Origin of the sequence: Vibrio sp. TBV020 (assembly GCF_046056895.1) — a bacterium.
In the GTDB taxonomy this organism is placed as follows: Bacteria; Pseudomonadota; Gammaproteobacteria; order Enterobacterales; family Vibrionaceae; genus Vibrio.
This window is the reverse complement of record NZ_JBEEAQ010000001.1, coordinates 230,686-288,356: the sequence shown is the minus strand read 5'-3', so window position 1 is coordinate 288,356 and position 57,671 is coordinate 230,686. Positions and strand designations below refer to the sequence as shown.

Below are 57,671 nucleotides of genomic sequence, written 5' to 3'. Positions count from 1 at the left end.
TAACGCAACGATTGCCTGAAGAGGGCAGTAAAGAGCTTATCTATCTGTCTCGTTATTTCAATCAGTTCGTTAAGTCTATCCAGTCTATTATGCTTAATATTAATGATGCAGGTGCTCAAGTATCGTCATCAGCAGTGCAGTTATCCCATTCAGTACATCACATTGATGACAGCTTGAATCAGCAACAAGCAGACGTTGATATGTTAGCTACGGCTATGACTGAAATGCTCGCTACCGTTGAAGAAGTGGCAGGGAGAACGTCAGAAGCAAATGATGCGAGCTGCTTAGCTGCGAAAGAAACGCAAAACAGTCGTAATATTATCCAAAAAAATGTTGATGAGGCGAATCTGCTGTCTGAGCAAATCGGTGCAGCGAGTGAAGCAGTTCAACAGCTTGCGACTGATGCTCGAAATGTTGATACGGTATTGGAAGTTATACGTGGTGTTGCTGAGCAAACTAATCTGCTTGCGTTAAATGCGGCAATAGAAGCGGCGCGAGCGGGAGAACAAGGGCGAGGTTTTGCGGTCGTTGCTGATGAGGTACGTACCTTGTCACAGCGGACTCAAGAGTCAACATTAGAGATTCAAAGCATTGTCGAAAGGCTCCAAGTTGGTGCTCAAAATGTGGTTGTTGTGATGGATCAAGGTGCAAGTAAAGCGTACCAAGCAGCAGAGCTGTCTAGTCAAGCTGGTGACACGCTAACGCAAATTGACCAAGAAGTGCAAAAAATACAAGAGATGGCGCAGCATATTGCCACGGCCGCAGAGCAGCAAACGGTGACGGTGAATGATATTAATCGAAATGTGGTGAGTCTAAGTGATATGGCGTCATCTGTGTCCGGTGAATCGTCGCAAATGGCAAGCTCTGGGCGAGAGCTAAGGTCAGTCTCGGAAAATCTTGTCAGCATGATACGTAAGTTTAAGTTGGCTTAGCGTATTCAATAGGCAATCTAATTGGAATCCGCGAGTCCGCTAGTGTTAGAATCGCAGCAAATTTTCTGACTGAATGATTCATGAGACATCTAAAGACCACGGTTCACCCTGACATTGAACACTTAGACGATAAGGTTATCTTTAAACGTAATGCAGCTCGCGCTATTGTCGTTGACGGCGAAGATATCCTATTGCTGTATACCGAGCGCTACCACGACTATACGATTCCTGGTGGTGGTTTAGATGAAGGTGAAGATATCATTGCCGGAATGGTCAGAGAGTTGGAAGAAGAAACCGGTGCAAAGAATATTCACGGCATCAAACCTTTTGGCATCTTTGAGGAGTTCCGTCCGTGGTACAAAGATAACGCGGACGTGATGCACATGATCTCTTACTGCTATACATGTAAAATCGATCGTGAACTAGGTGAAACAAACTACGAAGATTACGAGATAAAGAATGGTATGAAAGCGGTTTGGATGAATATTCATGATGCTATTGCGCACAATGAAAAAACCATGGCTGAAAGCGATAAGAAGGGCATGAGTATTGAGCGAGAAACTTATCTGTTGCACCTGATAGCGAAAGAAATGATTTAAATAAAAGCCAGCGATTACCGCTGGCTTTTTCTATTTTATCAGACGTAAAACATTGTTCGCTTGGGGGAAATAGACGCTGAATTCGTGTTTATCGCTGATCTTAGATCGATCTCGAGCGTAGTCTAAATGTTCGTTAGCTAAAAAGAGCAGCTTTTCTACTGGAGTATCTTTTGACGGATCATAAGCGACTGCACCAAATCTAAGTGTCGCGGGAATATCGATGCTGAGCTCAAAGTGTTCAATTATGCGTTCACAGATGAGCTTTGCTTCATTGTTACCCGTGTCGGGCATGATCAAAAAGAAGTTATCATTCTCGCCACGAGCTAGTAAGTCGGACTTGCGGATAAAGTCTTGAGTTGCGCTGGCAAAAGTTTGCAACACATGGTTACCTGCGTCATAGCCATGATGCTTATTGATTTCATCTAACTCTTTAATATTCACTTTGAGTAGTAGAGCCGATGCTCGTGTTCTTTGACAGTGGGCGATAATTCTATCGACCTCATCCACGAAAGTAGAGTAGGTATAGAGATCCGTTAGACTGTCTTTTACTTCCATTAAAGAAGCGTAGCGTTTGATGTCTTCTAGTTCTTTATGATGTAAGCAATCGATAATGAGCATAATATCTAACTGCAAACGTCGGGTTAGAAGGTCAATCGCCTCTGGTGACTGTACGCAATCAGAATAGCGATTAATGATTAAGCGTTTAAATTCAAAGGCAATGATTGAATATAGGCTTAGGGATACATTTTGATTGGCAAGTTTCAGTGCGTGAGCGGAAATGCTATCAATATACTTCTGATCAAGCTTTTGATTAAACAGAATATCAAAGTATTGTTCCATTGCTTGATGGACAGCAAAATGCCCTAAAACCTGACTGATATTGTCATTTTTATCGAAGTGGCGAAGTAAGGCAGAGTAGATCTCTGAACGTAACTCTTGTTCTTCACGGAGGGGAAGTTTGGACTTCCATTGATGGTGTGTTTCAGAGCTTAAAGAAAGCATCTCTAAGCGTTCATTCAGCTCTATTTGGCCAAATTCAAACAACCCGTTAGATTGAATCATATCAAAATCCATTTGAAGCACATGAATCTCAGCATAGCATCCTGTTTATTGGCTGTAAAATAGTTCCAAAGTTTGTATGGAATGTAAGCGGAGATTAAATTGCTTCACAGAAAGTGCTTAGGGCTTCTATACTTTTCCAAGTAATTGAATTATTAATATATTGTCTGACAGCACGGAAACGACTGAGGGAATAGGATATGAAAATGTGGCGACAGATTGCTTTATGTGGGTTAGTGGCCTCCGGTGTAACGTTTGGGTCCTATGCAGCAGTCATAGAGACAACAACGCTTGTCGGGTTTGGTGAAGCTAAATACGCTGAAGGATTCACACATTTTGACTACGTAAACCCTGACGCGCCTAAATATGGCAAGGTGACCTACGGTCGTGTCGGCACTTATGACAACTTCAACCGTTTTGCTTCTCGTGGAGTAGCTGCAGCTGCAACCGGTGAAATCTATGACACGCTCATGTTCTCACCAAGCGATGAAATTGACGCTTACTATCCCTTAATTGCCGAGCGAGTACGTTATTCAGATGACTTTTCTTGGTTAGAGTTAGACATTAACCCCAAAGCGCGTTTCCATGATGGTACCCCAATAACTGCTCATGATGTTGCCTTTACCTTTGATAAATTTATGACCGAAGGTGTTCCACAATATCGTGTTTACTACCAAGACATTAAATCGGTCACTGCAAAAGATGATCGAACGGTTCGTATCGATATGGCGAAACCAAACAGAGAAAAGATGTTTAGTTTTGCCCAAGGAACTCGCGTTTTGCCAAAGCATTTTTGGCAGGATAAAAGTTTATCAGAGCCCTTATCAACACCACCAGTTGGCAGTTCTGCATATCAGATTACCGATTACAAGTCGGGTCAAAGTGTCACTTATTCGCTGGTGAAAGATTACTGGGCCGCTGATTTGCCAGTGAATATTGGTCGCAACAATTTCGAACAGGTTCAATACGATTATTACCGTGATGACACAGTCATGCTTGAGGCGTTTAAAGCGGGTGAATTTGATTTCCGCCTAGAGAACTCTGCTAAGTTTTGGGCCAATTCATATACTGGGGTGAACTTTGACAAAGGCTACATCTCAAAAAGTGAAATCCCTCACCAAAAGCCAGAAAACACTCAGGCATTTGTGTTTAACACCAAACGAGACAAGTTCAGCGATCCTAAAGTTCGTGAGGCACTAACCTACGCTATGGACTTTGAATGGATGAACAAGAACATGTTCTACGGTCAATATAGTCGCACTCGTAGTTACTTCCAAAACACGGATTATGAAGCGAAGGGGACACCATCAGTTGAAGAACAAAAAGTCCTTGCGCCATTTAAAGAACAACTACCGCCGCGCCTTTACACTGATGAGTATCAGCCACCTGTGACTGACGGATCTGGTCGTATTAGAGCTCAGATGCGCACAGCATTTAAGTTGCTCAAAGAAGCGGGTTGGGAATTGAACAATAAAGTCATGACCAACAAAACTACCGGAGAAGCTCTCTCTTTTGAACTGCTGATCTATAGCCCAACGACAGAGCGTATCGCGATCCCTGTACAGAAGAATCTAAAGCGTATGGGTATTGATATGAAGATCCGCACCGTAGATACCACTCAGTACATTAAGCGCTTAAGAGACAGAGACTTTGATATGGTTTCTTCAGCATATAGCGCTAATCCTTATCCAAGCCCTAATTTGATGATTGCGTGGAACTCGAACTACTTAGATTCTACTTATAACACGGCGGGCGTGACGGACCCTGTTGTTGACTTCTTAACGATGGAAATTTCCAAGAAGCAGCAAGATCCGGAGGCGCTTTTAACTCTTGGTCGAGCACTTGACCGCGTGCTTCAATGGAATTTCTACATTATCCCTCAGTGGCATGTCGGTGAATATCGTGTTGCGATGTGGGACAAATTCGAGCGTCCAGAAATCTTACCAAAGTACGATCTTGGCTTAGACACTTGGTGGGTTTCTAAAGAGAAAGCTCAGGCCCTTCCTGAAAAACGTCGTTAAAGAGGATACATGGCAGCGTATATATTCCGACGTTTGTTGTTAGTGATTCCAACGCTATGGGCAATCATTACCATCAACTTCTTTATTATCCAAATCGCTCCTGGTGGGCCAGTTGAGCAGGCGATTGCTCAGCTAGAAGGGCACAGTTCTGGAATTATGGAGCGATTTGCTGGTGGCGGCAGTGAAGTCGACCTGAGTACAGGGAATGAAGCTGATGCATCAGGCTATAAAGGCTCGCGAGGACTAGACCCCGAAGTCGTTGAGGCGATTAAAAAGCAGTTTGGTTTTGATAAGCCGTTACATGAACGTTATTTCGAAATGTTGAAGAACTACGCCACCTTTAACTTTGGGGAAAGCCTCTTCAAAGGCGGGAATGTTATTGACCTCATAGTCGAGCGATTACCAGTCTCAATCTCACTAGGTTTATGGAGTACGTTGATCATCTATTTGATCTCTATTCCATTGGGTATTTTAAAAGCTATTCACCATGGCAGTCGGTTCGATATATGGTCCAGTGCTGTTGTGATTGTTGGTTATGCGATTCCAGGTTTCTTGTTTGCGATTATCCTTATTATTCTGTTTGCTAGTGGCAACTACTTTAGTTGGTTCCCTCTACGTGGTTTAGTCTCAAGCAATTTCGAACAATTGACTTGGTATCAACAAATTCTTGATTACTTTTGGCATTTAGCTCTGCCTATTTTAGCGATGGTGATTGGTGGATTTGCTACGTTAAGTATGCTGACCAAAAACTCGTTTCTAGACGAAATTAACAAGCAATATGTAGTGACTGCGCGGGCTAAAGGGCTAGATGAAGGGGATATCCTTTACAAACATGTTTTTCGAAATGCGATGTTAATTATTATTGCGGGTTTTCCGGCCGCCTTTATCAGCATTTTCTTTACCGGATCTATGTTGATTGAAGTAATGTTCTCCCTTGAAGGTATTGGATTGCTTGGTTTTGAGTCGACTATTCAACGAGATTACCCAGTAGTATTTAGCTCTCTATACATCATGACGTTACTCGGGCTAATTCTAAGTATTATTTCTGATCTGACCTACACATGGGTTGACCCAAGAATCGATTTTGAGGCCCGTTGATGTTAAAGAAGAAAGCGCGAAATCCACTAAACGAAGCAAGATGGTTGAGGTTTAAAGCCAATCGACGCGGCTTTTGGTCTTTGTGGATTTTTTCTGTTTTGTTTGTCTTGAGTCTGTTTGCTGAAATTATTGCTAACGACAAGCCTTTGCTGGTGGAATATAACAGCCAGTGGTATTACCCCATCGTCAATCAGTATGCCGAAACCGAGTTTGGCGGAGAATTTGAAACGGAAGCTGACTATACCGACCCATATGTTATCGAGCTTATTGAAGAACAAGGTTACATTATTTGGCCGTTAATTCGTTTTAGCTACGATACGATTAACTTTAATATTAATGGCGCAGTGCCTTCTGCGCCTGACAGTGTTAACTGGTTAGGTACTGACGATAAAGGTCGTGATGTTCTAGCGAGGATCATCTATGGTTTTAGGATCTCTGTTCTATTCGGTTTTGTCTTGACCATTGTTTCAAGTGTCATTGGCGTTGCAGTTGGAGCGACACAAGGTTATTACGGTGGTTGGTTAGACCTAATAGGGCAACGTTTTATTGAAGTGTGGTCCGGAATGCCGACACTCTTTCTACTTATCATTTTGTCGAGCTTTGTAGAGCCTAACTTTTGGTGGCTTTTGGGAATCATGGTCGCTTTCAGTTGGATGAGTCTTGTTGGTATTGTCCGTGCTGAATTCTTGCGTTGTCGAAACTTTGATTATGTTCGAGCCGCTCAAGCGATGGGTGTTTCTGATAAACGTATTATGCTTCGTCATATGTTGCCTAATGCAATGGTGGCCTCGTTAACCATGATGCCATTTATACTCTCCGGCTCTGTGACTACGCTGACGTCACTTGATTTCTTAGGTTTCGGTTTACCCGCTGGCTCTCCGTCTTTAGGTGAGTTATTGGCGCAAGGGAAGGCTAACTTGCAGGCACCTTGGCTTGGCTTCTCTGCATTTTTCGTCCTATCTGTCATGCTGACACTGCTCGTGTTTGTCGGCGAGGCTGTTCGTGACGCGTTTGACCCTCACCATCAAGGACGATAAACATGGCTGAAACAGTGTTAGCAATCAATGGTCTTTCTGTGGGGTTTGGCCGAAAAAATGAAATAGAAGCGGTCACGCATGACGTTTCACTCTCTATCAAAAAAGGTGAAACGTTAGCCCTAGTGGGCGAGAGCGGCTCTGGCAAATCTGTGACTGCAAACTCTATCCTGAAGCTTTTGCCAAAAGGCTCTTCTCACTACTTGAGCGGTTCAATAGATTTTGATGGTATCGATATGCTTAGTTGCTCAGAGCGCCAGCTGAGAGGAATTCGAGGCGGTAGGATCGGAATGATCTTCCAAGAACCGATGGTCTCGTTAAATCCATTGCATAAGATTGGCAAGCAGTTAGTAGAAACCCTAGCAATTCACCGAGGTATGAGACAAAAAGCGGCTGAACACCTAGCGATTGAATGGCTGGCGAAAGTTGGTATCCGCAATCCAGAGCAAAAAGTGAATGCCTATCCACATGAGTTATCTGGAGGGGAGCGCCAACGTGTGATGATTGCGATGGCTTTGATTAATGAGCCTGAACTCTTAATTGCTGACGAGCCGACTACGGCGCTGGATGTATCTGTACAAGCTCAGATCTTAGATTTGTTAAAGGAGCTGCAACAAGAGCTCGGGATGGCAATGCTATTCATTACTCACGATTTAAGCATCGTTCGACGTATTGCAGATACCGTGGCGGTCATGCAAAACGGTAAGTTGATTGAAACGGGAGGTTGCCAGACCGTTTTCAATTCACCGCAACATCCTTATACACAACAACTTATAAACTCAGATCCAAAAGGTTTACCGGTTACTGTCGCTGATGACGCAGATCCATTACTCGAAGTTAAACAATTAAGAGTTTGGTTCCCAATCACAGGGGGCGTATTCAAACGAGTGGTTTCTCACGTTAAAGCTGTAACCAATATGGCGTTTACGTTAAAACAAGGCCATTCCATTGGGTTGGTCGGAGAAAGCGGTTCCGGTAAATCGACCACGGGCATGGCTATCTTGAAATTGCTCAGCTCCGAAGGTTCAGTCTCTTATCAAGGTGTTGAGCTACAAGGGTTAGATAGAAAAGCAATGCTTCCTTATCGAAGTAAGATGCAGGTAGTGTTTCAGGACCCTTTCTCCGCGTTAAACCCTCGAATGTCGGTTGCCGAAGTTATAGGAGAAGGGCTTAGAGTTCATCAGTCTTTAGACGATAATGACATCGATTCGCGAATTTGCGAAGTCATGAGGGAAGTAGACTTAGATCCAGAAACGAGGCACCGCTATCCAAATGAGTTCTCGGGTGGTCAACGACAACGCATCGCTATAGCGCGAGCATTGATCTTAAAACCGGAGTTCATTTTATTGGATGAACCAACCTCATCATTAGACCGAACGGTTCAAGCTCAGGTATTAGAACTACTAAAGTCACTTCAAGAAAAGTACCAACTGACTTATCTTTTTATTAGTCATGATTTGAGTGTTGTGAAGTCTCTTTGCCATTACACCATTGTTATGAAGCAAGGTGAGATTATAGAGCAAGGCGATACCCAAAGACTGTTCTCTGAGCCTCAGCAACCCTATACTCGGCAACTAGTCGAATTATCGATGGTATGAACTATAAAAAAGCTGCTATAGAAAGCAGCTTTTTTTGTTGTTTACATGATAACGCTAGTACTTCCCGACCAAACGTTTTCGAACTCTTTACTAATATCGAATTCGTTAAGATGGGCGACGTGGAAGTTGAGTAAGTCTAAGTCATATGAAGGTGCCGTATAAACAGTGCCGTTATCGATGGCATTGACTAAGCGGTCTGCTTGGTTGCGAGTATACGCCTCAGGATTTTTCAAACGAGTTTGTTGCTCTAGTTGCTTACGAACTTGGCTTACGACCATCTCATATTCGGTTCTGCTGAAACCAGAAGCTAGAGCGCGCTGTATTTCGGTTTTTACGACTTTTTCTGCTTCTTGCTTTTCCGTTTCGTTTAGATCGGCAATGCGGATTTGAGACAGAAGGCGGTGATCAAACAAGACTTGGTTATCAACATCGACCTTAGCTTGTAAATGTTGTTTGCTCAGCGCGTTTTGAATGCGTTGTTCTAACATTTTATTTGCTAAAGTCGCCATTAGGATCTCTTTGCGTTGCAGCTTACTGTCAGTATCGTCGCGGAAATTGCTCACAGAACTCATTGTTACAGGAGTTGTGATAGTGTGACTATCAGCTAGCTTAAACTCGGGAAGAGGGCGTTTAGCTACTGCTTCGCTATATGTGTTCCATAGAGAGTACTGACGTTCGATTGTTTTAATTGTCGCTCTCTTTTGGATGCCACCAACAACAATGATAGAAGTGTTGTTAGGCGTAAAGTAGGCTTGCTTAAATGCTTCAATTGAATCTAAAGAAGTTTGCTCAAAAGAATCCTTATCAAGTGTTGCGAATGTACTTTCTGCCACAAGGCTATCTAAGTGGCGCTGTGAAAGTAGCTCTTCTATATCCGTTAACGACTGCTGAGCTAATTCTAACATTGTATCAGGGTTATGTTGTTGAGCTTTCCTATTTAGACCAACGTAGAGGGTACGGAGGGCTACGTCGATGTCATCTACCGAAGCTGAGCCTAGATCAAGACTGAACACGGTTTGCTGGTAGTCTGTAGTTACTGTCCAGTTTGTCCCTTGAATCGTCTCTAATGCAGCAATTCGAGCTGTCGGGTTGTCACCATTTTCTTGAGCCACACCCGCATTCACACGAACGCGAAGAGATACTTCGTTTGAACTTCTCGTAGTAGGAAGAACAACATACCTTAGGCCATTTTCTAAACGGTTTACAGAAGTAGCTTTAGGCATTTGAATATCTGTGTGTGGATACCACAGTGATGATTTGTCAGATGCAAAAACAGAAGGTGATATAAGGACAGAACAAGCAAGTAGAGTACTTAGGATTCGGCGGTATTGAGTGGACACTTTCTTCTCCGGAGCAAGGTTAATTCTTCCTTGTTCGAAGCCTAAGAAGTATTACTTAGGTCTTGGTATCAATCCTTGATACAGCATACTAAGAACATTGAGCAAAAGGCCTTCTTTGACTCGTGTTCTATATTAAGGCGAACGTCTTTTATAAATTTGAGCGAATTCTCTACAACTTTGGTTTATTAGTCAAACTCAATCATGATTTTGGTGAATTTGTCTCAATGTTGAGATGAGTATTAAGGTGGGAGTCTAGTTAGACTTTCGTGTAGTGGCTGGCACTGGCGAGAGAAAGGGGTTTAGAAAACCAATAACCTTGTAAATACGATGCGCCCATATCAGTAAACACACGCTGCATTGCGGCATCTTCAATACCTTCTATAACAATATCAATACCATAAGAGATACATAGATTAGTGATGAAAGAGAGATATTCGAATGTTACAGGGTTTTCTAGTGAACGCCATGCGATCGATTTGTCTATTTTTATCTGAGAGAGAGGTAGATCGAAAAAGCTGTTCAGCGAGCTATAACCAGCACCAAAATCGTCTAGAGAGAGCTTAAATCCAAGTTCCTTTAATAGATTGAGTTGAGTGATGGCACTTTTGTTGTCATCTAGATTGATCGTCTCGGTCAACTCTAGAACGATGGACGATCTATCAATACCGTGTTGGTTGGTTAGACGCATGAGCTCTTGCGGAAATTGTTGGCTCAATAACTGCAGAACAGAAACATTGACGTTGACGCGAATATCCCCAGTATGTGTGAGTTGGTATTGTTTAATGAATCGGCAAGCCTTTTCAAATACAAAGTAACCAAGCTCACTAATCAGTCCATTCTTCTCTGCGACCGAGATAAACTCATCGGGATAAATATCACCAATGTCAGCGCTCTTCCATCTAACTAAACTTTCGAAACTGGCGATTCGCTGAGACTTAGAACAGATAATAGGCTGGAATTTCACAGAAAGCTTGCCATTACTAATGGCGTTGCCTAGCTCTTGTTCTATGTAGAAGTGTCTATCGACTTGAGTCTTTGTCGAACCCTTGTAAACGCGTATAAAGCTCTCTTTTTGCTTATTGGCAAATTGACAAGTTTGCGACGCAATCTTAATCACTTCACCAGGGTTTTCTCGGTTGGAAATATCGGGATAGATTCCAATGCTAATGTCAGTAGTGAATAGAAAATCAATGGCCTTCACGGAGTCTTGGTAAGCACTGTGGATACGAAGTGCGAGCTCTTTAAGCTCATCGGCGCTGTATTGGCCGTAGACTAGAATCGCGAAGTCATGAGATTGGATTCTATATAAATCAATAAATTGCTCTGGGAATTGGCTTAATGTGGCCGCTAGATACGAGAGCATGTTACGTACAATCTGAGAGCCGTACACAACTTGATGCGAGCGAGCGTTATCTAGCTGGATATAAATAAGATGGTAGCTTTCGTTGGCTGCTAGCCCATCTAAATCCATGACTAATTTTTGCTCATTCGATAAGCCGGATGAACCATCTCTAAGAGAAGACTGTTGTACGTAAGTCTCCATCAGCTTGCGATCGGATATGTCTTTGTGGCAGCCGATCATAAACCGTTTGCCATTGACTGTTTTTGTTATTGCCGTTCCCTCTAACCAAACGTATTGGCCGCTAGTAGAACGAATTCGGTATTGAGTTGTGACCTTAGATTCATGTTCTTGAATATGGTCATCAACTTTATCTCTTAGAGATTCACGATCGAGAGGGTGGACTAGGTCTAGCCAATCCTGTAAGCAGGTATGTCCTGTTTCTATACCTAATTTAGAATAAAAAGTGGGGTTATAGAAGAAGACGTGCTCACTATCTGCCATGTAAAAAATACCATCGTTCATCACATCAATCATGTGGTGAAAGTGGTTATCCATTAGGTCGTCGAGTTGTGCGCCGGTAAGCCCAATAGCCAAAACATCACTGTCATCGTTTTGATCTACGCTCAACTCAGATACTAGCGTGATCTTTGGTCGAGGCTGAATACTATTGATGGTTTGCGACATTGTCGTGAGTTTACCTAATCGGATAGAACATGGAGTTAGACATAGTGTTAAAGTAATACATGAAAATTTTATGAATTCCTACCAAATTGACGCCAATCTTTGTTGTATGACTAAAAAGTATTAAGTGGAGCTCACTGGTTGAGCAAAATGGTTGAAATTTTACGAAATTCTAACGTTGTAATTTTGCATGATGTTTCACTTAAATCGAGATAATGCTAAATTTTAAGTCATGCATTAGATCAATCTAATGTCTTGTTTCCAAAATGATTTGTTGTATTTCGCGTTTCTAAACCTGAACAATACCTCTACGGAGAGAGAATGAAATCTCAGCTAGACCTAAACCTACTTAAGGTGTTGCCACTGCTTAACAAGCATCGTCAGTTAAAGCCTGTCGCAAAAGAGCTCGGCAAAACAGAAAGTGCAGTGAGTAAGCACCTTGCTAAGTTGCGGGAACAGCTCGGAGATCAATTATTTGTGCGTGGTGCATTTGAATTCGAACCAACAGAATATACTGTAAAATTGTTGCCGAAGATCTCTAGCGGTTTGAACTTAATTGGTGAAGCAATCCAACATGAAGAGTTTGACCCTGCGATTTACTCAAAAAGAATTACTATAGCGCTGCCAAGCTTAGCGCAATATCTTGTTGGAAAAGATCTGCTTTTAGATTTGATGGCGACGTTTCCCAATGCAGAAATCAACATCACCACTTGGTCGGACATTTCGATAAATGGCATCTTGGATGACAATATCGATTTAGGCATTCAGTATTTTAATGAAGAGCTAACCAAAACGATCTACCAACACCATTTAGGCAAGTATAAGGCTTCGATTGTGTGTTCTAAGCAATATGCAGGGCGCACATTGCAAGAAAAACTCTCGATGCCTTATATTATGATGGAAATGAAAGGGTGGCGTGATAAAACGGCAGTCGCAAGGCGAGCATTACAGGCTAACAATATTGAAGTGAAAACCATTGCGACGGTTGATAATATTACCTGTCTATTTGGAGTACTTGATCAAATCGAATGCGCCACGCTACTTCCTGATATACGCCATGTTTTGGATAGCAAGGAAGCGGAATATGAAGTTACGGTCTTACCCGACGAGTTACAGCTGGACTATACGCCCTCAGTTGTTGCGAACTATAAGCTGGTGAACCACGGGAATCCACTACATAATATGTTGGTCGAGCTTCTTAAGCGGCATCTTTTTTAAGCTCAACAGTATCTACATCAACGTGCTGTTGTAATCTCATCAACTCGACGATCGAATCAACTTTGTATTTCTCTAGAATACGAGATTTATAAGTGCTGATGGTTTTCGAACTCAAAGAAAGTATTTCAGAAATTTGCTTATTGGTATAACCCTTAAGCAAGTAGTTAAATACAATGGTCTCGCGTTTTGAGAGTTTAGTATGTCGACGGTTTTTAGTGCCTTCATCGTTTTTGAATACCGTAAATCCGCGTGACACGCTGACGATCGCTTCCTTTAACATTGCAGTGCTTTCAGTTTTCGTAATATATCCGTTTGCACCAAGCTGTCTCGCTGTATTTGAATACATAGGGTGTTGGTTGGCAGAAATAAATAGAATTTTTCCTTTGTATCCGTGAGCGCGGGAGCGTCTTGCGAATTCAAACCCATCTGAACCATCAAGGTCAATATCAAGTATGACGAGATCAACAGAATGATTATTTATAATCTGCAAACCAAATGAAGATGACGCAGACTGATAAACTTGGGTGCTTGCTGATAGATCGTGAATAATATTTCCAATGGCTTCACGCATAATTGGTTGGCTATCAATCACTAAGGCTTTAGCAATATGCATATCTTACTCTCTCATGGTTAGTTAGATTTGAATTACGGGGGTGCTAACTGAGCGGGGTGTAATGTAAGACATAACTGTCGGAAAAGGGGGAAAAGGAGTTTTTCCAAACCGGAAAATCAGTCAGGAAAAAGTAAGTAATGTCAGAGGTTAGTCACGTAAAGAGTAGAAAGTGAGGATAGAGTTAAGTGTTCCATCTTTTTTTACTTTTTCCAACCCTTTATTGAATTCAAATATAAAATCGTCCTTGTATGGAAAGCGTTCAGGATTAATTTTAGTAAAGCCGACATAACCTTGTTCACTTGAGATAGATAGGCCATTTGAAATACTCCAACTACTTGGAAGTACGCCTTCGAGAGTTAATTGTTTTACTTCCCATAAGATTGAAATACGGTCGTTGATATAGCAATCAGTCATGTTGTTATATAGGTTTAGAATATTATCTCGATTGGTTTGAGCCTCTTTAATTCGTATTTCTCCATTTTTTACTGCTTGCCAAAACTCTCTTCCTCCTAAAGAGAACGATTCATTAATTCCTATTGTTAATCCCAGATAATCATTGGGCCATGAGGCTAAAGTACGTTTTTCAGCAATGTTACTAGAACAGAACACCGCGACCTCTTCTGTAAGAATTGGGCTTGAGTACGGAGAAATGTAGAGTCTTTGATCGGGATAATAGTAAGGAGGGAATAGTGCAAACCCTTCGCCCACTTCCAACATTTTTAACCCACGCTTCCATGGTAAAAGACGAATTTCCACTTGATATTGAGGCATGGTTTTAAAGACAGCTTGAAGAATATCAACGTAAATACCCGAAGGCTTACCATTGTGGACATAACTATAAGGTGGATAGCCACTGTCGCCCAAGACCACGACTTTTGTTGGTGGGTGATATGAAAAGCTAGGTGCACTGAAAACCATGCAGATGAGAAGTATCCATCTCAAAACGACTCAACCTTATAAGTATTTTATACTTATTGTTAACTTTAGTTTATTTATCGAAGTATTGAGATTAGACTCTCTTTTTTGTGAGTGAATCGACCCAAGGTATGGTATGAGCCAAGACTACGAACAAGGCGAAGAAATTGAGATTGAAGCGATTGGCATAGAGGTATCCTCTCATCCAATTGAACTCTACAAGGTATTTAAGATTGCTAACTTAGTCGGTGGCGGTGGTGAAGCTAAGCACCTAATTTCTGAGGGTTATGTTGCGGTTAACGGTGAGCTAGAAACGAGAAAACGTCGAAAAATGTATGATGGCGATTTCTTTGAGTTTAACCAAGAGTATTATGTTGTTGTTTGTGACGCATCAGTTACGGAGCCTCAAGAAAAGCCTGAACCACAACCTAAGAAAGCAGAGAGTAAACCTGCGAAGAAATCAAAATCTTCTACGAATAAGAAGTCGAATAAAAAGAAAGATAAACCACAAGAGAAGCAATCGAGTAAGCCAAAGAACAGCAATGGCCGTGGTTCTATAGACTTCTTTTAAAAGAAAGACACGTGTTTTACTAGGGGCGTTTAGCCCCTTTTTTACGTGCGTACCACAGGCATAACAGGTATTTACATAAAGGAGATGAATGTAAAAAACGTAAATGGTAGATGACATAACCACAAATCTAAATGATAATGCATTGCATTTGTAATTATGGAGTCTAACAATGAAAATGTCTGCAGTCGCACTAGTGACAGGATTACTCGCGTTTGGTGCTAATGCCAAAATGGTCGAAATTGAACATACACAAGGGACGACAAAGGTCGATTCAAACCCAGAACGTGTTGTAGTAATTGGCCTTGGTGCACTTGATACGGTGAAAGCGTTTGGTGTTGAGCCTGTAGCAATTTCAACCGTAAGCATGTTCCCTGATTACTTGTCTGAATACCGTGACTATGAATTTGTTTCGGCAGGCAGCCTACACGAACCAGACTTTGAAACTATCTACACGCAAAAGCCAGACCTGATTATCATCGGAACTCGTGCTGCTTCAAAATACAAAGAGCTTTCTGAGATTGCGCCAACAATCGTTTATGCCTCTGACGCCAAGAAAGGATACTGGGCAAGTACTCAAGAGCAATGGCGCAACTTGGGTGAAGTGTTCGAGAAGCAAGAGTTTGTTGAAAAGAAGATCGAACAGCTAGACAGTGAATTTAAGGCAATTAGCCAGTCAAACCAACAAAACAACACTGATGCGCTTACGGTAATGAGTGCTGGCGGCAACATCACAACATTTGGTTCTTTGTCGCGTTTCTCTGCGATCTATAAAGACTTTGGTTTCAAAGAGACTGTTGCTGGAATCAAAGAAAGTCGCCACGGAGATTTAGTTTCTTACGAATTCATTCGTGAGAAGAACCCAGATACGCTATTGATTATCGATAAAGATGTTTTGATCAACAAGGGCAAACCAAGCACGGTAAAGCGTGATTTCGAGAACGACCTTGTGAAAGCAACAGACGCTTACCAGAACAAAAAAATGGCCTACCTAGATATTAATGCTTGGTACTTGTCTATTGCGGGTATGCGCGCAACTGAACAGATGATTTCTGATGTGAAGTCGGCTTCATCGCTAAACTAACAACACAAAAAATAACAATAATAATAAGCCTCAAGCATTGCTTGAGGCTTTTGTGCTGAGAGGCAACGAGTGAAAAAGTTACTATTGACGCTGATTATTTTGAGTTTTGCGTCATTGTTTGTCGGTGTAGGGCAACTCAACCTAGCATCTCTTCTCGCAGGTGATACTGCGAGTTGGCATCTTTTATTTACCAGTCGAATTCCCCGCTTGGTAGCAGTATTGCTCGCAGGGGCTGGCTTAAGTATTGCTGGTTTGATCATGCAGCAAATCAGCCAAAACCGATTTGCGTCGCCTTCAACGTCCGGAACGATTGAGTGTGCAATGTTGGGCTACATATTGAGCCTTGTATTTTTCGGTAGCGAGCAGCTTTGGCTGGTGTTTGGCGTTGCTATGGCGGGTACGTTGCTATTCGTTCAATTCATCAACCGAATTCAGTTTAAGAACGCCATTTTTGTACCTCTTATTGGTATCATTTTCGGTAACGTCGTTGATTCATTGGCGACCTTCGTTGCGTACAAATATGATGCGTTGCAAAACTTATCAAGCTGGACAGTAGCCAACTTTGCCAACCTACTCCAAGGTGACTATGAGCTACTCTACATCGCAATCCCATTTGCAATCTTCAGTTACCTATATGCGACACGCATTTCTGCCGTAGGACTAGGTAAAGACTTTGCAACCAACCTAGGCTTAAACTATCAACAAGTGCTCATTATTGGTGTTTTACTTGTTTCTGTAATGTCGGCGTCAGTTGTGATGATCGTCGGTATGCTACCGTTTCTTGGCTTAATCGTGCCTAACTTAGTTAGTCGTTTCTTTGGCGATAATTTAAGGCGGAATATTCCTCTTACTGCAATTTTAGGCGCGCTGATTGTCTTGTGTTGTGACCTTGCTGGTCGCTTGATTATCTTCCCTTATGAAATTCCTATTTCAACTATTATCAGTATCTTAGGTGGTTCTGTGTTCATTTTCTTTATTTTGAAAGGGCAGAAAGATGCGAGATAGAACTAAGCTACTCTTACTCGCAATAACGGCTGCGGTATTCTGTTTCCTATTTATTGGCATAGGGTTGAATGCCGACAACTACGAGTATTTCTTATCACGTCGTGTACCGAAAGTTTTGGCGATGGTTATTGCTGGAATTGCAATTGGTCAATCCGCACTCGTGTTTCAAACCATCACTCATAACCGAATCCTAACGCCGAGTATCATGGGTTTTGATTCACTTTATATGTTTACCCAAGTGTTAGTGGTTGTACTGTTTGGTGGCATGAGTGCAATGGCATTAAATGCCTACCTAAACTTTGGCCTTTCGGTCGCTGCGATGTTGGGTTTCTCAGTGCTACTGTTTGCTTTTTACTTCAAAGGAGAGCGTCAAAACCTGATGGTCTTACTTCTCCTTGGGGTGATTCTAGGGCAATTGTTCTCAAGCATTTCGTCATTTTTCACTATGCTGTTAGACCCAAATGACTTTGCTGCAGTACAAGCGAATATGTTTGCGAGCTTTAACAACGTGAAAGTCGAACTTGTGTACCTTTGTGCTCCTTTATTGCTCGGCATAAGTGCGTTGCTGTTTCGCTTACACCGCATTTTGGATGTGTTCTGGTTAGATAAAGATAATGCGACTAGTTTAGGCGTCGACGTAAAGAAGGTTACTTTGCAAGTTCTAGTTTTAAGTGCTGCTTTGATTGCCATTTCTACCGCTTTAATCGGACCGATTATGTTCTTTGGCTTGTTGGTGACCAACCTTGCAAGAGAAATGTTCAAATCGTTTCAGCATAAGGTGCTATTAATGGGCGTATCTCTACTGTCAGTTGCGTCATTACTCAGTGGGCAGTGGATAGTCGAAAACCTGTTTAGCTTCTCTACCACCATTAGTGTTGTGATTAATTTCATCGGTGGTATCTATTTCTTAACCATGTTGCTCCGCAACAAAATTGTCTAGGTTGATATGATTTCGTTAAAAAGCCTGACCAAAGTCTTTGGTCAATCGAAAGTGGTTGATAGTGCCAGTGCTGAGTTTGAAAAAGGGAAGGTGACATCGATCATCGGGCCTAACGGTGCTGGGAAAAGTACCTTGTTATCAATGGCTAGTCGTCTTGTTAGTAAAGACCAGGGCGAGGTTTACATTGATTGTAAAGAACTGGGCGAGTGGGACACTAAAGAACTAGCAAAACGCTTAGCGGTGCTTCGCCAAGCTAACAACATTACAATGCGATTTACCGTTCGAGAGATGATTTCGTTTGGTCGTTTCCCATATTCTCAAGGTAAGTTGACTGAGGAAGATGCTGAGATTATCGATAAAGCGATTGAGTACCTCGATCTTTCGGATATTCAACATAAATACTTAGATGAGCTTAGCGGTGGTCAAAGACAACTTTCTTTCATAGCAATGGTGATGGCGCAAGACACAGATTACGTCTTTCTAGATGAGCCTCTGAACAACTTAGATATCAAGCACTCTCTTCAGATCATGCGCAATGTAGGCCGACTAGCACATGAAATGGACAAGGCGGTTGTTGTTGTGATCCATGACATCAACTTTGCTGCGTGTTACTCAGACAAAATTATCGCGCTTAAGAAAGGGAAGGTAGTAGCTCAGGGTAAAGTAGAAGAGGTCATTCAATCTGACATACTTGAGAGTATCTACGAAACGCCATTTAATATTATTGAAGTAGATGGCAAAAGAATGTGTACCTACCACTAGTGTAAAAAGTAAAAGAGGCCTTAGTGTAAGGCCTCTTTTTTAATCTTTCCGGTAGCAGCCGGAGCTACTTAGTCAGGTCTTCGATAATCGGACATTGACTATTTGCGTCACCGGGGCAAGCTGAAACCCAACTTTTAAGCTGACGTTCGATCTCTTTTAATTCTTTAATCTTCATCTCAACTTCTAACAGCTTCTCTTTTGCCTTAGCTTTAACTTCACTGCTTTTCCGATTTGGGTTTGAGGCCAGCTGAACGAACTCTTTACATTCAAGGAGCGAGAATCCTGCATTTTTTGCTCGAGAGATGAGGTTAAGCTCTTGAACATGTCGTTCTGAATACTCGCGGTAACCTGAATCACTGCGCCCTGGAGTAGTAATGAGTCCTTTATCTTCGTATAGACGGATAGATTTACTAGAGAGTCCCGTAAGCTTTGAGACCGCGCCGATGTTCATGATTTACTCCTACAGCTCAAGTCGAAAATGAAATACAGAGCTATACACTATTTTAACGACTTTTTAGGCACTAAAGCTACCTTGTGACGTATGGTGATAAATAAAAAGCCCACCTCGAATGAGATGGGCGGTGCTGAATGTTTCAGCAATTGGGACAGTAATAGCTTATAGGTAGTAACGAGCGCCGATTAGCCACTTGTCGTCAGTTTGGTTGTTGTTCGCATCGTTTAAGTCAAACTGGTATGCAGTGTAACCAACAAATTTAGGCGTAAAGTTGTACTCAGCTTGTAGCGCTAGCTCTTCACGAGCCGTTTCTTTTTGCGTGTTTGCAAACTGCTTGCCCTCAACCATTTCGTAGTTAACGATTAGGTTCAGGCTGTTATCAAGTGCGTAAGACGCAAGAGCTTCGTATGCGTTACTTTCAGCCAGCAGGGTAGTGCTGTTGTAGTTCATGTTTTCGTTATCAGCGTAAACACCTGCAAGGTAAAGGCCTTTACCGTAAGTACCGTATTTAACAGATACTAGGTGTGACTCAGCTGTGCGCTTTGCAGCACCGAATGTAGTGAAATCACCTGTGTTGTATGTGTAACCCAGAGTTGCACCGGCAATTGAGTAGCTCAACGCAGCTTGGATACGGTCATCGTACTTGTGGCCTGTTAGGACATCGTTTTCGTCAAGCGCACGCTCATCGTTTGCACCTTGCCAACCAAGACCAAAGTTAAATGCGCCAGCTTCACCGAACTCAAAACCATTACGGTAGCTGATCATTTTGTCGGCACGACCAGTACCTAGTGCACCGTGATTATCGTAGATAAATTCGTTTGCGTAAGCGATAGGCATATCCGCTACGCCAGCAACATCGTAGTACGGTGCCCACTGAGTACCAACAACCGCGCGGCCAAACTGATCGTGCGTTAGGCCAACGTAACCTAGACGTGTTGTGAATGCATTGTCGCCACCATCTAGGTAGTTAAGAGCCCATTCACCTTTCGCATCAGCAGTGAAGCCATTGCCTAGATCTTGTGTCGCGTTAAAGTTGATACGTGGCGAGTTAGTACCGACATCTGTATCGCCTTGTTCAGAGCCATTTAGGTTCGCTGAAACGTGGCCACCGATTGAAAAAGTCGTACCTTCTTGGTTGTACAATTCAACCGCGTAAACAGAAGTAGAAAGCGTTGCGATAGCAGCTGCTAAGATCGTTTTTTTCATAATAAAGTCCATATATATGAGCCGACAGGCTTTTTGTCATTCGTGTTTTAACGATGTCGCAGACTTTATATGGAAATATTATATAAAGGTTAAAAAATAAAATAAAACCTTCACATCTCATTTATATCTAATAAAATCAATGGCTTGATGGTGAAATGATTTGTTACATCATCTTTTTTTATACTTTTGTATTTATAGGTATTTTTCACATGAATAATCCAATTTGGTCATATAATGATAATAATATTCAAAGGGTTAGGATTTATTGCATACAACAATGAATTGTGAATGTTGGAAACGGAAATGGATGTTTTTAGGCGATGATATTTGCTCTTTTTGAGTTCGCTATTAAGGGAGACCTACTACGCTCAGAGGGGGGACACCATAAGCTTTTTTAAAAGCGTTTGTGAAGTTAGCAGGGTGGTTGTATCCGGCTTCGTACGCTGCTTCAGTAACGCTTACTAGGCCTCGTTCCAGATGTTGCTTCGCGATTTCTAGGCGCCTTTTTCTAATATAGCCATTGAGTGTTAATCCAACTTCTTGTTTAAATTTTCGCTGTATGTTGGAGCTACTCATGGCAAATTTGTTGGCTAAATCTTCAATGGATAGCGGTTGGCTGAGGTTGGATTCAATGTAACAAATAATCTCTTCTACTGATGTTGTGCTAATGGAGGTATCGTTAATATTTGAAGAGGCGATATTAGTGACTTCTAGCTGTGAAAGGGAAGCCTCAATGAACTGGAATGCGAGAGATTCTAGGGCAAGCTTTTCACTGAATGTATCCGCTTTGTGAAGCTCTAACACTCTATCAACCATAGTTGTAAAGTCATCACATAGGGGCAACTGGATTGAGTTCTTGTGACTAGCAATAAACTGGCTGACTTTACAGCGGCCGTTAGTTCGACTTTTTACCCAATCATTACTCATCATTAAATTGAGCTTCGTGACCTTATTGCCCTTGGTGATCTTACGTCGAAAACTAGCTGGTTGGGTAAGATTGACGATGGTTATTCTATTTACTGAATCTGACTTCAATTGAAATTCGAGGTCATCGTAACCAAACTCTAACTCTCCTTGAATCAGAATCGTGATGATCACAGACGCCGGAGCCATAGAAACCACATGCGAGTTTTGTAGTTCAATGCTTTGGCAGCCGTGGATAGAAACCTCTTTGCCGATTCTATGTGAGACGAATTTGCCTTCGACAAGAGCGGAATGACCTCTTTTGGTCTCTCCTACAATCAGTTGTCGCTCAGACTCTTCTATCTTTGTAGTTAGAGCAATCTTTCGAAGTCGTGACGCGTTATCACTGTCGGCTGCCATATGGTGTTCCTTCATAAGTGTTGTGCATTTCTGCATAACCTATTGTTCTTTTCGTTAATCGATAAGAACCATATCATACCTGCGAACTATTATCATTTACATTTAGGAAATGTCGCATGGAAAGGGTTAAGCAGCACCCCAAACGTATATCACTTCTTACCGTCGCAGTTTGTACAGCTTTAGCAAGTCAAGCTATGGCTGAAGACGTCACATACCTAGAAGATGTCGTAGTCTGGGGCACGAAAGTCTCTAGTAACACGGAATCATTAGGTGCGAGTGATATGTCTCTAAAACAAGCCGACCATATGTCGGATCTTCTTAGGGACGTCCCAGGTGTTGATGTGGGAGGTACACATAGTGTTAACCAACGCATCAATATTCGTGGTTTAGGTGAAACCGATTTGGATATTCGTCTGGATGGGGCGTCACAACACGCGAACATGTTTCATCACATTGGTAACCTGACTCTTAACCCAGACATTTTAAAAACGGCAGATATTCAAGTAGGCAACAATTCGGTGACTCAAAGCGGATTGGGCGGTTCGGTTATGTTTGAAACGAAAGATGCTCAGGATTTATTACGCCACGATGAAACATATGGGGCTAGGGTGTATGGCGGTTATGCAAGTAATGCAAGTCAACAAAGCTCGTTGACGCTATATGGACTACTCGGTGATAAGTTTGACGCTATGCTATACGGTCACATGTTAAGTAGGGACAATTTTGAAGATGGTCGTGGCGTTGAAACTATTGGTGTTAAAGGTGACACTTATAATGTGTTGGGTAAGATCGGTCACGAGCCGTCTGATATCCATAGATTTGAACTTGGTTACGATCTATATCGTGATAGCGGTGATTACAACCCTAGGCCCGATTGGTCCTCAGACGCGAACCAATCGCGCTCTGAAAATGAGTTAATTCCTACTGACTATGACCGTGATACTTTGACACTCTCATATGAACTGAAAGGGGAAGCGAACCGAGGAAAAGTATCAATTTACAGCAGTAAAACAGAAATCACCCGTGACGAAAGTAACGTGGTGAGCCGATGGCCAACTGACCGTTTGTCTATTAATACCGCTGAAAACAGAAACCGTGGGATTAATGCAACATTTCAGTCAGACTATCAACTCGCGAGCCGAGAAAATACCGTTACCTATGGCGTGGACTACATAGATAAGAACAGCAAAAGTGTTTACGGAGATACTCCTTATGCTGATGAAACCGCGATAAGCACGGCGGTATTTATTGAGAACCAGCTGTTTTTGACTTCAAGCTTTAACCTTACCGCAGGTTTACGTTTTGATGATTTTAAACGTGAAGCGGAAACAGGAACGAAGACATTTGATGATGTGACATGGTCGCTTGCGGGTGAGTGGAATGTGGCATCTGATTGGACATTATTTGCAAGCACTCGAAGCTTATTTAAAGGCCCTGAGCTACTTGAGTCCTTTATCAAATACCAAACAGTGGCGTACCTTTCTGATGACATCAAAGCGGAAACTGGTCAGAACACCCAAGGTGGGGTGCGCTTTGATAAACGCATCAATGAACACTTTATCAGTGCGAATCTGACGCTCTTTAAGACGGACATTGATGATTACATTGTCGCAGCTTATGACAATGGAACATCGGGATACAACATCTACAACTTAGGCGATGTTGAGTTTACAGGGTTTGAATTGAGTGCGAATTATGGCTACGAGAACTTTAACTCGAAGGTGTCGTATTCTAAATCTGACAATGAGGATAAAACGAATGGCGGACCTGTATTAGATACTGTTGGTCGTTCCGCTCGAAGTCTTGATATTGGCGACAGCATTGCGGTTACCTTCGATTATCAAGCCGATGCGATTGATACTATCTTTGGTTGGACATCGATTGTTGTTCTTGAAGAGGATAACGTATTGGATGGCGCATCAGTCAAAGAGGGGTACGATGTACATAATTTCTACGCTCAGTGGATCCCTTCTGATGCGGAAGACCTGTCCGTTACTTTCGGTATTGATAATATTTTTGATGCGGCTTATGCATCCCACGCCTCTAAGACCGGTCTAGTCGGAGATGTTAGAGCTGATGATTATGAACCAGGGCGTAACTTCAAGCTCTCAGCCGCATACCAGTTTTAATTTTTACCATTAGGTGTTGAACATTTGCTGCCTCAATTGAGGCAGCTTTTTTATATCTGTGATGTTGCGGCTAGTGGGTAATTGTTGGAGTCACGGCTTAGGGTCCAGTTAATGACACGTTCGAGTGGCAATCCTGGGCTGTAATAAAAGCCCTGTAAATAGTCACAGCCATGTTCTTTGAGTGTGTTTTCGACTTCCTGATGCTCAACCCCTTCAGCTACTACGGTATAACCGAGTCCATGTGCAAGCGAAATTGAATTCACAACAATTGAACGATTTCTCTCGTTTTTATTTAGCTGATAAACGAACGATTGATCGATCTTAATTTGATCAACTGGGAGATCTCGAAGCAGCGAGAGGGAAGAGAACCCAGTACCAAAATCATCTAGGCTAATTTTGAATCCCAACTTTTTTAGCTTCTCGAGTAACGTGGTGGGGCTACGGAGACGGTTTATCGCTGTGGTTTCGGTGATTTCCAATACCACCATTTTTGCAAAGTCTTTGTTTACAAACGCCAGTTGGCCTAATTGACTTTCTAGGTTTTTACTCATGAGGTCTTTCGCTGAAAGATTGACATGAATAGGGCAAAAAATGCCCGCATCGGTTAACCGAGTAATATCCTGGGCAACCCGCGCCAGCATCCACTCTGTTACGGAAGTGATTTTGTTACTTTGCTCGGCAATGGCGATAAAATCGACTGGGTTTATTGGGCATCCATCTTCATCTAACCAGCGCATTAAGGCTTCATAGCCACAAACGACATCACGCTTTGCACAGATGATTGGTTGGTAAAATAGTTGAAAGCTATCTTCTTCTAGCGCGCGATCGATTTGGCGAGAAATTTCGAGCTTTTTACGCGCATCTTGAGACATGTGTGAAGAGAATCGAGCGACCTCATTGTCAGATGCTTTTGCCCAGTACATTGCGACGTCGGCAGCATTAATGATTTGGTCGGCATTGTTACCATGGTCAGGGTATGCACTAATTCCAATTATCGCACTGCTGGTAAGTTCAAACCCATCGATTGAAAAGGGACGTTTAAGCATTTGGTTGATTTCATCAGCAACCTCCAATGCTTGTTCGGATGTTCGACTTGGTAGGATGGCGATGAATTCATCACCCCCAATACGAGCTAGGAAGTCACCTTTATCGAGGTTAGCTCTGACTCTATTCCCAATTTGAATCAAAAGTTGATCCCCGCAGAAATGTCCCATCCCGTCATTTACTTGCTTAAAATTAACAATATCGAGCAGCATTAACTGAAAAGAAACATCACCATCGAGTAGAAAATTGATCGTCTCAATACAATGTTTTCTGTTTGGTAAGTTCGTCAGAGGATCATGCAGTGCGTTGTGCTTTTCTTCTTCAGCCATGACATGTAGCTGGTGGATGGTTTGGAGACTGAACTTAGTGACGATTAAAACGAAAATGCTGCCTGAGAAAAGAATAATGGATAAACCAAACAGCACAGGGCTCATGGACTGCTCGAGTAGCAATGAACCAAGAACAAGTGAATAACCTAAGATGAAGCAGGCTATCAATGCACTCAAAAGTTTCCATCCAGTGTGTTTTGTTTTGATGCATATCTTTCTTGCGAGAACTAAACCGTAGAACAAGAAGAATATACCAATGATGATCAATGAGACCGCAAGTGTGAACAATCTAACTACCAAAGTAACAGTATAATATGTTGTTAAATTGTAGTAGACCTAGCGAGATTATCAAGCATGGTTTGTGGCTCTAAAGTAAGTAATAGCCAGAAATCCCTTGTTTATAAAGTTGTTATTAATTTTCCATGTCGAATTAAATCAACAATTGCTTTAGATCAACAAAAATTATTTATATTGTTGAATGTTTCAAATATAAGTTGAAAGATTCAAAAAATATTGAATAATGGCATCAACAATACAATAGAAGCAGTACGCTTCATCAAATTGCTCTGAAACAGGAACATACCCATGTCGAATTCGTTTGTGCTGGTCATTAACTCTGGTAGCTCATCTTTAAAGTTTGCAGTGATTGACTCTGCGTCTGGCGACGCAATTGTTAGTGGCTTAGGTGAATGCTTTGGTCTACCAGAAGCAGTAATCAGCTGGAAGTATAACGGTGAGAAAACTGAAGAAGCGATCAACGCACCAGACAATCATCACCAGCATGCAATCAATCGAATCGTAGCATTGATGGAAACTCTTGGTTTCACAAAAGATTTAGTTGCCGTGGGTCATCGTATCGTACATGGTGGTGAAAAATTCACTTCTACCGTACGAATTAATGATGAAGTTCTAGCAGAAATTGAAAACTTGTCTGATCTGGCACCGCTCCACAACCCAGCAGGCGCTAAAGGTATTCAAGCTGCTATGCAAGCTTTCCCAAGCCTACCTCAATTCGCTGTATTTGATACTGCATTCCACCAAACGATGCCGCAAAAAGCATTCACTGGTGCGATTTCAAATGAGCTATATAAAGAGTACGGTATCCGTCGATACGGTTTCCACGGCACTAGTCACTACTTCGTAAGCCGTGAAGCTGCGAAAATGCTGAACAAGCCAGTAGAAGAGTCTAGCTTTATTTCTGTTCACCTAGGCAATGGCGCTTCAGTGTGTGCTATCGCAAATGGTGAGTCAGTTGACACCTCAATGGGCTTTACACCACTTGCAGGCCTGATGATGGGTACTCGTTCTGGTGACCTTGATCCAGGCGTTATCGAGTTCCTAATCAAGAAAGGTTGGACTACTGAGAAGGTGTTTGAAACGTTGAACAAGAAGTCAGGCTTCCTAGGTGTTTCTGGCCTAACGTCTGACGCTCGCGGCATCCTAGAAGCGATGGAAAATGGCCATGAAGGTGCGAAGCTAGCATTTGAGGTATTTACTTACCGCGTGGCTAAATACATCGGCTCTTACCTAATCCCGCTTAGCAGCCTTGATGCAGTTATCTTCACTGGTGGTATTGGTGAAAACTCACTTCCAATTCGTCGTGAGATTCTAAACAACCTTAAACTTTTAGGTTTTGTTGAAGACGAGAAGGGCAATGAAGACGCTCGCTTTGGTAACGCTGGTATCATCGCGAAATCTCAAGTTCTTGATGCAGTGGCAATGGTTATTCCAACAAACGAAGAGTTTGTAATCGCACAACAGTCAGTAGAACTTCTGTAATAGTTTTAAAAGTTGGTTAAAAAGCGAGCCTAAGTGCTCGCTTTTTTACGTTACGAGTTACTACCTCACTTTTGCCCATATAGCGTTTACTGAAAGATCATCATGTAAAAGATAACCTTTTGGTTACCTTTACCCCCTTATCCTTATCACTGTTACTAAAATAGATAAGTGATATAGGGGAATACGATGAAACTATTAGCATCATTACTAACGACGGCGGCAATTACCGCTGCAATTTGGGGAGGCGTGGTAAATCAACCTGCAATGGCTGAAAAAATAGTTCCTGAAACGCTCGCCGAAACCAAAGAAAAACAGTCTAAAGCGTCAGCGTATTATTTACTTCCCGTCGTTTCCCGAACGGTAGCATTAGATAATGTTCTTTCCCTTTGGAGAGAATTTGAAAAGCAACTCCCTCTTCAAGAAAATTTGCCAACGTCATCTGATCGATTTGTGGCGCTATATAAAAACTTTAGCTCTGACTTTACACAAGCCGACGTCACGATTGGTGTAGGGTTAGATCAACGCGAGTCAAATAGCACGAGCCTTGAGCTACCATCTACACCAAATAAGCAGCAACTGTTAACCCGTGGCCAATATAGTGCCGCAGACCTAGAAAGTGCGTGGCAAGATATAAATTTCACTAAGCCAATTGAAGCGGTAGTAGAGACACACTACATAAATCTGCTAGGGCAACAAGAGTCTAGTCAACTCGTGGTTTACTACAAATAATCGTTTGAGAAGGGAATAATGATGGATTTTATGTCTCAAGTGTTTTCAGAAGCTACGATAATCTTCACTGAAGCGTGGGTTGATGATAATTTCGTGCTAATAGCTGCAGTCATATTCTTGATCGAACTTGTACGCTATGGCTTTAAGAAAAAACTAAGCTGGAATATGTTGGGTGACAGTGTCACCAACCTAGTTACCTTGGCTTTCTTAATATTGACGTTAATTTTCGTAGGCCTCGCTTACGTCGGGGCGTTTGTCTACGCTTACGAAAATTTCAGTTTAACTCAGCTACCCAATACTGGTTGGACGATTCTTGGCTGTTTGATCTTGGCCGATTTAGCTTACTACTGGGAACATCGTTTTTTGCACAGCAATGGATTTGCATGGGGTACGCATTCTGTTCATCACAGTTCGCCTTATTTCAATATATCGGTGGCGTATCGCTTTGGTCCGTTGGATTGGTTTTTTCCATTCTTTTTCCATTTACCTCTGATTTTGCTAGGCTTTAATCCCTTTGTTGTACTGATGTGTGAGACCATGGTGCAGTTGTACCAGACTCTGTTACACACTGAGACGGTAAAGAAACTGCCACGACCAATTGAAGCGATCTTTAACACGCCATCACATCATCGAGTGCATCATGCAACGAATAAACCTTACTTAGATAAGAACTATGCGGGTATCTTTATTATCTGGGATCGTCTATTTGGTACCTTTACCCGTGAAGAAGAAACAGTGAGATATGGAGTGTTCCCACGGATAAATTCTGTCAATCCAGTTAAAGTCTATTTACATGGCTATGCGAAGTTAGTGCAACAACTGTGGAAAGGGCCGAATTGGCGTTATCGCTTTAACCTTCTCGTTAAACCACCGATTTGGGCATGGCAGTATGAGCAAGAACAAAAAAGGAAATTGAATAAATGACCATTAACGCCCTGTTGATCGAAGATGATAAAGATCTTGCCGAAGCTATTAGTGACTATATGGAACTAGACGGTTTTGATTTTGATTTTGCGTATAACGGACAATCAGGGCTTAACCTTGCGTTGGAAAATCGCTACGACATCATATTAACCGATCTTAATATGCCAAAAATGGATGGCATTGATGTCTGCCAATCACTGAGAGATAAAGGCATTACAACGCCTGTACTCATGTTGACGGCAAGAGACACGCTAGATGACAAGCTAGTTGGGTTCGCAGCAGGTTCAGATGATTACTTAGTCAAGCCGTTTGCGATGGCTGAGCTTCAGGTTCGCCTTTTGGCATTGGTGCGAAGAGTGAAAAATCGAGTTGCTAACTTGAGCGTTGGAGATTTATCTCTAGACCTTGATAAACACCAAGCTGTGCGTTCAGGTAGGGTATTAAAGTTGCCTCCGGTGTGTTGGAAAATGCTGGTCTGCTTGATGCAAAATAGCCCTAATGTGGTGAGTAAAACTCAGCTAGAAGATGAGGTTTGGGGGGATGATCTCCCAAGTGCAGATAGTTTGAAGGTCCATTTATTTAAGTTACGCCAAGTTGTTGATGCACCGTTTAATTCCAAATTGATCCATACCGTACATGGGGTAGGGATAGTGCTCCGTGAGGCGATAGAATGAAACGAGTTAGCATCCAACGAGACATTTATGTCTACTTATTTGGGCTACTGATTGTCTTAACGTCTGTCTATTTGCTGATGATTAATCAGAGCTATGAAGTTGGGTTAAAAGAGTCCGCGAAATATGGGTTTCTTTACGAAGTTAAAGTTGCCGAGCAGCAGTACCTTTCTAGTGGAGCTCTGCCTTCTTCTAATAACAAATCTTTACAGGTATTCACCGACTTAGAGCAACTTCCCACGGCTTATTTGGAACATTTCGATTGGTCTTCCTTAGAAACGGGAGTGATCTATGAACAATACGTTCCGGGAAAGCCAGGCGAGTATGGCCATTACTACTACGCTACCTACCAATACGTGGCAGAAAAACAGAGCTATCTTTATGTTGTTTCTGAATACGATGAGTCCATTTACTATCAACTCTATGAGCAAAGCCCTCCGGAGTCAGTAGACCAAGTTCACTCGGCTTTTTGGTTAATCGGGGCGTTATTGCTTTTGGTGTTCGTACTGATCCGTTTCCTGATTCATCGCCTTACAAAACCAATTTTGCAACTATCGGATTGGTCGCGAGAGTTGGATCTGGAACAAACCGATAAGATACAGCACTTCCGCTATGCTGAGCTCCAACAATTAGCAAACCAGCTGGTGAAAAGCGTGGAATATCAACGGCAAGCGATTGAACGCGAGGAGTTTTTCTTACGAGCGGCCAGCCATGAGTTAAGAACCCCCGTTGCCACGATTTCTGCGAGTAGCGAAATGCTAACCAGATTATCCGAGTCAATGGGTAAGAGTGGGCAACGGGCAGTTGCTCGTATCAATCGTTCTATCGTAACAATGCAGAATTTAGTCACTTCGCTTTTGTGGATGAGCCGCAGCCAACAGCTAGACGTTAATATGGGTGAAGTTGACATGAAAGCGACAGTTGAGGAAGCGCTTTCCAGTCATCGTTATTTAGCTGACGATAAAAAACTACAGGTCAATATTGCGGCGAAAGAGTCATGTATTTCAGCGCCTCTGCCAGTTGTTTTAGTCGAAGTCGTTATTAATAATCTTGTTCGAAATGCTTTTCAGCATGCCTCTGAAGGGGACGTCAATATAGCCGTCTTCCCTGATAGGATTATCGTCTCCAACGCTGTTGAGAAATCAGACCAAGAGAGTACAACGAATTCATTTGGTATTGGGCTCCTGCTTATCGAACGTCTTTGTCAGCATAAGCAGTGGAACTTCAATCATTACACGGCAGAGCAGCGCCATCATGCCTGCGTTGAGTTTATTCCTTCACCTTCTTCCAAATAGGTAACCAAAAGTTAACTATTACCTCTCTACAATGGCTCCTAAGTTAACCACTAGGAGTCATCATATGAGCACTTGGATTCTTGAAACTATACTTTGGGCTGCTGTTACCTTAGCCGTATGTGGCGCAATTTGGGGAGCCACTTTGCCAAACATCTTAATTGCGTTGGGCGTTTCTGTCGGTGTTTCTCTGCTTTTCGGCAATAGCTGGAGAAGCTAGAAAAGGTCTATCTACCGCTAAGGAGCAAACATGAAAATTTATCTAATCAAAGCATCCGCTTGTAGTGACTATTCAAAATACAAAGCTGAAACTGGTGGTCCACCGCAAAATATATTTGCAGCCGCAGCGGCTACACCAAAGTTGTACAAATTAGCCATGGTGGATGAAACCATTGGAGCAAAAGCTGAACTAGACACAAATGCGGATCTGATCGTGATATTTATGTCTACTCCTGATGCCTATCGAGCCTACGAGCTCGCCAATGAATATAAGAAGAGAGGTAAAACAGTATTATTAGGTGGGTTACATACTCGGTTTAACCCAGAAGAAGCAGCGCAATATGCAGATAGCTTGATTATCGGAGAAGTTGAAAACTACTGGGCTCAGCTACTCCAAGATGCAGAATTAGGCACACTTGAACCTATATATCAAAGTTCTCATCCTGTTGACCTTGGAATCTTAAACCCATACCCGACGGACATTATAGACCCATCGGTGTATAACTATATTTGGTCGGTAGTCGTTACGAGGGGGTGCCCATTCCAGTGTAATTTTTGCCTAGTACCGAGATTCTTCAGTAAATATCAACAAAGACCGATTGAGAAGATCGTCAGTGAGTTAGAACAATTAAAAAGTATAGGAATAGAGTGGGTTGAGCTTCACTCAGACAATCTAACTTATGATCGTGAGTACGCTATGGCGCTATTCAAAGCGATTGAGCCATTAAATATGAAGTTCTATGGTGAAACAACGGTTCTGATTGCTCGTGATAAAGAGCTACTTCGCACTGCAGCTAATGCGGGTTTTAAAGCAGTGCTACTAGGTATAGAAACACCTTCTGAAGCGGCATTAAAAGCACAGAAGAAGGGCTTCGTAAAACCATCCAAAATGAAAGAATACATCGCTGAGATTCGTTCGCATGGAATCGAGGTATGGGGTGATTTCTTATTTGGTTTTGATGAGCATGATGCTTCAATTTTCAAACAAACTCAAAAGTTTATCGAAGAGATCAAAGTGGATAAAGTGATCCCTCATTATATGATTCCATTTCCTGGCTCTGATTCGTTTGACAAATTAGAGCGAGAAGGGCGTATTCTAACCAGAGATTGGTCGAAATATGATGGTAGCCACCTTGTATACCAGCCGAGTCGTATGAGCGCAAAAGAGTTAGAAGATGGGCTTTATTGGATTTGGTACAAGCATACGAGTTTGAAAGACAGAGTAGCTGCGTGGCTTACTTAGGGGACAAGCAAAGCATGCATTAATACTCATTTCGCATACGGTCAATAAAGACTTCCAGTACTGATATTACGCTCATGGATGATGGTTTCAAATGTTTGTCTAAATAGGCATTTGGGACCATTACTGATGAACCCTTCATCAACGTGCTGGTCTGTTTATTGTAAATCTAAACCTTTTAAAAGTGGTGATGCGATTAGTACTAACGGTTCATGATCAAATTCATGAACTTTAAGCGAATCATTGTTTCCTACCTGATAGAGCACACCTAAATCGGCTTTTAGAATTAACCCAAGAGGGACTGAAAGTAGGAAATATTATGGAACTATAAGAAAAGTCTTTGTCAATAATTCTTATTTTTTAGTTATTTGAAACAAGATCTTAACATTTGAAACACTTTGGTGACATGTGTGTGGGTTCATTTTAAATTGAAAATGACTTAAGCAGTAACTCGCAACATCATGCAATAAAAGGAGTTTCATTATGATAATAAAATATATACCAGCAGTAGTCCTTACTTTAATTTCAACTAATATATTAGCCTCACCACCCCCTAATGTATTAATCTCCGCTCCTAATATGTTCGACGTGCCACCCAGTCCTCCTGGTAGTGGGGTTGACTCAGTCACAATTAGAACAACTTCCGGCCGTTCTGATACAACTATTTACGCAAATGGCCGAATGCAGGCAGCTGTAAATATAACTTACGAGCTTGCGGATGGTTACACTGTTACTGATATATCTGTACGCGAAGCTTACACAGAACGCGAGCTCCCTAGCCATTGGAATGTCAGCAACAGTAGTAATGGTTATGCACACGATATCGATGGGACTTTGGGCTCTCCCGGCAACTTCAGTTACGGGGACCCAGATAAACAAACTACCACATTATTTTTATCAACTGGTGTTCTCAATGATCGAACCATATGTGCAGAAGTAACAGCATCTAATGGTAATCGTTACTCAACATTATCCACATGTTCTGGAGATACAAACAATGGTCTTGTTTATATTGATACTATTCCTGAAAGGCAATACTCAATAAGTGACTTTGACCAAACAACTCCGATTAATACGTGGTATGACCTTAATGGTAACCCTAGTTCTCCTTGGGGGCATTATGCAGCCACTTACACGAAACTTACTCCAAAATCTTCTTCTAATATTATTATAAAAAGTATTGATGCGGGAACTAATATGCAGGATGACGGAAGAAGAATATTAATTGGCTCTAAGCTTCCAAAGGATAAAAAAGATTCAGCACTTTACGTCTTATACCCTAATAGAAATCAAACAAATAACTATGCATACTCTACTGGTTATCGCTGGGCGGTCACAAGAAGCTTTCCTGTAAATACTGCTAATGCTATCGTTTTTGCAGAGCTACGCGGTGTGCAAAGTAAGAGGGATAAAGTATATGTAAATATACTTATGAACTGGGAGACATTACAAAGAAATATTTCATTCTACGATATATATGGAAATAAAGGTCACATTAACATTGCTAGGAAAAATGTTAATGATGGTTATGGAAATATGTACTACAGGTTCTATTAAATTTATCTTTCCCTTGGTTTAATAATTTATAATGAGGTTGGTAAACTATGAGTAATATCGTCACCAGTAATGCATATAATTATTCAGAGTTTATCAACTCTGGGGTCGACAATAGAACAGGGAGCTATTCATTAAGTTTTGTTTTGGGTGAGTTGTTGTCGAACAACTTGTCTGGGCCGAACTTCAAAGCAGTAATCAACTATAATGCGCTAGACTCTCACCAAGGTGTATATGGCATTGGTTGGAGTCTGGCTATTACTTCATTTAATAAAAATACAGGTATCTTAACTCTCCAGTCAGGTCAACAATTTAAAATAGAGTGGAATAATAACTTAAATGAATATGATATTCCTTATCGTCGTTGTAAAGATATTCGTGTTTTCTATAAGTCGTTATCTGGTCAGTCAACGGGCGAAATAGTCGTTGCCCACAAAAATGGGGTGAAAGAACATATAAATTGGGATGATGGAACAGTTAGTCATATTCTATCTCCGCACGGGCATAGAATTGATTTTCATTATAGTTATTACAATAATGTGAAAGTTTTATGGAAAGTCTCTGATACTAATCATAATAGCCTTTATATTGATTGGTGGTCTACGCCTAGGCAAACAATTATCTCTATATTTAATCGTGATGACTTGAAAAGCAGAACAACGTTATGGAAAAGTGGGCAAGGTTTACTTCAATATATTTCGTTACCGAATGAGGATGATCTATACACAAGTATGGATTATAGATATGTGTCGACTTGTACGGCTCAGTTAATCACCAAAGTAATACATCCGACAGGCTTAATTGAAGATATCATTTATCGTGATGAAGGGCACAGTCTTCAAACTGGTGCACCAATATCAAAACTGCCATATGTTCAACAATATATTGTCACATCGGGAGAAAACCAAGATTCGACAATAACAGACTATGATTATTCAGATTTTAACTACCTAGGTTTCGGTAGCGACGCATCATGGGAAGCAGGTAAAGACATCCTTTTTTCTGCTAGGAAAGATTATAAATACTCCAGCACTGAGACAGTTGGAAGTTTGTCGATAGTTCGCATTTACAATAAGTATCATCTGTTAGAAGAAGAGTATTGTTATAACGATGGGGTACTCTACCAAGCTCAGAAAAATACCTACTTTGCAAACCTTTCATGGTCGATAGATTATCAACCAGCTAACTACAGCTTTGTAAGAAAGGAAGAGCTTACTTTTTATGTGGATGGAGAAACCCGCACGGAGTCTATAGAAAGAAGCATCGATGAATATGGCAATGAGACATGGTTAAGAAATGAGGATGGAAGTGAAATTCATCGTACTTTCTACCCGAAAGGAGGGGAGACAAAAAATGCATCTGGAAGTGTAGAGGGAAAAATAAATTGCCCACCGCACCCTTTTGGGATGGTTAGGTTTATGAAAAGTGAGAGGCTAATTCCTGCATCTAAGCATTATGGTGAAATGGATAGGGTTAAGACTGTCACTTATAAGAAAATAGATTCACTTATAGAAGGGGAGTATTTTGTAGCTCCTAGCGAACAAACTAACCATAACAACAAGATAATTTTCGAATATCACCAAGATAAAAGCAAGAAGTATGAATATGGCAGGCTGAAATCCAGAAAAACGATTGTCAATAATCTAGAGAGTACCTCAAAAAATGATTATGTATTTTCGGAATACAACCTAGAGATGGAAAATGTTCTCGTAACCCATGATGGACATATTGCTAAAAAGGCAGAAAAGTTTGATTACGTCACTGGTAACATGGCTCAAACTACGGATGACAAAGGAATTGTCATCAATATTGAACATAATAGCTTTGGTATGGTAACGGCTGAGACAGTTGCACCTGGTACTGATCGAGAAAAGAAGAAGAGCTTTGCCTACCACTATGGTAGCAACGAAAATCAAGTTGTTATTACAACCAATGCAGGTTTTAGCGAAACGTACCAATTTAACAATGCGGGAAACCTGATCCGTAAGAAGAAGAAAGACAAAAATAATATCGAAAGAGTGATCGAGGAGAGACATTATAACAATTTAGGGCAAATGATCTCAGCAACCTCAAGAGACTGGACTGATATTAAAGATACTGAAACTGGGACGATATCAACGAAGGAAGTCAGCAAGCTGGAATCTTATGAATATGACCTATGGGGAGAGGTGAGTAAATTGACGCGTCCTGATGGTGTCGCAGAGTTTGTTAGTAAAAACCCTGTTGCATTGACGGTAACTTCAGGAGTTGAAGGGCTTAGTTCTCAATTCTCTACCTATAATCTGGTTGGTAAAGAACTGACGACAAAGTTGTATGACAAAAATGGTGTAGAAAAATCGAAGACATCTAATAGTTACGATGGCTATCATCGATTGCGAGAGTCGACAGGCGCAAACGGTCAGGTAACCAGTTATGACTATGATAACTGTGATCGTATGACCGAGCAGTACATGATGCACAAAAGCGAAGAATATCGCATGTCTATGGAATACGAGTCATTTTCTACCACTGATCTGGCTTCTACTATTAAGCTGAATGGACACACTATTGGTACTAGAAACTATGATGGACTTGGACGTGTAAAAAATGAAACAAAACTCGGTGGTACCACATCTTTCTCCTATATGGGCTCTTCTTCTAAGGCTTCTAGGATAACAACACCAAATGGAAACATACTCTCAGTTGATTATGACCCTTATATTGATGAGGTGGTTTCTATCACTGAAGCAGCTGATGCCACAGTGTCTTGTTCTTATATTAATGACAGTGTTACGGGTTTTCTGAGAGAAGAGTCGACGTTACACAGTAAGAATGTCTATAGCTATAACACTGTCGGACAGTTGAGTAGTGAGACTGTGACTCTAGGCGATAATTCTCGGAGTGCTTCATTCGACTACTCTCTACTTGGAAACGTGCTCTACGAAACGGATTTTTGTGGCGTCGAGAAAGTGGTTGGTTACGATGAACTCGGAAGAGTTCAAACAATTAACTTTGAAGATAAAGGATGTAATACCTCTATCATTATTCACTACGATGATTTCGGAAGAGAAAAAGGATTCACGTCAACAAGCGGTGCTAATACGCTTAAAACGGAAGTTTATTTTAATGCAATTGGTAGCGAAGCAAAGAGAGAAATCACGATAAACGGTACGCTAAATACCAAGATTGAAAGCACCTATTATAGCAATGGGCTTATTCACAAACGCAGGTTTACCAACAGCAATCTAGGCATCACTACTGAAACGCTTACCTATGATAGCCTTAACCGTTTGGAGAGCTACAACTGTATAGGGGTTGATCTTCCAAAGGATTCTAAGGGTAAGTTTATTAGTAGCCAGTCTTATACTTATGATCATTTCGGTAACATAGAAACGGTATCTAGTGTATTTGCTGATAATTCGACGGATATCTGTACCTATACCTATGACTCTACACATGTCACTCAGTTGAAAAGGGTCTCGCACACACACGCAGACTATAGTGATTCAACATTTTCCTATGATAATGCCGGCAATATGCTTTCAGATGAAAAAGGCAGAGTATATAGCTATAACAGCTTTAACCGCCTCAAGTCTGTGCATGACGAGAATAACGATAAACTCTCTGACTATATATATGATTCTCGTGGTTTTTTAGCCATTCAGAAGCCTGCGGGTTATGCAGATATAGAATATTACTACCGTGGGGAAGGTGTGATTAACCAATGTAGTGGTGGTACAGAAACAAAAAATAAGAAATACAACAACAAAGACGTCATTTGTACCATTAATGATGGTAATGAGTGTCGAAACTTACTATTAGGTGCAGATAGTCAGGGGAGCAATATTGTTTCATTCAGTGATGATGGCTCTTCAACTCTGACGGACAATACTCGTTACACACCATTTGGAAACGCATAGCTAATCATTACTTTTCTATTAACAATTTGTCAAAATTGGGGATAATTATGAGTACAAACATATCCAGACGTAATTTGCTCAAGTCATGCTCATCGGTAGCAGTTCTACCAGCCTTACCTTTAGGGTTTCTTCTACCAGTCAATGCGATGGCTACTGAGTCCCTGTCTGGGGAGTTGATCAATAGAAACCTTATCGGTTTTCATGGGCAACCAATCGATCCTGTATTAGGCATTTATCGGTACGGTAATGGCTACCGCTTCTATAATCCATATTTACGCCGATTCCAACAATTTGATATGGAAACTTCCCCCTTTGGTGAGGCCGGCCCAAATGGGTACTTGTTTGTAAGTAATGACCCTTTCAATCGAATTGATCCCGATGGTCGCCTTGATATTCTTGGGCTTATAGGGGGAATTCTAAGCGTGATTTTCTCTATCGCAGCATTTACAGCGACCGTTTTATCAGGAGGGCTGGCTGCACCCACATTAGCTGCGGCACTATCTACCACAACTCTACTATCAGGTCTTGTTTCAGGCTCGACTGGGATTGCTGCTGCTGTTATAGATGACCCTTCTCATCCGGCTTATGGCCATTTATCAAAAGCTTCTTCATGGTCAGGCTTAGTTGTTGATGTTGCATCGGTTGCTATTGGTGGTGTCGGGGTGATGAAGTCGGGAACAAAAGCGATGGGGTTGGCTTCAAAAGCGAATAGAACTCTTGGATTCTCTACACAGAATATGATCCAACAGATATCTAAAGCAAAGTGGATCTCCAAAGTAGAAATGGGGCTGGAAACACTGGATACCATAGGTACTTCCATGGGTTTGGCAGCCAGTTACCAAGGAAACAGCACACTTAGTAAAGTCGGGATTGGGTTCAATATCGGGGCTAACATCGGTAAGCTTCCTTTCTATTCTAGAGTTCCAGCACGCATGGTAGCATCGAAGATATCAAGCGGGTTGGGGAGGCACTCTAGCAAAAATTTCAACAGTGGAAAAAGTAGCGTTGATTTCTTAGGTAAGAAACTTGGCTCAGCAAGTGACGGCCAAGTCGCACTGGCAAAAGCGGGAAAAGAGACGGTTCGGAGTACACGAATAGCTCGGAATATTGTTCAAAAGATAAATATGTATGCTCCAACGTCGGTATTAAGAACTGGATTAATCGGGCCAGCTTCCATTAACTCTGAACTTTCTAGCGAGATAATTGAAATTGGTGATTTTTACTCTGATCTTAAAAGGCACGAAGGATGGAAAGGGAAAGGTTCGGAGAACAGCGGGTATGGCTATGGATTAGAGTATTTGAATTAAATGGTTTCAGTATCAGTAGCGAAGTTGCCTTAAGCGATAGCCTTATTGAGCGCGCTTTAAGTCATCAGGTATTGTGCTTTCAACGTACTTGTAGGTAGCTCAATAGCGGCATTGTCCTCTTTAATATTTATTTTGCATACAGTCGATAAAGACTTCCATTGCTGGTGTTACGCATTTACCAGAGTGATAGCCACAACGCGGTTTGATCATTTGTGGTTTATCGCTAAAGGCAAGCTCTTGTAAGCGGCCTTCTCGTAACTCTTTTTCAACCGTAAAGCGAGGAAGGTAAGAGATTCCAATATTGCTTTCGACGCAGTTTTTAATGGTATTGATGCTACTTAGCTCAATCATGTTGTCGATGCTGATATTACGCTCATGGATGATGGTTTCAAATGTCTGTCTAAATAGGCATTTGGGACCATTGCTGATGAACCCCACATCGACGTGCTGGTCTGGTTTTTGTAAATCTAAACCTTTCAAAAGTGGTGACGCGACCAGTACTAGTGGTTCATGATCAAACTCATGTACTTTAAGAGAATCATCGTTTCCCACCTGATAGAACACGCCTAAATCGGCTTTATCAGCAATCAATTCATCGCGAATTCTATAGCAATTTTGCGATTGTAAAGAGAGCCTAACTTTAGGTGCTCTGAGTCGAAACTCTTTTAAAATATTGGCCATCTTATAGGCGAGTTGAGTTTCGGCGATCAGTACTTTTAACTCACCAGTTGGCTCTGAGCTCTCTTGCTGCGCGGTTCCTTCGATGTTTTCCATCACTCTTGTGAGTTCATAAACGTAAGGAAGGATCTTTTCTCCTGCTTGAGTGAGCACCATTTTGCGCCCAATCTTTTCGAAAAGTTGTAGTGATAGATCCTGCTCCAATTGCTTGATCTGAAAAGTCACCGTTGACTGTGTGCAGTAGAGCTTTTGTGAAGCTTTTAGAAACGAGCCTTCCTCGACAATGGTTTTAAATGTAAGGAAGCGCTTTAAATTCATGACCAAACTCCTGATGAATATAGTTCGAAAAGTTAAAACTCTAAGTTCAAATATATTCAATTTTTAAATTAATTGTAGGGAAGTATAGTGCACAAAAAACAGGAGAGATAGAGATGAGTGCAATCTATACCGCATTTTTCACCTACGTAATCATTACTTCGATCACGCCAGGGCCGAACAATATTTTATCGCTCAGTGTTGCAACGCAGCATGGGTTAAAGCGTTCGAGCAAAGTGATCTCTGGGATGTTCTGTGGATACATTGTTTTAATGCTATTGTGCGGCATTTTTACGTATCACATGGTGAACCTTTTACCTGTGATTACACCTTGGCTGACATGGGTTGGCGCGGCTTACATTGTATGGTTGGCTTGGGGAATCGCGACAAGTGATATTAAAGCTGCATCGGAAGATTCTGAAGGTATAACCTTCCTGACAGGCTTTGGTCTGCAGTTTGTGAACGTCAAAATCATTCTCTATGGTGTAACATCGATTTCGACGTTTGTACTGCCTTACACTCAGGACATCGTTTGGATTTTAGCGACGAGCCTATTACTTGCGTTTATTGCTTTGGTGAGCAACATGATCTGGGCGGTCGCTGGGAAGTTGCTTCAATCGCAGTTCCAAAAATATGGTAAGGCCATCAATATCACTTCAGCCCTAACGTTGCTTTACTGTGCAGTGCAGTTGTTTGCCTGAGTGGGCTAAAGTCAAAGGCGAGTTTTTAAAAGGCGCACCAAATGGTCCGCCTTTGCTAATGATACCTATCTTTGATTCATCTGAGCTTGTACAGAAGTCGCGCCGAAATAGGTTATTCGGTAAGGTCCGCCACTTTTAGAGCTAATCATTTTCTTTCTTTTTAGGCTTCTAAATACATCGATTGTGCAATTTGATAAGCCATAACCTTCGCGGGTAAAACAAATGACTTCTGTGAGTTTTCTATTTTCATCTAAGTAACGACGAATCTCTCCGCCCATAGCAAGTGTGTGAAGTACACGTTGCTCTTGTTTTGATAAATTCACGGGATCTCTCCAGTTATAGTTTAAATTTTCCTCATGGTTGGTTTTGAAGATGTGCTTGTCGCCCTTGGCAGCAAACACGGCGCTTATACAATACTATTTAGTGTTCTAGTCAAAAATCACCTTGTTAATGGTCGTTTAAGTTCTAAGTACAGACGCTATATTTGGTCGTCTGGGTTGCTCCACATGAGTGGGTTTGCGAACACACCGTTTATGGTTGATGAAGACTTGCCAATTCCGTTTAGTGCTCCAGGCGTTATTTCACGAGCAAACCAGAATTCTGGTGTTTCGCCAGAACCCACAGGCAATGCGACACTATGTTTCGCATTGAAGCGTCGAGCATAATGTTTCGGATCTCCGAGAACGAATACCACATCTGCACTTAGTTCGTTTTCAGCCTGTTCCATAAGTTGTGTTGCGTAACCTTTACCTTGATGAGCTGGTAATACCGCTAGTGGAGCGAGTACAAAACATTTCAATTGAGGGGCGCGATCAATCGTTATTGGTGTGTAACATGCGTGTGCGACACCTTTAAATAAGATTGAGTAATTGCCTTCGTCTATGAGGTCTTTGGCAAACTGAGCATATAATTTTGCGTGTGCTTCGGTGTAATAACTGTCTGCGTTAAACGCTTCAAACTGTATTTCGTATGGAGTTTTCATCTTTCATTCCTGTTATTCAAAAGTGGCTGACCGGATGGTCGGTTTGATGTTGGTTGAAAAAATACGCACCAAATTGTGCGTAGTTAAGAGTTTATCGGCGGTATTTTTTAATAAATTCTTGCTTGATCTCTTCAATCGGAAAATCATCATTCAGCAGGTAGTTCATTGCAATACCGTCGATTTCGGCGATAAACATCTTAGTGATGACTGATGGATTGCTATATCCAAGAGCCTTAAACACGGCTTCAGTCGAAACTTGTAACCCTTTGTACCTTTCTTCAATCAAGTCAACTACGATCGCTCTCGTCGTAGGGTGCACCATAACGCTAAAGTTGAACTGGTACATTTTACGGTGTTCAGACACAGTCATTCCGTCAAAGATAGAATCAATGAGAGATTCTATGCGGATGTCGTTGCTGCCTACATTCGCATCTTGTTGGTCAACCTCTTCAATTATCGTAGTGATATGAATGAAGACTTCTCGAAGTAGCTCATTTTTGTTCTTGAAGTGATGAAAAACCAGCCCTTTGGATACCTCTGCTTCTTCACAGATTACAGAAATTGGCGTTTTTTCGAACCCGTTTTCTGAAAACATACGAGTCGCGACTTCAATAATATGTTGTCTTTTGTCCATGGTTTTAACTTACTTTAAACTTGCTGACCGTCTGGTCGGTTTGTAATTTAATTGCTCGAAAGGATCTTGTCAAGCAGCTTGATCCTTTGAACCTCGATACGCTCTCAATGACTTGAGGAAATCGCTTTATCGTTATGAACGGTTACTTGCTTTGGGGGTAGTGAATCACATCGTGGAATACGGCGTTTTCCTTGCCTATATTTTTGTATCCATGAAGCTGATTAGCGTTAAAGCGAACGGCTTGGCCGGCTTGCAATCTATGCCATTTCCCATCAAAAAATACTTCCATTTCGCCAGAAATACATAAGATGTGTTCAGTAACGCCTAAGTTGTGCGGCTCTGACTCGTGCTGATAGTTCGGGGCGAGGGTAAGTTCGAATATCTCAAAGCCAAGCGCAGGCTCAAAAGGGAACAACAAGCTGACAAAAAAACCAACGTTGTACTCTTCGCGTCTAAGCTCATTAGCGTCTCTAAATAGGCTGGTAAGTTCATTGTTAGAGCTGGTGGTGATAAAGCTCGAAAATGAAACCTCGAACCCTGAAGCAATCTGCCATAGCTTCGCGACAGTTGGGCTAGATTCGCCACGTTCTATTTGCCCCAGCATGGCCTTGCTGACACCTGTTTCTTTCGCTGCTTTGTCTAGACTCCAGCCTTTGTCCTTACGAAGACGCTTTAAGTTATCACCGACTTTTATTTCTGTTTGCATATTTTTTCAACAAATAACTTGTGCGCTATAACGCACAGATGCTAGATTGATTGTATGGACGTTATAACGCACAAGGAGGGTGATTAACATGACTCAGTTAAAATTTTCTCATATCAGTACAGGATTTATCGCCGTTTTCATTGGTTATGCGAGTGCAGCAGCGATCATTTTCCAAGCTGCGATGAGTGCTGGCGCAACGGAAGATCAAGTTGCTTCTTGGTTTTGGGCGCTAGGCATTGGTATGGGTTCGACGACGATATTAATGTCTCTGTATTATAAAAAACCGATTGTTACCGCGTGGTCGACACCTGGAGCTGCCTTACTGATCACCTCTCTTGATGGCTTAACGATGAATCAGGCGATCGCTGTGTTTTTGTTTAGCTCACTATTGATTACGCTGGTGGGGTTAGCGGGTATATTCGAAAAGGTGTTAAAGCAGATCCCAACATCAATTGCATCGGCCATGTTAGCCGGGATCTTACTGCAATTTGGCCTTGGTCTATTTACGTCGCTCATGGAAGAGTTACTCATTGTCGCCGTGATGCTAGCACTGTTCATACTAGCCAAAGTTCGATTGGGTAACTTGCTGATTCCTTGTATTTTCTTAACCGCACTCGTTATGTGTATCGGGATGGGGAAACTCGATCTTACACAAGTGACAATGGGTATTACCTCGCCAGTGTTAATGGTTCCAGACTTTGAACTTTTCTCGATGATCAGTGTTGGTATTCCATTGTTTATTGTGACAATGGCCTCTCAAAATTTGCCGGGATTTGCGGTCTTAAAAGCGAATGGCTACAAGGTTGATTCGTCTAAAGTGATTACGACAACCGGCGTTACTGGATTGCTATTGGCACCTTTTGGTGGATTTGCGTTTAATTTAGCGGCGATAACAGGGGCTATTTGTATGGGGCCTAATGCCGACGAAGATCCAAAAACACGATATATGGCAGGCGTGTCGATGGGCGTATTTTATCTCTTGGCGGGTATAATGGGTATGTCGTTTGTCTCACTGTTTAGCGCAGTTCCTCAAGCTGTCGTAATTGCGATTGCTGGGTTAGCGATTATGCCCACGCTGTTGAATTGCTTATCGGTTTCTATGGCGGACTCCCAATACCGTGAGCCCGCTTTGTTGACGTTCTTATTAACCGCATCTGGTATCAACCTTCTTGGAATAGGTAGTGCGTTTTGGGGATTATGTATGGGCTTGGCTTGTTGTTGGTTACTGAATCGTCGAGCAAACGTCGCGCAAGTGAAGGGGCAGTCGTCAACTTAATCGTGGCTTAAACCCTTTTGAATCGAGAACAATGTATAATGAGCGAATTATTCCTCCCAATCTAAGCGATGTTAGTGTTGTTCTAACAATGGATTATCAATGAAATTACAGAAGATCGATAAGCAGTTATACCGTTCACGTTTAAACATTGTCATTGTCGCGTGTATCGCAGTCTTAGCGGTATCTAGCCTTGCTATCTCTCAGGCTCTTATTTTCCTGTTTCCATCAGAGTCTGGTTCTCACTTCCACTGGAATTTACTTGGCGTGATTGTCAGCGCAATAGGTGTGGTGATGACGTTAATTAAGCTCAAGACACATCCAAAAATGCACGAAGTAGCCTACGTTTGGGATCTTAAGCAGGCGTTAAACCTCATTTACCGTAAGAAGAGAAAGCTTGATGCCGCAGCAGAGCAGGGCAACGCAGATGCAATGCTGGCGCTTCAATTTAGCTACGATGGCTCTCGTCAGCTTTGGCAATTGGACGACAATACCATCACGATGGATAGCTTGAATACCGCTCAAGCTAAACTGGATGATTTGATAGAAGAACACAGTGTGAAGTTAGATATTTCGAATTATGATTCGGCGATTCTTAAGGCGTTTTAAGTCGTCGTTAGGTTAGATTTCTTCTAATCGTTTTCTTCCAAATACCTATCTCATAGTGAACTCATTAATAGCAGGAATGACACCTGCTATTAGAGGGCCCTAACTCGGTCGTACCTCCCTCCCGGGGATTGCAGTGAAATAGCAGAAACCTCTTTAGTTACCACGGCAGTTTCTCCCTAGTCATTTAAGCCACTAGAACGATATTCAACTTAGATACTTATATTAAGGGAATGATTTTATATTGAGACCCTTGATATTTGATTACGTGAAATAGCTGCTATATTTATTTGACGATTTTGTAAACACAATTAAGAGCAAACCTATGCCGCTAGTACATAAAGCCTGTTTTTCCATAATCGCTTTGATTTCTCTTGTAGCTTGTTCTTCAGTAAATGAAGTAAATAGAGGTAATTATGGTGACTTCCAACGTTCATTAAATAATAAATCTCACGGTTACACTTTGACCACAGATCCTTTGTCTGAAAGTGCTTCTGAAGCCTTAGTTGAACGATTCGAAGTTCGCTATGGTGATTGTGCTTCTAATCAAGATTGGAATGATTGTAAAAAAGACAGGGAGAGAAGCGAACTTAGTGAAAGAAACAAGGCAACTCACAATGGGGATCACTATTGGTATGGTTGGGAAATTTACTTTCCAGACGGTTACACGAATATTTACCCAACTAAAGTAGCGCTAGGCCAGTTTCACCAAGTTAACTCTTATCCAGTCTGGATGTTTCAAAACGCAGATGGCGGCTATTATCTAGATGATCAAGTATGGGGGGGAACTCGCAAACTATATCCTTTGATATCAGAAGAGGAACTGAGAGGTAAGTGGCACAAAATCGAAATAGACGTTAAGTGGTCACGAGATGATAACGGTTGGTTTCGGGTTTGGGTGAATGGTGAGCAGAAGGTTGATTATTCTGGACAGACAATGGAAGCAAATACGGTGTACTTTAAGTATGGAATATATCGCTCGTTTTTAGAACGTTATAGACTTAGATACTCGAAGAGTATAAAGCCTACAAAAGATGACATTGTACCGACACAAACGGTTTTCTATAAGAATGTTTCTAGGGCAAATAACCGAGAAGATTTGCTTCGCTAACAGTGAGATTGCTCGGAAGTGGGTTCACCACAGGGAGAGCACCTGTAGAATAAGCTTCAAGTAACTAAAGGTCGGTTATTTTAATACCGACCTTTTTTGTTGGATTACAACAACTTTTGTTATCTCGCCTCAAATCACTTCTTAAACGTCAGGTTCAACGTAAGAGGCACTCTATCAGAGATCTCAATACCTCCAACTGTTGCGGCTAGATCGGTTAAGTTCTTACTCGGGATCCCAAAGTCAGAAGCACCAATAATCACAGGTGCGCTAGAGCTCACCATCACGGTATTGTCAGCATTTAACACGACAACTGGGAACTCAATAGACTTGGTTGTGCCAAACAAAGTTACCTCAGCCGGTACTTTCATTCTATGTGAGCCGTTGTCTAATGATGTCCAATCAACTTTTCCTTTTACCGTCACAGGAGAATGCTTCGCTGACTCAAAGAAAAGTTCATTAAGGCGGGTATTACGGATGGCAATCCCGGTCTCAATCCCGTTTAGATCAATAGAGACAGTAAACTGACCACTGTTGTCTAACGTTCCTGATAGGCTGTTTATCGTCGCTGGTTCAATGACATACTGCTTTTTAATAGTGGCAAAGCTTATCGAGGAGTAGTCTGAATCTAATGTGTAGTTATCTGCAGCGATGGACACGCCAGAAAATAGCGTGAGTACAATAGCGAAGGTAGATAGGACTGTTTTCATTTTTTATTACCTCTTATTTTTTGAAGGTATGTGTTGAGCATATTTGTTGAGCAATGTGCTTCTCGATAGTAGTTCGGATTTAAGAAAATTTTTGAGAAACTCAGTCCAATAATTTTGCAGAGCTGCTTCCGCAATTCTGAAAAAACAAAAAAGCCAGCGACCAATATCGCTGGCTTCCTCATTATTAATTGCAGTTATCCATACGCTACACTTGGGAACCAGAGTACTAACTGGGGCCACATCACCAAACAGATAAGTGCGGTAAGCTGAATTAAGATAAACGGAATCACGCCGCGGTAAATATCTTTGAGTGCAACACCATCTGGGCAAACGCCTTTTAAGTAGAACAAGGCAAAGCCAACAGGCGGGGTCAAAAAGCTTGTTTGCAGCGCCATGGCAACCAACATCACAAACCATACTAAGCTTGGGTTATCGACCACGCCATGACCGTCAAGCTCAATACCTAAACTTGAGATAACCGGAGCCAAAAGCGGTAAGGCGATAAGCGTAATCTCAATCCAATCTAAGAAGAAACCGAGCAAGAACACAATCAGCAAGATAAACGCGATAATGCCGTACGGGCCAAATGGCAAGCTGGTTAGGAATGACTCAATTAGCTCATCACCACCTAATTCGCGCAATACCAAGGCAAAGCAAGATGCGCCAAGGAAGATCATAAAGATATATGCGGTAGTCCCATACGAAGAGAGTAAGACCTCTTTAAGCACTTTAAGGTTGAGCTTTTTATTGTAGGCCGCGAGTAGCGTTGCGCCCATTGCCCCAATACCAGACGCTTCAGTTGGCGTTGCAACCCCCGCGAAGATAGACCCAAGCACACAGAAAATCAACATCACTGTCGGGGTAATATCTTTGAACACTTGCAGGATCAAACCCCATTCAACAGGCTGAACGTCTTCAGGCACTGGCGCTTTGCTCGGGTTCATTTTGCCGACAATCAAGATATACAGAATGTACAAGCTACCCAGCAATAACCCCGGCATAATCGCGCCCATGAATAAATCACCAACGGATAAGCCAAGCTGATCGGCCATGATAACCAGCATGATCGATGGCGGCAGAAGAATACCAAGTGTACCCGCAGAGGCGACCGTACCCAGCGCAAGCGGTAAATGGTAGCCTTGACGCATCATGCTCGGCAGAGACATCACAGTAAGCAGTACGACAGACGCGCCGATAATACCAGTTGAAGCGGCGAGAATAATACCGATTGCCATAACGGTAATCGCTAAACCGCCATGAACCTTACCAAACAGTGCTTGCATTGAAGACATTAGCTTCTCGGCAATACCAGATTTATCGAGCATGTTCCCCATAAAGATAAACATCGGAAGCGCGACCAAAATCCAGTTATCCATAATCTTATAAATACGGTTAACGACTAAGCCTAAGCTGGTGTAATCCAATCCGGTGAAGGTATCTAAATAGATATCAGCAAAATAACCAATCGCCGCAAAGACAACACCGATTCCGCCCAGAACGTAGGCGACAGGAATGCCGGTAAATAGCAGTAAGATAAAAGAGCCAAACATGGCAATAACGATCCATTCATTAGCTTCCATGATGCTCTCCTTGAGATGTGTCGCCTTTAAACAAGGTTTCGATGTTACGTAAGATTCTGGCCACCATCGATAGTAGCAGTAGGCAGAAGCTCAAAGGGATAACGCTCTTAATTAGCCAGCGATAAGGCAAGCCAGAAGGGGAGGCGGAGCTTTCATTCACACGCCAAGATTCATAGGCGAAGTCATAGGAATGGAGTATCACCACAACAACAAATGGAATCGCTAATAAAGACAATCCGAATAGGTCGACTAATGCTTTTTTACGCTCTGAAAACTTGTGATAGAAGATATCGACACGAACGTGCAAGTTACTTACTTGCGCATAAGCGGTACCAAACATGACGGCAGTGGCGTAAAGGTGCCATTGCAGTTCTTCTAGTGCGATTTGTCCGTTGGCAAAAATTTTGCGCAGCACGACTTGGGTTATAATCACCAAGACTAAAGCTAAGTTGGTCCACGCGAGAAAGCGGCTAGTACTGGTGATTGCTCGTTCTATATGAAAATAGAGAGGATAAGTAGGGGTAGAATAAAGTACCTTGCTCATTGGCAACTCCTTACAACCAATGGCCGACAACACTGCCGGCCAACAGGTCCAATTCACACGGGATTATTGATTTTGTGTTTGACGCGGTAAGAATCCATTTGCTGACCAAAGCGCATAACCTTTACGGAACTGGCTTAAGTCATCCCACACTTTGTTGAAGAATGGGTCTTCTGTCTTCTTCTCTTCTACGACTTCAAGCCACGTATTTTCGAACAGGCTTAGCATTTCATCGTTCCAGTAACGGATCTCAACACCATTTTCTTTGGCTTTTTCCATCGCTGAGTATTGCAATGCTTCACCTTCAGCAATCGAGTAAGTCATAGTCGCCATACAAGTGGTTTCTACTGCGGCTTGCTGAGCATCACTCATTTTGCCCCAAGTATCTTTGTTGATTAGCAGCTCAAAGACAGTTGATTGTTGATGCCAACCAGGGAAGTAGTTGTATTTGGCTACTTTGTGGAAGCCTAGACGCTGATCGATAGCAGGTTGAGAGAACTCAGACGCATCAATCGCGCCTTTCTCCAATGCACCAAAGATTTCACCGCCTGGCAACTGAACTGTACCTACGCCCAGTTTTTCCATAACAGATGCGCCAAGGCCAAAGAAACGCATGTTGAGACCTTTAAGATCTTCAGGCTTTTCGATTGGCTTACGGAACCAACCAGAAGTTTCAGGCGAAATGATCGCACAAGGAACAACTTTTACGTTGTAGCCACCTTCGTCATACATTTGTTGGTACAGTTTCAAACCATTACCAAAGAACAACCACGCCATGTATTCCCCGGCTTCTGGTCCAAATGGAACTGCTGAGAAAAGAGCAGACGCAGGCAATTTACCTTGCCAGTAACCAGCCGTTGAATAACCGGAGTTCACTTTACCTGTTGATACCGCATCAAGGATCTCGGCTGGGCTAACCAGCTTACCCGGCTCATAGATTTTCATTTTGATAGTACCACCAGAAGTTTTGGTGATGTGGTCGGCGTACCATTGAATAGGTGTACCTAGAGCAGGCAAGTGACTACCGAAAGCGATAGGGGTCTTAAGTAATATTTTCTTGTCAGCGGCATGAGCTGAAACTGATAGACCCGCAGCAGCGATAGCAAGTGCAGAGGCAATGGCAGCTTTCTTAAAGTTCATGGTGTTCTCCTTGTTTGACGATGTTCCATGTCGATCTTGGTAAATGTGAACGCCGCGTATTTATTTGTGTTAATGCGATGTTACATTTGTGGCTAAGTGTAGAGAGGAGATTTATTGCGCTCTATTGGCAAAATTGCGCAAATTTTATCCGTAGAAAAGGCAATTTTCCGCACGATCTTTCAGTAAAACTACGTACTCGCATGGATGGGAATATGGGATTTGTAAGCAACCGACGACTGACAGTAAACATTATATTGTTGTCGATCGTGCCACTTATTATTGTGGTCTCAATTGTTGCGAATATTCTATTTAGTCAGGCAAAACAATTAGTTGAAGAGCAAGTTGCACTGACAAGAAACAATGTGCTGGCGGTGAAAAAGCAAGAATTGAAGCAGTACGTAGAAATGGCAGTCAAAAGTATCGAGCCTTACTACTCAGATGAATCCCTAACCCCTGCGCTTGCGAAGCAAATTGTTATCGAAAAATTGAGCCAGCTCACGTATGGCAGCGATGGATATTTCTTTGCCTATACATGGGAAGGTGATGCCCTAGTGTTGCCATATCAAAAAGATCGCATAGGAAAGAACTGGTGGCATGTAGAAGACGTTCAAGGTAAGAAACTACTCCAAGAACTAATCCATGCGGGTAGAGAAGGTGGCGGATTTGTTGATTACCTTTGGCATAAGCCCTCTAAAAAAGAACCGCTACCTAAGCTGAGTTACGCTATCTCATTAGATAAATGGCAATGGATGGTGGGTACGGGTGTCTATCTTGATGATATTGAGCGTCAAGTAGAGCATATGGAAAGTGGCTTTGATCAGAATATTGGTAAAACCAGTACAGCATTGTTTGGACTGATGTTTGTCGCGGTGACCGTGATTGCAGGGCTTGGTGCTTCACTCAACCTTAATGTTAGGCGTTTGGCTAACCAGCAACTTAGTGTGTTGAATCAACAGATCATAGATTCACAAGAGAACGAACGTCGCCGAGTCTCAAGAGAGTTGCATGATGGTGTTAACCAACTATTGGTTGCGGCCAAGTACCGTTTAGACAATGTCACCAAAGAACAAGATGAAGAGAAGAAGCGGTTTGAGCTCGATGCGAGCAAGAACGCGATGGAACATGCCATTGTTGAGGTTCGCCGGATCTCGCGTGATTTACGACCTCCGCAACTGGATGATTTGGGTTTGGTCGCAGGTATTGAAACCTATATCAATGAATTGAGAGATCGCGTTCAAATGGAGCTCGTATTTGAGCATGATATAGAAGGGCTCGAGTTTTTGCCGCAAGTTGAAACAACGCTTTATCGGGTGGTGCAAGAAGCACTGCACAACGTGGAAAAACATGCCAATGCACAAGGCGTGGATGTGATTATGCAGCGTGAAGGACAAATGCTGATCTTAACCATTAGCGATGATGGTATTGGTATTCCTGCCAAGCAGTTGAAATTGAAGAACAACAGTGGCGCCCATTTTGAGCATATGGGGTTACAAAATATGAAAGAACGGATTCAAGCGATAGGCGGAAAGTTTACCGTCACCAGTGAGCAGGGTGAAGGAACGGAAGTACGCGTGAGCTTAAACATGGAGTTTGTATGATTAGATTGATATTGGCGGATGACCACCGCCTGATGCAAGACGGGCTTAAGTCGCGATTGGAGCGGGAAGATAACTTAGATATTGTTGGGTGTGTTGGTACAGGCACTGAGGCCTTAGAAGCGACATTGAATTTAAAACCCGATGTACTGCTACTCGACATCAACATGCCCAAACTTAATGGAATTGAAGTGTTAGAACAGTTAGCAAAAACCAACTCTGCCACCTCGGTGATTATGTTATCTATGCATGACAGTCGTGATTATGTGGTTCGCTCGGTTAAAGCAGGTGCGAAAGGCTATGTGTTAAAAGATGTTGGCTCAGAAGAACTCGTTATGGCGATTAACCAAGTCGCACAAGGTCGTTCTTATTTATGCCCACAAGCTTCCGATCGTTTGCTTGAGCAGATAAATGAAGCGCCAGAAGAGAAAGATGACACCTTGTCCAAGCGGGAGTCTGATGTACTAAAAGCGATAGCAAACGGCGCATGCAATAAAGAAATCGCAGATTCGCTGCATATCAGTGTGCGTACTGTTGAAACTCATCGCTTAAGAATCAAGAAGAAACTTGGTGCTACGTCGACTGCAGCGCTGGTTAAGTTAGCGTTACAAAAGGGGTTGGTGACTTAATGTCTAAGAATCTTCTTTCTAGCCGACAACCCATTCTCGACAAAATCGTCTTTTTTTGCGCGGTGGTGAGAAGTGGATCATTTCGAGAAGCCTCAATCCAGCAAGGACTATCACCAGCTGCCGGAAGCCGCTGGGTAAAAGAATTAGAAGACGCTCTGTCAGTCGAACTGATCAAACGCAGCACACGCCAATTAGTTGCAACTCAAGCTGGCCAGTTACTTTATGATCGATTTTCGCCTCTGTTGCCAGACATCAATAGTCTATGTGAAGAAGTACAAAACTTAGCAGAAGAGCAACAAGGCGAAATCCGAATCTCATCGACGCCGCTATTTGCACGTCAGTATCTAACTAAGATTGTCGCTGAATATATGCAAAAGCACCCGAAGGTGAACTTTCGCATCTTTATTGAAGCGGGAGAGTTTGACCCGCTAACCATCGACTTTGCCTTTCGAGCCAGTGCCAGTTATGAAGGCGAACGTGATATCGATTCCTTGTTAGTTAGAAAACGCCTGTTGCGTGAAACGCTCTATTTATGTGCGTCACCGGAGTACATCAAACAGTACGGCGAGCCCGTTAACCCAGAGCAGCTCAAACAACATCGTTGCCTTTATGCGAAAACTTTGCTCAGTGGTAATCGTTGGTGTTTTGAATACCAAGGGGAGTCTGAGATCGTCATCATTCAAGACACGCTCGAATGCGATAACAGTGAAATGTTATTGGATTTAGCGCTAGAGCATGCCGGCGTTGCTTACTTGCCCCATTCACTAGTCAATCCAGCACTTGAATCTGGTGAACTCTGTCAAATTATGGCCAACTACCAATGCGCTAGTTTTGATGTTGATATGTTCTACCGTCCTCGTTCACCGATGCCAGAGCGCTGCAGTGGCTTCAAGCAGTACTTGGTTGAGCGCGTGGCAACACTGAGAGTCTGAATAATCACAATTGTTCCTATTATGAAATTCAGAATCTACATATATGCAATTATCATTGAGTAACTCTGCGTCTAAGCTGCTTTAAGAAGTTATAACAAGCAATCAAGGAAGAGCGTAGTGGTAGCGAAGTTAACGCCAGAGCAGGCAGCAAATTGGATCAATGATGGCGACGCCATTCTACTCGGTGGATTTATTGGCAGCGTAGTACCTGAAGCGATAGAGCGTGCGATTGGTGAGCGCTTTAGCGAGACTCAAACTCCTCGTGACTTAACCTTGATATTTGCCGCAGGCCAAGGTGATGGTAAAGGGCGAGCGATCAATCATTTAGCTCATCAAGGGTTAGTAAAATGTGCCATTGGCGGTCATTGGGGGCTTGTTCCTAAACTGCAGCAACTGGCGAATGATAATCTCATCCAAGGTTACAATCTTCCTCAGGGCATTATCTCTCATCTTCTTAGAGACACCGCGGCAGGAAAGCTTGGCACACTGAGCAAAGTCGGTTTAGGTACCTTTGTCGATCCACGTATTGAAGGTGGAAAAATCAATTCTGTCACCGACAAAGAGTGGGTAGAAGTAGTGGATCTGCTGGGTGAAGAACATTTGTTTTACCACAAGCTACCTGTCACCGTGGCGGTCTTGCGTGGCACAACCGCTGACCAAGATGGCAACATTACTATGGAAGATGAGTGCTTGACGGTTGAAAGTCTCGCCGCTGCTCAGGCTGCAAAGAACAATGGTGGTCGAGTGATTGTTCAAGTTAAACAGGTTGTTGAAAGTGGCACGCTAGACCCACACGCGGTCAAGATACCGGGTATTTTCGTTGATGCCGTTGTCGAGTGTGAAGATATTCAAGAACACATGCAGACCTTCGCTACAGTGATGAACCCTGAGTTTGTTGGTATCGCATCGAGTGACACTGTCACTAAATCTAGTAAACAAGAGTGCACATCACTGAATGCCAAAACCCTAATTGCACGTAGAGCGGCGATGGAACTCAAAGCGGGCTCGATTCTTAATTTAGGTATTGGTGCGCCAGAATACATCGCTGAAGTGGCACGTGAGGCAGGTGTGTTAGATAAGTTTATCTTAACGGTTGAACCCGGCGCAATTGGTGGTACACCGCAAAGTGGACTCGATTTTGGTGCTTCGCGCTTACCTCAGGCCATTATTGGTCAAGATCAGATGTTTGATTTCTATGACGGTGGCGGCGTCGACCAAGCGTTTCTCGGCTTGGCTCAGTGTGATGCGAAAGGTGATATCAATGTTTCGCGTTTTGGTAGCAAAATTGCTGGTTGTGGCGGGTTTATCAATATCACCCAAAACGCAAAGCAAGTGGTGTTCTGTGGCACCTTTACCGCACAAGGTTTAAAGCTCGAAGTACAAAACGGTGAGCTAGAGATCGTCACAGAAGGTAAGCAAAACAAATTCATCAGCCAAGTCGAACAAATAACCTTCAGCGCTAACCAAGCGCTGATGAAAGGCACACCTGTACTCTACATTACCGAGCGAGCGGTGTTTCGTTTAATCAAGCAGGGCCTTGAGTTGATAGAAATTGCGCCAGGGATCAATCTGCAAACCGATGTGCTGGATCATATGGCCTTTGTGCCTGTCATTAGCTCGTCATTAAAGCTTATGGATACCGCCATATATCAGCCAGAGTTTGAACTTACTATTAATGCCGGCACTGACTAGGTGTCCGCCAAGTACTCGTAACTTGTCAGTTTAGTGAAGCAGTCATACACAAAAAGGATATCAAAATGTTTGAGAATAAAGTGTGCATCGTTACTGGTGCAGCCCAAGGAATAGGTAAAGCGATTGTTGAACGATTCGCTAACCAAGGAGCTTTGAAGATATACGCCCTAGACATGAATGAAAAAGCACTAAATGCTGCTTATGAGGCCGTTAATAACGTTACATCAGTAGTGATGAACATTTGCGACCGACAAGCGGTATCTGAGCTGGTGGAGCAGATTCAAGCTGACCACGGCCGCGTCGATGTATTGGTGAATAACGCAGGTATTACCCGTGATGCCCTTATCGAGAAAATGACCGAAGATGAATGGGATGCGGTGATCAACGTTAACCTAAAAGGGGTCTTTAATCTCACTCAAGCGGTTGCGCCAATCATGATGGAAAACAACGCAGGCTCAATCGTAACCATGTCTTCAGTAGTTGGGACGGACGGCAATATCGGTCAAAGTAACTATGCCGCAACTAAAGGTGGTGTGATTGCAATGACTAAAGGCTGGGCTAAAGAGTTTGCTCGTAAAGGTGCTCAGGTACGTGCTAACTGCGTGGCTCCGGGTTTTGTAGCGACCCCAATGACTGAGGGTCTACCGGATAAAGTGCTCGACTTAATGAGAGCTAAAACGCCGTTAGGCAGAATGGGCACACCGGAAGACATTACCAATGGGGTTGAGTTTTTAGCCAGTGACAAAGCGAGCTTTATTACTGGCCAAGTACTAAAAATCGACGGTGGATTGGTACTTTAAGATGACTCAGAAAGTATATATTGTCGCAGCAAAGCGGACCGCAATTGGTTCTTTCCTTGGTAGTTTGAGTTCAGTGTCTGCGGTCGAACAGGGGGCAGAAACAATTAGAGCAGCGTTGAAGCAAGCGAATATCCAACCGGAATGGGTTGATGAAGTTATCGCGGGCAACGTGTTGGGCGCAGGACAAGGTCAAGGAGTTGGTAGGCAAGCGTCCATTCATGCTGGTATTCCTGCCTCGGTGCCTGCATATACCCTGAATATGATTTGTGGCAGTGGTATGAAAACTGTACTCAATGGTATCAATGCGATTAAATCTGGTGACGCGAATCTGGTGGTTGCAGCGGGTATGGAAAGCATGAGTAATGCGCCGTTTGTGATGAGTGGGAAATCTCGCCAGGGAAACAAATTAGGCGATATGGCGATGGTTGACTCGCTGCTCAAAGATGGACTTACCGATGCGTTTGGTGATTTTCATATGGGGATCACCGCAGAGAACATAGCCAAGCAGTACGACATTAGCCGCGAGGAGCAAGATCAGTTTGCGTTAACAAGTCAACAAAGAGCTCAAGTGGCTATTGAGGAGCAGCGCTTTGAGGATGAAATCGTGCCAATCAGCATCAAGACTCGAAAAGGTGTGTCTGAGTTTTCGGTTGATGAGCACCCAAGGGCCGACGCAACAATTGAAGCACTGGCGAGGTTGAAGCCTGCCTTTGAGCATTCTGGTAGTGTCACTGCTGGTAATGCGTCAGGCATAAATGATGGCGCAGTGGCGCTAGTCTTAGCTAATGAGCAAGCGGTAGAGCAATATCAATTAACGCCTCTAGTTGAGGTGTTAGCGACAGGGCAAGGTGGCGTAGAGCCTGATGTGATGGGCTTAGGTCCGATTCCTGCTGTTGGGCAAGCACTTGAACGTTCCGGGTTGATGTTGGATGACATTGAACGTTTAGAGCTCAATGAGGCCTTTGCCGCACAAGCATTAGGTGTCATTAAAGGCTTGGCCGAGAAACATCAATTGTCTGAAAGCTGGTTTGCTGACAGAACCAACGTTAATGGCGGGGCAATTGCGCTAGGTCATCCGATAGGGGCCTCTGGAGGACGAATCCTTACTAGCTTGATATATGAACTTATCCGCTCGAAGGCTCAGTTAGGTTTAGCCTCTTTGTGTATCGGTGGCGGAATGGGTACGGCGATCATTGTCAGACGAGTTGAGCAATAAAAAGGCGAGCTAGTTAGCTCGCCTTATTTTTATTCGCTGACGTTAGAAAGGATGGTTAGAAAGTTGATTGCTGCTTTCTAGCATCTTCTCTGCAACGTAGCGGTGTGTCGCCGTTGTTGGGTGAGTGACATCCCAGAATACGAACTTCTCAGAACCTTCATAAGCACATTCAGAGCGTAATGAATGGTTGTAAAGATAGTCAGCCGCAGACGAGCGGTTGATGTCTAAACATGCTTCACTTGCGTTAACAAAACCATGTTCTTGTGGTGCAGAAGTTAACTGTTCAAATAGAGCATGAGTGTCGTATAAGGTAATGGTGTAGCCTTGAGCGACATAATAGTCAACTTGTGACTTGATAAAGGCGTTCATCTCAACGATCTTCGCTCTGATCGCATCAATTTCCTCTTGGGTCGAATATTTAAACTGCGGAGCTTGAGTTGCATCCGGCAATGTCATCAAGAGTAAATTAGTCGCCCCTGCATCGGTTAGGCGAATGAGCGCTTCTGCATAATCGGACTTCACTTCTGCAACACTTCGACCGTAATTCATAAAATCGTTTAATCCGAATTCTAGGGTGAAAAGGGTGTTTTCAGGTCGGTAGTTCTCCGCCAACTTAGCGTAAGTTAAGTAAGAAGAAACTTGTTCCCCAACCCCTGTTAAGGCGATGTATTGGTTCTCACCGGCAGCACCACCAACAGCCCAGTTATAAAGAGGAAGCCCTTTGGCTTTAGCAATGTACTCGGTCCAGACAAACCCGTTAGAAAAATGCCCTAAGAACCAACTGTTTGGATTCGGGAAACGCCATTGCGAAGCATTAAAGATATTGCCAGTGTCAGATAGGCTGTCACCAAATGCGACTACCTTATTGATCTGAGATGGCTGCATCACAGGGTCATTACTCCAAATAGTATGGTTGTAGGAGAAA

Annotated in this window: 52 protein-coding genes (2 of these 52 only partly in view); 33 read left to right on the top strand and 19 right to left on the bottom strand. The window is 42.5% G+C overall.

Features of this window, described 5'->3' with window-relative positions:
- Both AAFX28_RS01250 and AAFX28_RS01245 read left to right on the top strand, forming a co-directional pair.
- On the top strand, positions 1–932 hold the 3' portion of the coding sequence (locus AAFX28_RS01250; RefSeq protein ID WP_408684902.1) for a methyl-accepting chemotaxis protein. Its footprint begins 706 nt before the window's first position; the window shows 932 of its 1,638 coding nt (coding positions 707–1,638); its start codon lies off the left edge, out of view; the stop codon is at positions 930–932.
- Between the two features lie 80 nt (positions 933–1,012).
- Positions 1,013–1,531, top strand: a complete 519-nt coding sequence (locus tag AAFX28_RS01245; protein WP_408684900.1) for an NUDIX hydrolase — start codon at positions 1,013–1,015, stop codon at positions 1,529–1,531.
- Between the two features lie 30 nt (positions 1,532–1,561).
- On the opposite strand, the gene AAFX28_RS01240 is transcribed toward AAFX28_RS01245, so the two are convergent.
- The gene (locus AAFX28_RS01240; protein WP_408684899.1) at positions 1,562–2,593 is read right to left on the bottom strand and encodes a GGDEF domain-containing protein; all 1,032 of its coding nucleotides are present in this window, start codon (positions 2,591–2,593) and stop codon (positions 1,562–1,564) included.
- A 203-nt stretch (positions 2,594–2,796) separates the two neighbouring features.
- Between AAFX28_RS01240 and AAFX28_RS01235 the strand changes: the two genes are divergently transcribed.
- Genes AAFX28_RS01235 through yejF form a run of 4 tightly spaced genes read left to right on the top strand, consistent with a single transcriptional unit; the run spans position 2,797 to position 8,341 of the window.
- A complete protein-coding gene (locus AAFX28_RS01235; RefSeq protein ID WP_408686793.1) occupies positions 2,797–4,611 on the top strand; it encodes an extracellular solute-binding protein in 1,815 nt (604 codons plus the stop codon).
- Between the two features lie 9 nt (positions 4,612–4,620).
- Positions 4,621–5,709, top strand: coding sequence for a microcin C ABC transporter permease YejB (locus tag AAFX28_RS01230; protein WP_408684897.1), 1,089 nt, complete (start codon positions 4,621–4,623; stop codon positions 5,707–5,709).
- The gene (locus AAFX28_RS01225) at positions 5,709–6,746 is read left to right on the top strand and encodes an ABC transporter permease (protein ID WP_408684895.1); all 1,038 of its coding nucleotides are present in this window, start codon (positions 5,709–5,711) and stop codon (positions 6,744–6,746) included. The genes AAFX28_RS01230 and AAFX28_RS01225 overlap by 1 nt, the downstream gene beginning before the upstream one ends.
- A gap of 2 nt (positions 6,747–6,748) precedes the next feature.
- Positions 6,749–8,341, top strand: a complete 1,593-nt coding sequence (gene yejF, locus AAFX28_RS01220) for a microcin C ABC transporter ATP-binding protein YejF (protein ID WP_408684894.1) — start codon at positions 6,749–6,751, stop codon at positions 8,339–8,341.
- Between the two features lie 41 nt (positions 8,342–8,382).
- Here the strand turns inward: yejF and AAFX28_RS01215 are convergent, their stop codons facing one another.
- Positions 8,383–9,564, bottom strand: coding sequence for an insulinase family protein (locus AAFX28_RS01215; RefSeq protein WP_408684892.1), 1,182 nt, complete (start codon positions 9,562–9,564; stop codon positions 8,383–8,385).
- A 373-nt stretch (positions 9,565–9,937) separates the two neighbouring features.
- On the bottom strand, positions 9,938–11,707 hold the full coding sequence (locus tag AAFX28_RS01210) for an EAL domain-containing protein (RefSeq protein WP_408684890.1): 1,770 nt from the start codon (positions 11,705–11,707) through the stop codon (positions 9,938–9,940).
- 318 nt (positions 11,708–12,025) lie between these two features.
- On the opposite strand from AAFX28_RS01210, the gene AAFX28_RS01205 reads away from it, so the two are divergent.
- The gene (locus AAFX28_RS01205; protein ID WP_408684888.1) at positions 12,026–12,922 is read left to right on the top strand and encodes a LysR family transcriptional regulator; all 897 of its coding nucleotides are present in this window, start codon (positions 12,026–12,028) and stop codon (positions 12,920–12,922) included.
- On the opposite strand, the gene AAFX28_RS01200 is transcribed toward AAFX28_RS01205, so the two are convergent.
- Positions 12,903–13,535, bottom strand: a complete 633-nt coding sequence (locus AAFX28_RS01200) for a response regulator (RefSeq protein WP_408684887.1) — start codon at positions 13,533–13,535, stop codon at positions 12,903–12,905. The genes AAFX28_RS01205 and AAFX28_RS01200 overlap by 20 nt on opposite strands.
- Before the next feature lie 147 nt (positions 13,536–13,682).
- Entirely contained in the window at positions 13,683–14,477 is a 795-nt protein-coding gene (locus AAFX28_RS01195) for a substrate-binding periplasmic protein (protein ID WP_408684885.1), read from the bottom strand.
- 109 nt (positions 14,478–14,586) lie between these two features.
- Here AAFX28_RS01195 and AAFX28_RS01190 point away from each other — a divergent pair, with 109 nt between their 5' ends.
- The 5 genes from AAFX28_RS01190 (at position 14,587) to vctC (ending at position 18,809) form a co-directional block, all read left to right on the top strand.
- On the top strand, positions 14,587–15,021 hold the full coding sequence (locus tag AAFX28_RS01190; RefSeq protein ID WP_408684883.1) for an RNA-binding S4 domain-containing protein: 435 nt from the start codon (positions 14,587–14,589) through the stop codon (positions 15,019–15,021).
- A 169-nt stretch (positions 15,022–15,190) separates the two neighbouring features.
- Positions 15,191–16,102 carry a siderophore ABC transporter substrate-binding protein gene (locus AAFX28_RS01185; RefSeq protein ID WP_408684881.1) on the top strand — a complete coding sequence of 304 codons (912 nt, stop codon included), beginning with the start codon at positions 15,191–15,193 and terminating at the stop codon, positions 16,100–16,102.
- Positions 16,103–16,171: 69 nt separating this feature from the next.
- Entirely contained in the window at positions 16,172–17,107 is a 936-nt protein-coding gene (gene vctD / locus AAFX28_RS01180; protein WP_408684880.1) for an iron chelate uptake ABC transporter permease subunit VctD, read from the top strand.
- Positions 17,097–18,047 carry an iron chelate uptake ABC transporter permease subunit VctG gene (gene vctG, locus AAFX28_RS01175; protein WP_408684878.1) on the top strand — a complete coding sequence of 317 codons (951 nt, stop codon included), beginning with the start codon at positions 17,097–17,099 and terminating at the stop codon, positions 18,045–18,047. Before vctD ends, vctG begins: the two co-directional genes overlap by 11 nt.
- 6 nt (positions 18,048–18,053) lie before the next feature.
- Positions 18,054–18,809 carry an iron chelate ABC transporter ATP-binding protein VctC gene (gene vctC, locus AAFX28_RS01170; protein WP_408684876.1) on the top strand — a complete coding sequence of 252 codons (756 nt, stop codon included), beginning with the start codon at positions 18,054–18,056 and terminating at the stop codon, positions 18,807–18,809.
- Between the two features lie 64 nt (positions 18,810–18,873).
- Here the strand turns inward: vctC and cueR are convergent, their stop codons facing one another.
- The 3 genes from cueR to AAFX28_RS01155 form a co-directional block, all read right to left on the bottom strand.
- Positions 18,874–19,260: a Cu(I)-responsive transcriptional regulator gene (gene cueR, locus AAFX28_RS01165; protein WP_408684874.1), complete on the bottom strand. Its 387-nt coding sequence runs from the start codon at positions 19,258–19,260 to the stop codon at positions 18,874–18,876.
- Between the two features lie 165 nt (positions 19,261–19,425).
- On the bottom strand, positions 19,426–20,469 hold the full coding sequence (locus tag AAFX28_RS01160) for a porin (protein WP_408684872.1): 1,044 nt from the start codon (positions 20,467–20,469) through the stop codon (positions 19,426–19,428).
- Positions 20,470–20,817: 348 nt separating this feature from the next.
- Positions 20,818–21,792, bottom strand: a complete 975-nt coding sequence (locus AAFX28_RS01155) for a helix-turn-helix transcriptional regulator (protein ID WP_408684870.1) — start codon at positions 21,790–21,792, stop codon at positions 20,818–20,820.
- A gap of 116 nt (positions 21,793–21,908) precedes the next feature.
- Here AAFX28_RS01155 and AAFX28_RS01150 point away from each other — a divergent pair, with 116 nt between their 5' ends.
- Entirely contained in the window at positions 21,909–23,921 is a 2,013-nt protein-coding gene (locus tag AAFX28_RS01150; protein ID WP_408684869.1) for a TonB-dependent siderophore receptor, read from the top strand.
- A 50-nt stretch (positions 23,922–23,971) separates the two neighbouring features.
- Here AAFX28_RS01150 and AAFX28_RS01145 read toward each other — a convergent pair whose 3' ends face one another.
- Positions 23,972–25,471 (bottom strand): putative bifunctional diguanylate cyclase/phosphodiesterase, encoded by a 1,500-nt coding sequence (locus AAFX28_RS01145; protein ID WP_408684867.1) that lies wholly within the window; start codon positions 25,469–25,471, stop codon positions 23,972–23,974.
- A gap of 408 nt (positions 25,472–25,879) precedes the next feature.
- On the opposite strand from AAFX28_RS01145, the gene AAFX28_RS01140 reads away from it, so the two are divergent.
- From AAFX28_RS01140 to AAFX28_RS01095, 10 genes are all read left to right on the top strand, one after another.
- Positions 25,880–27,073 (top strand): acetate/propionate family kinase, encoded by a 1,194-nt coding sequence (locus tag AAFX28_RS01140; protein ID WP_408684865.1) that lies wholly within the window; start codon positions 25,880–25,882, stop codon positions 27,071–27,073.
- A gap of 186 nt (positions 27,074–27,259) precedes the next feature.
- Positions 27,260–27,802: a hypothetical protein gene (locus tag AAFX28_RS01135; RefSeq protein ID WP_408684863.1), complete on the top strand. Its 543-nt coding sequence runs from the start codon at positions 27,260–27,262 to the stop codon at positions 27,800–27,802.
- A 21-nt stretch (positions 27,803–27,823) separates the two neighbouring features.
- Positions 27,824–28,726, top strand: a complete 903-nt coding sequence (locus AAFX28_RS01130) for a sterol desaturase family protein (protein WP_408686792.1) — start codon at positions 27,824–27,826, stop codon at positions 28,724–28,726.
- Positions 28,723–29,400: a response regulator transcription factor gene (locus AAFX28_RS01125; RefSeq protein WP_408684861.1), complete on the top strand. Its 678-nt coding sequence runs from the start codon at positions 28,723–28,725 to the stop codon at positions 29,398–29,400. Before AAFX28_RS01130 ends, AAFX28_RS01125 begins: the two co-directional genes overlap by 4 nt.
- Positions 29,397–30,692: a sensor histidine kinase gene (locus AAFX28_RS01120; protein ID WP_408684859.1), complete on the top strand. Its 1,296-nt coding sequence runs from the start codon at positions 29,397–29,399 to the stop codon at positions 30,690–30,692. Before AAFX28_RS01125 ends, AAFX28_RS01120 begins: the two co-directional genes overlap by 4 nt.
- A gap of 64 nt (positions 30,693–30,756) precedes the next feature.
- The gene (locus AAFX28_RS01115; protein ID WP_408684857.1) at positions 30,757–30,909 is read left to right on the top strand and encodes a hypothetical protein; all 153 of its coding nucleotides are present in this window, start codon (positions 30,757–30,759) and stop codon (positions 30,907–30,909) included.
- 30 nt (positions 30,910–30,939) lie between these two features.
- Positions 30,940–32,151 carry a B12-binding domain-containing radical SAM protein gene (locus AAFX28_RS01110; protein ID WP_408684855.1) on the top strand — a complete coding sequence of 404 codons (1,212 nt, stop codon included), beginning with the start codon at positions 30,940–30,942 and terminating at the stop codon, positions 32,149–32,151.
- Between the two features lie 480 nt (positions 32,152–32,631).
- On the top strand, positions 32,632–33,705 hold the full coding sequence (locus AAFX28_RS01105) for a hypothetical protein (protein WP_408684854.1): 1,074 nt from the start codon (positions 32,632–32,634) through the stop codon (positions 33,703–33,705).
- A 47-nt stretch (positions 33,706–33,752) separates the two neighbouring features.
- Positions 33,753–37,601 carry a hypothetical protein gene (locus AAFX28_RS01100; protein ID WP_408684852.1) on the top strand — a complete coding sequence of 1,283 codons (3,849 nt, stop codon included), beginning with the start codon at positions 33,753–33,755 and terminating at the stop codon, positions 37,599–37,601.
- A gap of 47 nt (positions 37,602–37,648) precedes the next feature.
- Positions 37,649–38,908: an RHS repeat-associated core domain-containing protein gene (locus tag AAFX28_RS01095; protein WP_408684851.1), complete on the top strand. Its 1,260-nt coding sequence runs from the start codon at positions 37,649–37,651 to the stop codon at positions 38,906–38,908.
- A gap of 120 nt (positions 38,909–39,028) precedes the next feature.
- On the opposite strand, the gene AAFX28_RS01090 is transcribed toward AAFX28_RS01095, so the two are convergent.
- Positions 39,029–39,904, bottom strand: a complete 876-nt coding sequence (locus tag AAFX28_RS01090) for a LysR family transcriptional regulator (RefSeq protein WP_408684849.1) — start codon at positions 39,902–39,904, stop codon at positions 39,029–39,031.
- A 113-nt stretch (positions 39,905–40,017) separates the two neighbouring features.
- Here AAFX28_RS01090 and eamB point away from each other — a divergent pair, with 113 nt between their 5' ends.
- Positions 40,018–40,602 carry a cysteine/O-acetylserine transporter gene (gene eamB / locus AAFX28_RS01085; RefSeq protein ID WP_408684847.1) on the top strand — a complete coding sequence of 195 codons (585 nt, stop codon included), beginning with the start codon at positions 40,018–40,020 and terminating at the stop codon, positions 40,600–40,602.
- 65 nt (positions 40,603–40,667) lie between these two features.
- On the opposite strand, the gene AAFX28_RS01080 is transcribed toward eamB, so the two are convergent.
- From AAFX28_RS01080 to AAFX28_RS01065, 4 genes are all read right to left on the bottom strand, one after another.
- Positions 40,668–41,003 carry a YjhX family toxin gene (locus tag AAFX28_RS01080; protein ID WP_408684845.1) on the bottom strand — a complete coding sequence of 112 codons (336 nt, stop codon included), beginning with the start codon at positions 41,001–41,003 and terminating at the stop codon, positions 40,668–40,670.
- A 77-nt stretch (positions 41,004–41,080) separates the two neighbouring features.
- Positions 41,081–41,584: a GNAT family N-acetyltransferase gene (locus AAFX28_RS01075; protein WP_408684844.1), complete on the bottom strand. Its 504-nt coding sequence runs from the start codon at positions 41,582–41,584 to the stop codon at positions 41,081–41,083.
- A 91-nt stretch (positions 41,585–41,675) separates the two neighbouring features.
- On the bottom strand, positions 41,676–42,218 hold the full coding sequence (locus AAFX28_RS01070; protein WP_408684842.1) for a TetR/AcrR family transcriptional regulator: 543 nt from the start codon (positions 42,216–42,218) through the stop codon (positions 41,676–41,678).
- Between the two features lie 142 nt (positions 42,219–42,360).
- Entirely contained in the window at positions 42,361–42,924 is a 564-nt protein-coding gene (locus AAFX28_RS01065; protein ID WP_408684840.1) for a helix-turn-helix domain-containing protein, read from the bottom strand.
- Between the two features lie 88 nt (positions 42,925–43,012).
- Between AAFX28_RS01065 and AAFX28_RS01060 the strand changes: the two genes are divergently transcribed.
- The 3 genes from AAFX28_RS01060 (at position 43,013) to AAFX28_RS01050 (ending at position 45,914) form a co-directional block, all read left to right on the top strand.
- Positions 43,013–44,200: a benzoate/H(+) symporter BenE family transporter gene (locus tag AAFX28_RS01060; RefSeq protein ID WP_408684838.1), complete on the top strand. Its 1,188-nt coding sequence runs from the start codon at positions 43,013–43,015 to the stop codon at positions 44,198–44,200.
- Between the two features lie 99 nt (positions 44,201–44,299).
- Positions 44,300–44,806, top strand: coding sequence for a DUF3087 domain-containing protein (locus tag AAFX28_RS01055; protein WP_408684837.1), 507 nt, complete (start codon positions 44,300–44,302; stop codon positions 44,804–44,806).
- A gap of 322 nt (positions 44,807–45,128) precedes the next feature.
- Complete coding sequence (locus AAFX28_RS01050) at positions 45,129–45,914, top strand: heparin lyase I family protein (protein WP_408684835.1); 786 nt, start codon at positions 45,129–45,131, stop codon at positions 45,912–45,914.
- A 134-nt stretch (positions 45,915–46,048) separates the two neighbouring features.
- On the opposite strand, the gene AAFX28_RS01045 is transcribed toward AAFX28_RS01050, so the two are convergent.
- The 4 genes from AAFX28_RS01045 to AAFX28_RS01030 all read right to left on the bottom strand — a co-directional run bounded on the left by AAFX28_RS01045 (position 46,049) and on the right by AAFX28_RS01030 (position 49,882).
- The gene (locus AAFX28_RS01045) at positions 46,049–46,621 is read right to left on the bottom strand and encodes a YceI family protein (protein WP_408684833.1); all 573 of its coding nucleotides are present in this window, start codon (positions 46,619–46,621) and stop codon (positions 46,049–46,051) included.
- 194 nt (positions 46,622–46,815) lie between these two features.
- On the bottom strand, positions 46,816–48,201 hold the full coding sequence (locus tag AAFX28_RS01040) for a TRAP transporter large permease subunit (protein ID WP_053439048.1): 1,386 nt from the start codon (positions 48,199–48,201) through the stop codon (positions 46,816–46,818).
- Positions 48,191–48,745 carry a TRAP transporter small permease subunit gene (locus AAFX28_RS01035; RefSeq protein WP_408684831.1) on the bottom strand — a complete coding sequence of 185 codons (555 nt, stop codon included), beginning with the start codon at positions 48,743–48,745 and terminating at the stop codon, positions 48,191–48,193. The genes AAFX28_RS01040 and AAFX28_RS01035 overlap by 11 nt, the downstream gene beginning before the upstream one ends.
- Positions 48,746–48,808: 63 nt before the next feature.
- Positions 48,809–49,882 (bottom strand): TRAP transporter substrate-binding protein, encoded by a 1,074-nt coding sequence (locus AAFX28_RS01030; RefSeq protein WP_408684830.1) that lies wholly within the window; start codon positions 49,880–49,882, stop codon positions 48,809–48,811.
- 212 nt (positions 49,883–50,094) lie between these two features.
- On the opposite strand from AAFX28_RS01030, the gene AAFX28_RS01025 reads away from it, so the two are divergent.
- From AAFX28_RS01025 to AAFX28_RS01000, 6 genes are all read left to right on the top strand, one after another.
- Positions 50,095–51,480, top strand: a complete 1,386-nt coding sequence (locus AAFX28_RS01025) for a cache domain-containing protein (RefSeq protein ID WP_408684828.1) — start codon at positions 50,095–50,097, stop codon at positions 51,478–51,480.
- Positions 51,477–52,106: a response regulator gene (locus AAFX28_RS01020; protein WP_408684826.1), complete on the top strand. Its 630-nt coding sequence runs from the start codon at positions 51,477–51,479 to the stop codon at positions 52,104–52,106. Before AAFX28_RS01025 ends, AAFX28_RS01020 begins: the two co-directional genes overlap by 4 nt.
- Positions 52,106–53,038: a LysR family transcriptional regulator gene (locus AAFX28_RS01015; protein ID WP_408684824.1), complete on the top strand. Its 933-nt coding sequence runs from the start codon at positions 52,106–52,108 to the stop codon at positions 53,036–53,038. Before AAFX28_RS01020 ends, AAFX28_RS01015 begins: the two co-directional genes overlap by 1 nt.
- A gap of 117 nt (positions 53,039–53,155) precedes the next feature.
- Positions 53,156–54,730, top strand: coding sequence for an acyl CoA:acetate/3-ketoacid CoA transferase (locus tag AAFX28_RS01010; protein ID WP_408684822.1), 1,575 nt, complete (start codon positions 53,156–53,158; stop codon positions 54,728–54,730).
- A 65-nt stretch (positions 54,731–54,795) separates the two neighbouring features.
- Positions 54,796–55,530, top strand: coding sequence for a beta-ketoacyl-ACP reductase (locus AAFX28_RS01005; protein WP_408684820.1), 735 nt, complete (start codon positions 54,796–54,798; stop codon positions 55,528–55,530).
- Position 55,531: 1 nt separating this feature from the next.
- Positions 55,532–56,746: an acetyl-CoA C-acetyltransferase gene (locus AAFX28_RS01000; protein ID WP_408684818.1), complete on the top strand. Its 1,215-nt coding sequence runs from the start codon at positions 55,532–55,534 to the stop codon at positions 56,744–56,746.
- A 42-nt stretch (positions 56,747–56,788) separates the two neighbouring features.
- Here the strand turns inward: AAFX28_RS01000 and AAFX28_RS00995 are convergent, their stop codons facing one another.
- Positions 56,789–57,671: the 3' portion of an SGNH/GDSL hydrolase family protein gene (locus AAFX28_RS00995; RefSeq protein WP_408684816.1), read on the bottom strand. The gene runs 368 nt beyond the window's last position; only the last 883 of its 1,251 coding nucleotides appear in the window; its start codon lies beyond the right edge, outside the window — the gene reads right to left on this strand; it ends in the stop codon at positions 56,789–56,791.

Excerpts from the sequence above, each read along its gene's own strand:
- AAFX28_RS01090 (WP_408684849.1), bottom strand. The coding sequence starts at position 39,904 with ATGAATTTAAAGCGCTTCCTTACATTTAAAACCATTGTCGAGGAAGGC.
- AAFX28_RS01050 (WP_408684835.1), top strand. The coding sequence starts at position 45,129 with ATGCCGCTAGTACATAAAGCCTGTTTTTCCATAATCGCTTTGATTTCT.
- AAFX28_RS01120 (WP_408684859.1), top strand. The coding sequence starts at position 29,397 with ATGAAACGAGTTAGCATCCAACGAGACATTTATGTCTACTTATTTGGG.
- AAFX28_RS01235 (WP_408686793.1), top strand. The coding sequence starts at position 2,797 with ATGTGGCGACAGATTGCTTTATGTGGGTTAGTGGCCTCCGGTGTAACG.
- AAFX28_RS01030 (WP_408684830.1), bottom strand. The coding sequence starts at position 49,882 with ATGAACTTTAAGAAAGCTGCCATTGCCTCTGCACTTGCTATCGCTGCT.
- AAFX28_RS01060 (WP_408684838.1), top strand. The coding sequence starts at position 43,013 with ATGACTCAGTTAAAATTTTCTCATATCAGTACAGGATTTATCGCCGTT.
- AAFX28_RS01065 (WP_408684840.1), bottom strand. The coding sequence starts at position 42,924 with ATGCAAACAGAAATAAAAGTCGGTGATAACTTAAAGCGTCTTCGTAAG.
- AAFX28_RS01190 (WP_408684883.1), top strand. The coding sequence starts at position 14,587 with ATGAGCCAAGACTACGAACAAGGCGAAGAAATTGAGATTGAAGCGATT.
- AAFX28_RS01110 (WP_408684855.1), top strand. The coding sequence starts at position 30,940 with ATGAAAATTTATCTAATCAAAGCATCCGCTTGTAGTGACTATTCAAAA.
- eamB (WP_408684847.1), top strand. The coding sequence starts at position 40,018 with ATGAGTGCAATCTATACCGCATTTTTCACCTACGTAATCATTACTTCG.
- AAFX28_RS01200 (WP_408684887.1), bottom strand. The coding sequence starts at position 13,535 with ATGCATATTGCTAAAGCCTTAGTGATTGATAGCCAACCAATTATGCGT.
- AAFX28_RS01160 (WP_408684872.1), bottom strand. The coding sequence starts at position 20,469 with ATGAAAAAAACGATCTTAGCAGCTGCTATCGCAACGCTTTCTACTTCT.
- AAFX28_RS01005 (WP_408684820.1), top strand. The coding sequence starts at position 54,796 with ATGTTTGAGAATAAAGTGTGCATCGTTACTGGTGCAGCCCAAGGAATA.
- vctG (WP_408684878.1), top strand. The coding sequence starts at position 17,097 with ATGCGAGATAGAACTAAGCTACTCTTACTCGCAATAACGGCTGCGGTA.
- AAFX28_RS01000 (WP_408684818.1), top strand. The coding sequence starts at position 55,532 with ATGACTCAGAAAGTATATATTGTCGCAGCAAAGCGGACCGCAATTGGT.
- AAFX28_RS01055 (WP_408684837.1), top strand. The coding sequence starts at position 44,300 with ATGAAATTACAGAAGATCGATAAGCAGTTATACCGTTCACGTTTAAAC.
- AAFX28_RS01140 (WP_408684865.1), top strand. The coding sequence starts at position 25,880 with ATGTCGAATTCGTTTGTGCTGGTCATTAACTCTGGTAGCTCATCTTTA.
- AAFX28_RS01205 (WP_408684888.1), top strand. The coding sequence starts at position 12,026 with ATGAAATCTCAGCTAGACCTAAACCTACTTAAGGTGTTGCCACTGCTT.
- AAFX28_RS01240 (WP_408684899.1), bottom strand. The coding sequence starts at position 2,593 with ATGATTCAATCTAACGGGTTGTTTGAATTTGGCCAAATAGAGCTGAAT.
- AAFX28_RS01015 (WP_408684824.1), top strand. The coding sequence starts at position 52,106 with ATGTCTAAGAATCTTCTTTCTAGCCGACAACCCATTCTCGACAAAATC.
- AAFX28_RS01020 (WP_408684826.1), top strand. The coding sequence starts at position 51,477 with ATGATTAGATTGATATTGGCGGATGACCACCGCCTGATGCAAGACGGG.
- AAFX28_RS01130 (WP_408686792.1), top strand. The coding sequence starts at position 27,824 with ATGGATTTTATGTCTCAAGTGTTTTCAGAAGCTACGATAATCTTCACT.
- AAFX28_RS01045 (WP_408684833.1), bottom strand. The coding sequence starts at position 46,621 with ATGAAAACAGTCCTATCTACCTTCGCTATTGTACTCACGCTATTTTCT.
- AAFX28_RS01230 (WP_408684897.1), top strand. The coding sequence starts at position 4,621 with ATGGCAGCGTATATATTCCGACGTTTGTTGTTAGTGATTCCAACGCTA.
- AAFX28_RS01095 (WP_408684851.1), top strand. The coding sequence starts at position 37,649 with ATGAGTACAAACATATCCAGACGTAATTTGCTCAAGTCATGCTCATCG.
- AAFX28_RS01100 (WP_408684852.1), top strand. The coding sequence starts at position 33,753 with ATGAGTAATATCGTCACCAGTAATGCATATAATTATTCAGAGTTTATC.
- AAFX28_RS01105 (WP_408684854.1), top strand. The coding sequence starts at position 32,632 with ATGATAATAAAATATATACCAGCAGTAGTCCTTACTTTAATTTCAACT.
- AAFX28_RS01210 (WP_408684890.1), bottom strand. The coding sequence starts at position 11,707 with ATGTCGCAAACCATCAATAGTATTCAGCCTCGACCAAAGATCACGCTA.
- cueR (WP_408684874.1), bottom strand. The coding sequence starts at position 19,260 with ATGAACATCGGCGCGGTCTCAAAGCTTACGGGACTCTCTAGTAAATCT.
- AAFX28_RS01040 (WP_053439048.1), bottom strand. The coding sequence starts at position 48,201 with ATGGAAGCTAATGAATGGATCGTTATTGCCATGTTTGGCTCTTTTATC.
- AAFX28_RS01125 (WP_408684861.1), top strand. The coding sequence starts at position 28,723 with ATGACCATTAACGCCCTGTTGATCGAAGATGATAAAGATCTTGCCGAA.
- AAFX28_RS01075 (WP_408684844.1), bottom strand. The coding sequence starts at position 41,584 with ATGAAAACTCCATACGAAATACAGTTTGAAGCGTTTAACGCAGACAGT.
- AAFX28_RS01025 (WP_408684828.1), top strand. The coding sequence starts at position 50,095 with ATGGGATTTGTAAGCAACCGACGACTGACAGTAAACATTATATTGTTG.
- yejF (WP_408684894.1), top strand. The coding sequence starts at position 6,749 with ATGGCTGAAACAGTGTTAGCAATCAATGGTCTTTCTGTGGGGTTTGGC.
- AAFX28_RS01225 (WP_408684895.1), top strand. The coding sequence starts at position 5,709 with ATGTTAAAGAAGAAAGCGCGAAATCCACTAAACGAAGCAAGATGGTTG.
- AAFX28_RS01245 (WP_408684900.1), top strand. The coding sequence starts at position 1,013 with ATGAGACATCTAAAGACCACGGTTCACCCTGACATTGAACACTTAGAC.
- vctC (WP_408684876.1), top strand. The coding sequence starts at position 18,054 with ATGATTTCGTTAAAAAGCCTGACCAAAGTCTTTGGTCAATCGAAAGTG.
- AAFX28_RS01215 (WP_408684892.1), bottom strand. The coding sequence starts at position 9,564 with ATGCCTAAAGCTACTTCTGTAAACCGTTTAGAAAATGGCCTAAGGTAT.
- AAFX28_RS01035 (WP_408684831.1), bottom strand. The coding sequence starts at position 48,745 with ATGAGCAAGGTACTTTATTCTACCCCTACTTATCCTCTCTATTTTCAT.
- AAFX28_RS01135 (WP_408684863.1), top strand. The coding sequence starts at position 27,260 with ATGAAACTATTAGCATCATTACTAACGACGGCGGCAATTACCGCTGCA.
- AAFX28_RS01155 (WP_408684870.1), bottom strand. The coding sequence starts at position 21,792 with ATGGCAGCCGACAGTGATAACGCGTCACGACTTCGAAAGATTGCTCTA.
- AAFX28_RS01115 (WP_408684857.1), top strand. The coding sequence starts at position 30,757 with ATGAGCACTTGGATTCTTGAAACTATACTTTGGGCTGCTGTTACCTTA.
- AAFX28_RS01185 (WP_408684881.1), top strand. The coding sequence starts at position 15,191 with ATGAAAATGTCTGCAGTCGCACTAGTGACAGGATTACTCGCGTTTGGT.
- AAFX28_RS01150 (WP_408684869.1), top strand. The coding sequence starts at position 21,909 with ATGGAAAGGGTTAAGCAGCACCCCAAACGTATATCACTTCTTACCGTC.
- AAFX28_RS01070 (WP_408684842.1), bottom strand. The coding sequence starts at position 42,218 with ATGGACAAAAGACAACATATTATTGAAGTCGCGACTCGTATGTTTTCA.